We start from the raw sequence: 45,374 nt of genomic DNA, 5'->3' as shown, positions 1-45,374 counted from the left end.
CATAGCCTTTGAAATCGCCAAAATATTTGGTGATCGCAGCCGTCAGTGTCGTCTTACCGTGGTCAACGTGGCCGATTGTGCCGATGTTAACGTGCGGCTTATTACGTTCAAACTTTTCCTTAGCCATTTGTCAGGCGCCTCATCATTAGGGGGCCAAGTAGGCCCAGTTCATATAAAGCGGGGATTTATTGAGTTTACGACACAAAATCAAGTGCCTGATTGAAGAGGCAGGATAACCCTGCCCCGTAGTGTTTCACGGCAACAAATATCCGCGCGACGCCATCAAATCAGGCTTGTTGTGTCAGTTATCTTCACGATTTACCGGCGTGGCTTTGGGCTCTAGTGGCGGCATGCCGAACCATTCAGGGTTTTCCAGCAAGTATTTGTGAATGATCCTTGCGGCATTCCGCGACAGGTTTTGCATCTGCACAGCCTTGGAATTCACCAGCCCCGACCCTATTATAAACGTGCTTTTCTCGGACCGTTCAAACACTGTCAGTTGCTTTGGTTCCTCGGTCAGTTTTTGCCCCGTCGCATCATCCCAAACATTAACGCTGATAATCAGCACTGATTTGGGGGTCGCAACCAGCGGCACACCGGGAATGGCCAGAACATAGGCATCAACATGGGTGCCAATGTGGAAATATTTGTCGCCTTCATACCGGCCAAGGCGCGCATCGATTGCTGTTTTCAGGGCAGCCTCCCAATCATCCGGATCAGCCTTGCGCGATAGAGGACCAGCCTGTGCGGCATCTGCAACGATGATATTATGCCCCAACAGAAAATTTCCCATCGGCACAGGTGGTTGCGACAGATCCTCGACACCGCCACAGGCAGCTAGAAACCCCAGCGTACAGATCAAAACAATCACACGGATGACAGAAAAAAACGACATTAACAGATTCCCCTAATGGCAGTTCTTTCGAGATACAGCAGCACCGCCCATTGCGCAATCCTTCCGGAATTGCCAATCCCGCGCACCTATCTATACTCGGGCATAACAGGAAGTAGAGTGATGCCGATCCGGACCCAAACCATTCCCGTCAAAGTTCCACTGGTGACCGAACCGTGGGGGATTTTCCGCTCGCTTGCGACAGCGCGGCGCAACGTGCTGGAGATTTTGCCCGATATCGCCACCCGCCAGCCGATTGTGTCGGGCAAAACCGGCAAGCGCTGGCATATGGTGATGGACCCAGGTGCGTTGCGCCATATTCTAAAGGACGGGTTGCGAAATTATCCCAAATCCGACGTCACCAAAAACATCCTGCGCCCCGCGATTGGTGACAGCCTGTTTATTGCCGAAGGGGCACATTGGCACTGGCAACGCCGCGCCGCCGCGCCTGCCTTTTCATGGCGCAATATCAGTAACCTTGGCCCAGTGATGAGCCTTGCTGCCGATCACGTCACAGACCGGTTAATGGCTGCACAAGGGGGCGCTGTCGATCTGTTTGACGAAATGACGGCCACCACATTCGAGGTGATTTCCGATGTGACCTTTTCTGGCGATGAGGGATTTGACCGCGCTGCAATCCACAAGGCCATCGACAGCTACATTGACCAGACCGCCAAGATTTCATTGCTCGACATTCTGGGCGTTCCGTCATGGGTGCCACGCCCGTCGCGTCTGATGTCCTCGGGCGCGTTAAAGCAGATGAAACGCGTCGCAGATCAGGCGATCGAGAACCGCGTAGGCGCTGATGTAAATGATGTGCCTGACCTGCTGGACCTGTTGCTATCGGGCGAAGACCCCGAAACAAAACGCCGGATGAACACGGCAGAATTGCGTGACAACCTGCTGACGTTCATCGTTGCGGGGCACGAAACCACCGCGCTGACGCTGGCGTGGGCGCTGTATCTTTGCGCCTTTGACCAAGGCGTGCAGACCCGCGCACGGAATGAGGCGACAGCGGTTTTGAACGGGCGCACCGCCACCGCCGGTGATCTGGACGCGCTGCCCTATGTTCGTCAGGTCGTTGACGAAACCCTGCGCCTTTACCCGCCCGCTGCAATGCTGTCGCGCACAGCCCAAGCGCCGGACACCCTCTGCGACCGTGAAATCCGCGCGCGCGATACCGTGATGCTGCCAATCTATGCGCTGCACCGCAACCACCTGTTGTGGGAAAATCCCGACGCGTTTGATCCTGACCGTTTTGCCAAATCGAACAAAATTGATCCATTTGCATATCTGCCCTTTGGCGCGGGGCCGCGGGTGTGCATTGGGTCTGGCTTTGCCATTCAGGAAGCGGTGATTATCCTTGCGACCTTGCTATCACGGTTCCGGTTTGCGCCGGTTGCGGGGCGCGATCCGAAACCGGTGATGATCCTGACATTGCGTCCCGAAGGCGGGGTTTGGTTGAAGGCTGGACCGATTTGAAATGCGCAACGGTGTCGTTCGGAATGCTCTAAACATCGAATGTCGGGGATGCAGAATTTCCGATCATGGGGTTTGAAAATCGCAATATCCTAGATTCTACCAAATATCCGGCCCAATATGCCTTTTGGTTTAGTTTGACCCTTTAACAGTTCTGCGAGGCGAACTGAAGCAATGCAAATCGTTGCATCTGCGATGTCCTCTGGGGATTCACCTGCCTCTAACATATCTTGGATAACGTCGGCAACAGAGCCTCGGGGCAACAAAGCTTGCAACTCCTCATGTGTCACTTTTTTCTCTTGAAAAGAACGATATAAATCCTTGTAGATCGCCATCTCTGGCAGCTCTAGATCCGTATCGGCATCAAGAGCTACAATCTTGGTTATGCTGGGTTTTTTAGATATCTGAACCATAACTTCGAGAGCCGCATCGCAAAGGAGATCAGCCGCCAATGCCAATCGTATATCGGACGTCTCGAAATCGGCTTCGTCTAGCTCACAATCGATTAAGGAACGAAGTTCGGTATCACTAATATGAGATGTAGCGGCAACGGTTAGTTCTTGGCTGGTGATCATGACTAATTTCCGCTCATTGATAATGAAACATCATATTACATTTTGATTGAAAAAATCTATTGAATTTCACCTCTGGCGAGAAAGAACTCACAAGGTGTTTCCAACATCTGCTTTAGTAGGCGTAAGCTCATTGACGACCTTAGCTGCACTACCCACCTATAACCGCTATTCATTTCAAAACTGGTTCAACATCAAGACAAGCACATCTGACGTTTCACACTAGGTAAATTTGTTATCTCTCGGGAACCCGCGCGGCGCCATCCGGCCAGCACTAGCCCGTTTGCCGGTCCATTCCGCCAGCTCGGTCTCGGTTCGGGTGCGCCCCGCCGGATCAAGCCAGCTTAGCCCCTCGGCCAGAACAAAGGTCGTCGCATCCGACAGCCCGCCGTCCTTATACTTCTGCAATCGCACGCCTTTGCCACGGCCCATTTCGGGCAACTCGGCAATCGGGAATACCAGAACCTTGCGGTTTTCACCAACGCAAGCGATGTGATCCCCCGCAACCGCACGACACACATGCGCCCGTGTATCACCGCGTACATTCAGCACCTGTTTACCGGTGCGGGTCTGGGCCAGCACGTCATCCTCGGTCACCACAAACCCGTCACCAGCGGTTGAGGCCACCAGCAGTTTGCGGCCTGCTTTGTGGATAAACAGATCAATGATTTCGGCTTCATTCGGTAGATCAACCATCAGGCGCAAAGGTTCGCCCATACCGCGCCCACCCGGCAGGTTGGCGGCGGACAGGGTGTAAAACCGTCCGTTGCTGCCAAACACCAGCAAACGATCCGTGGTTTCGGCGTGGAACATAAACCGCGCCTCGTCGCCGTCCTTGAATTTCAATTCACGCTCCAGATCAACATGGCCTGACATGGCCCTGATCCAGCCCATTTTGGAACAAACCACGGTGATCGGCTCGCGGTCAATCATCGCTTCAATCGGCACCTCTTCGACTTCGCCCGCCTCGGCAAACAGGGTGCGCCGCGCACCGCCCTCATAGTCTTTACCGAATTTCTTGCGGGTTTCGCGCAGCTGTTCAGAAATCCGCGCCCATTGCAGATCCTCGCTTTCCAACAAATCCTCAAGTGCTGCCCGCTCGATCATCAACTCATCGCGCTCACGAACCAGTTCAATTTCCTCAAGTCGACGCAAAGATCGCAGGCGCATGTTCAGGATCGCATCAACCTGCACTTCGGATAGCGATGGCTCTTCATCCTCGCCAACCGGCCCGCGCGCGTCAAACGGCGAAACGTAATCCGACTCATCCGTGGCCCGCGCACGGGGCCTCGCCCAAACCTCATACATCAAGGCGCGTTTGGGGTCGTCATCATAGCGGATAATATCAATCACCCGATCCAGATTAAGGAAGGCGATGATAAACCCTTCCAGCACTTCCAGACGGTGATCAATCTTATCCAAACGGTGCTGGCTACGACGCTGCAAAACATCGCGGCGATGATCCAGAAAGGCGCGCAGCACTTCTTTCAGGCTGCAAACTTTGGGCGTCAAACCGTCGATCAGCACGTTCATGTTCATGCTGAAGCGCACTTCAAGGTCCGAGGTGCGAAACAGCATGCCCATCAACACATCGGGGTCGACGTTTTTGCTACGCGGCTCCAACACCAGCCGGATATCCTCGGCGCTCTCGTCGCGCACATCTGCCAAAATCGGCAATTTTTTCAACTGAATTAGCTCGGCCAGCTTTTCAATCAGTTTGGATTTCTGCACCTGATAGGGGATTTCGGTGACCACGATCTGCCACTGACCACGGCCCAGATCCTCGACAAAGTAATTGCTACGAAGGCGGAACGCACCGCGCCCCGTGCGATACGCCTCAAGGATATTCTCGCGTGGCTCGACAATCGTGCCACCAGTGGGAAAATCGGGGCCGGGGATGTAATCCAGCAGGGTTTCATCCCGCACATTGGGCGCTTTGATCATATGCAAACAGGCGTTGCACAATTCCTCGATGTTATGCGGCGGGATGTTGGTGGCCATGCCAACCGCAATGCCGGTGGAGCCATTGGCCAACAGGTTTGGAAATGACGCTGGCAACACCACAGGTTCTGTCAAGGTGCCGTCGTAATTCTCACGGTAATCAACGGCGTTCTCGGCCAAACCTTCCAGCAATGCCTCGGCGGCTGCCGTCATTCGCGCCTCGGTATACCGCGCCGCAGCGGGGTTATCCCCGTCGATATTGCCGAAATTCCCCTGCCCGTCGACCAGCGGGTAACGCACGTTGAAATCCTGCGCCAATCGCGCCATCGCGTCATAAATCGCCGCGTCCCCATGCGGGTGATAGTTACCCATCACATCGCCGGAAATTTTGGCTGATTTGCGGAAACCACCAGCTGATGCCAGCTTCAACTCACGCATCGCATATAAAATTCGCCGATGCACAGGTTTCAGCCCGTCACGCGCATCGGGCAGCGCACGGTGCATGATGGTGGACAGCGCATAGGTCAGATACCGGTCCCCCAGCGCACGGCGCAAAGGTTCGGTAATTTCGCCTGCAATTCTTTTATCTTCTGAACTCATGTCGCCCGTGATACCCGCGCCACACGTGTAGGACAAGAAACAAAGGTAACTTTACGTGGGGGTATTTTATCATATAAAAGGTGATTCAATATAACGAGTTCGGGGCGCTGCCAGCCCTGTGGGGTGAAAAAATGTTTAAGCTAACTTTGTTCCTTGGCGGGTCGATTATGGCTGCAATGGCGTTTGCGCCGGAGTTGGACGAGCCTGTGTTCACCGAGATGGTCGCCAAAGACGCGCCCGTGGTTAAGCCTGCGCCCGAAGCCACGCGCACCGCATTGATCGGCCCCGTCGAAGTTGCAGCCCCGGTTGTGGTCAGCACACCGGAACCTGTTGCGGTTGCCGTCGTTTCCGCCCCCGAACCGGCACCAGAGCCTGAGCGCATCATCTGGTTCGTCACCGGATCGCGCGTAAATGTGCGTGGGGGGCCGTCGACCAATTACGAGGTATTGGGCAAAGTGGTTTATGGCGAAGCTGCCGAAATCGTCTCGGACCCCGATGCGGACTGGGTGAAAATCAGGATCGAGGGTGACGGCGTTGAAGGTTTCATTATGAAACGCTTTATGACGGATGTTGACCCACTGGGGTAAACCCCGAAACCCAACTTCAAAAAACTTTGCGGATATCGCTTTATCAGGCTTGTTTTCCTGATTGATTTGCGATTCTGAATAGAACTACTATTCCGGAATAGTAGTTCTATTAAAAGGCGCTGTAATGACACCAAAATCCATCCTGATCACAGGCTGCTCATCGGGCATCGGTTATGACGCGGCGCATACGTTGCAAAACCGTGGCTGGCGGGTGTTCGCAACCTGCCGTCAGGAAAAAGATTGCGAACGCCTTCGGGGCGAAGGTCTTGAAAGCTTCACGCTTGATTACGCCGATGAGGCCTCGATCAAATCCGCTGTGGCCGAAGTGCTGGACCGCACTGGCGGCACATTGGATGCGCTATATAACAATGGTGCTTACGCCATTCCCGGTGCCGTCGAAGACCTACCGCGCGACGCTATGCGCGCCATTTACGAGGTGAATGTATTTGGCTACCACGACCTGACCAACCAGATTATTCCTGTAATGCGCAAGCAAGGGCATGGCCGGATCATCAACTGCTCGTCCGTGTTGGGGCTAGCCGCGTTGCGGTTTCGTGGTGCATATGTTTCGACCAAATTCGCGCTTGAGGGTTTGACCGATGTATTGCGTCTTGAAATGCATGACCAACCGATTGACGTGATCCTGATCGAGCCCGGCCCGATCACCACCAAAATCCGCGTCAATGCCCAGCCCCATTTTGAAAAATGGATAGATTGGGAAAACTCGCCCCTGCACAAACTCTATGAGCACGGCCTGCGTCCTCGCCTTTATGACGAAAGCGGTGAGCCAGATAAATTCGAGCTGCCCGCATCAGCCGTCACCAAAAAACTGATCCACGCGCTGGAATCAAAACGCCCGAAACCGCGCTACTATGTCACCGTGCCAACCTATCTGTCGGGCATTCTGCGTCGTGTTCTGTCGACACGCGCCTTTGACTGGATCTTGCTCAAAGGCTAAACAGGCCCAAAGGAAACGCTCATGTTTAACGACCCTCTCTTTTTGATTCTCGGCGCGGCCGTTCTGGTTGTGGTGTTCATTCTGGCGCTTGGCATCGGCGGATTTGCCAAAGGTGGCGATTTCAATCGCAAGCACGGGAACCGCTTGATGCGCTACCGGATTTATGCCCAAGCCATCGCCGTTATCTTGCTGATGATCTTTTTGTATTTCCGCAGTTCAGGAGGGTAAATCATGGTTGTCCTGAACAAAATCTACACCAAAACCGGCGACGCAGGCGAAACAGCATTGGGCAATGGCACCCGCGTTTCCAAAACCTCGCCGCGCGTATCTGCCTATGGCACGGTGGATGAAACCAACGCCACCGTTGGCCTTGCCCGCCTGCACGCAAGCGGCGACATGGATACCCAACTGGCCGCGATCCAGAACGATCTGTTTGATCTGGGGGCCGACCTGTGCCGTCCCGAAATGGACAAAGACGCCGACGCAGAATACCCGCCCTTGCGCCTTACCGATACCCAAGTCACACGGCTCGAGGATGAAATCGACGCGATGAACGCCAACCTTGCCACTCTACATTCCTTCATCCTACCCGGTGGCAGCGCACTTGCCGCCCATTTGCATCTATGCCGCACGGTTTCGCGCCGCGCCGAGCGGTTGGCGGTGGAGCTGGCGGGGGTTGAAGCGGTCAATCCGGATGCGATTAAATACCTGAACCGGCTGTCGGATTGGTTCTTTGTGGCCAGTCGTGTTGCCAACGAAAACGGAGCCAAGGATGTGCTCTGGGTGCCCGGTGCAAACCGCTAAAATGTGAAACGCGGCGTCGCCGTGCCACTTCATGTCGATTTTACTCTATTTTCCTGCGCCTCTGTCGGATAACAAACCAATGAGAGCTTGAGAGAATCCCCTGTAATCAGGGAAATTTAGGAGAGATACGCAGATGAAGGTGCTAGTACCCGTCAAACGCGTGATCGACTACAACGTGAAGGTTCGCGTCAAAGCGGACGGCACGGGTGTTGATCTCGCCAATGTCAAAATGTCGATGAACCCCTTTGATGAAATCGCTGTCGAGCAGGCAATCCGCCTGCGCGAAGCCGGAACCGTCGAAGAAGTTGTGGTCGTTTCCATCGGCGTCAAGCAATCGCAAGAAACCTTGCGGACTGCGCTGGCAATGGGTGCTGACCGCGCTATTCTGGTGGTCGCTGCCGAAGACGTGCACCAAGACGTCGAACCATTGGCCGTTGCCAAAATCCTCAAAGCGATTGTGGATGAAGAAGCCCCCGGACTGGTTCTGGCTGGCAAGCAGGCCATTGATAATGACATGAACGCCACTGGCCAAATGTTGTCGGCATTGCTGGGCTGGTCCCAAGGCACCTTTGCCTCCGAGCTGGAAATCGATGGCGACCACGCCACCGTGACCCGCGAAGTGGACGGCGGTTTGCAAACCATCAAGGTGAAAATGCCAACCATCATCACCGTTGATCTGCGCCTGAACGAGCCGCGCTATGCATCACTGCCAAACATCATGAAAGCCAAGAAAAAGCCGCTGGATGAAAAAACCGCTGCCGATTACGGCGTCGATGTCACCCCGCGCCTGACCGTTGTGAAAACCGGCGAGCCGGATACACGCGCTGCAGGTGTGAAAGTTGCCGATGTCGCCGAACTTGTTGCGAAGCTCAAAGAAGCGGGGGCACTCTGATGGCTGTTCTTTTACTTGCCGAAGTCGTTAACGGCGAATTGTCCGTTGATGCAACTTCCAAAACCCTGACCGCCGCCAAAATGATGGGCGATGTCACCATCCTGTGCGCAAGCGCTGGCTGTTCCGGCGCTGCCGATGCAGCGGCAAAACTGGACGGTGTGGCCAAGGTGCTCTGCGCCGATGACGCGGCTTACGGCCATGATCTGGCCGAACCAGTTGCCGATCTGATTGTGTCGCTGGCTGGCGATTATGACCACATCGTAGCCCCCGCCACGGCAGCGGCAAAAAACGTGATGCCACGGGTTGCGGCAATGCTCGACGTGATGGTGATTTCGGATATTTCCGCCGTGGTTGATGGTGATACATTCGAGCGCCCGATCTATGCGGGTAACGCCATTCAGACGGTGAAATCCACTGATGGCAAAAAAGTGGTTACAATCCGAACCACCACGTTTGATGCGTCCACTGATGGCGGATCGGCCTCGGTCGACAAAATCGCAACCGTTGCCAACGCGGGTCTGTCCGAATGGGTTGAAGATAAAGTCGCCGAAAGCGACCGTCCCGAACTGACCTCGGCTGGCGTCGTGGTTTCCGGTGGTCGTGGCGTCGGATCAGAAGACGACTTTGCCCTGATCGAGAAACTGGCCGACAAACTGGGCGCTGCTGTTGGCGCGTCCCGTGCGGCGGTTGATTCCGGTTATGCACCGAATGATTGGCAAGTTGGTCAAACCGGCAAAGTGGTTGCGCCTGATCTGTATATCGCGGTCGGGATTTCCGGTGCGATCCAGCATTTGGCCGGTATGAAAGACAGCAAAATCATTGTTGCAATCAACAAAGACGAAGAAGCACCAATTTTTCAGGTTGCCGATTACGGCCTTGTCGCTGATTTGTTCGATGCGGTTCCGGCCCTGATCGACGCACTGTAAATCACCCATACAGAATGTAAAAAGGCCCGCCATTACAGCGGGCCTTTTTCTTTAAAGCGGCTCCAGTTTATATCGATACAAGAAACTGAAAAACGCTCTAGATCAGACGCCTTAGCGGCTCTATTAAAGCCTGCGCAACCTCTTCATGTGCCGTCAGCCCCATCAGCTCATTCGCGGCCGGTTCTTCCATCGGAGAATACAACATCCCTTTGGTCCCCTCGGCCAATGCCGCTGCACTTGGCACCACCTCGACCACCTCTGTCACGATCGGACGAATTGCCTCGATCATCGCGCGATCAACGAACAATGGGTCACGCCCCAACCCGTCCGATAATGACGGATCATCCGGGGCGCGGTCCGCAAACCAGAGCAGAATGGTCTTGCCCTCGATTTTGTCCAACAGCAGTTTCATCCGCGCAACCCACGCTTCTTTCAACTCGTCGCGCACAATATTGAAACGCTCTTCCGATACCGCTTGCAACGTGGACAAAAGATGCTTGGTAAAACTGAAGTCGGTAAAATCCACCTCGCGGAATACAGTTTTCATCAGGGTCGATGCCCGCAAGAACCGGTCATTTCGGCGCGGATGCACCGCGTAAAACCGGTTCGACATATTTTGCGCCCCAACCACCTGCACCACCGTCGCCCGCGCCTTAGCGCAAGCCTCAATCACCACTGGCTCGCTGGAGAACACATCAACGCCTGCGTTCACACAGCCAAAGTTGACGCATTCCACCCCCATTTCATCGCTGACCAGCGCTGGAAACGGTTTTCCAATAAACTTACCATAGGTTTCTGTGCCACCAATCATCGCCACATATTCCCCCGCCATTTTTTTGCGCGGTCCACGAAACAGCAGCTTGGATTTCCCGTAACGACACGGGAAATAGTCAAGGGCACCTTGCCCCAGGTTTTCATAGGTCATTCCACCCACCTCTCTCTTTTCGATTCACCCAGGAACAGATTCGCTGAAAGATGTTTCCAAATGGCTAAACAGATAATTTGAGACGAGTTATTCCAGTGATGGCCCCTTGCGCATGTTCTGTTTCACACCGTAATGTCGACCCAAATAGGTTTGAGGTTTACTATGGAAATTCAGAAAATCGGTATTGTTGGTGCCGGACAAATGGGCAATGGCATTGCGCATGTCTGTGCTTTAGCGGGCTATGACATCTTGATGACGGATATGTCACAGGATGCACTGGACAGTGCCACGGCCTTAATCGGCAAGAACCTTGAACGCCAAGTCAGCCGTGAAAAGATTTCCAAAGACGACATGGCGCAAGCGCTTGGCCGGATCAAAACCACATTAAAATTGCCTGATCTTGGCCAAACCGATCTGGTGATCGAGGCGGCGACCGAACGCGAGGCCATCAAAACCGCCATTTTCGAGGATCTGATCCCGCATTTGAAACCGGATACGATCCTGACCTCGAACACCTCTTCCATTTCGATCACTCGCCTTGCATCACGCACAGACCGACCCGAAAAATTCATGGGGTTCCACTTTATGAACCCCGTTCCGGTGATGCAGCTGGTTGAACTGATCCGTGGTATCGCCACCGACGAGGGAACCTTTGCTGCATGCCACAAAGTGGTTGATCGCCTAGGTAAAACCGCCGCCACCGCCGAGGATTTCCCCGGTTTTATCGTCAATCGCATCCTGATGCCGATGATCAACGAGGCGGTTTACACACTATACGAGGGCGTCGGATCGGTTCAATCCATCGACGTTTCGCTGCGCCTTGGCGCGAACCACCCGATGGGGCCGCTGGAGCTGGCGGATTTTATTGGTCTGGATACCTGCCTTGCGATCATGAACGTCCTGCACGACGGGCTGGCCGATACTAAATACCGACCCTGCCCGCTGCTGACCAAATATGTCGAGGCCGGTTGGCTGGGCCGTAAATCAGGCCGTGGGTTTTACGACTATCGCGGTGATAAACCGGTGCCGACCCGTTAGGGTTTTAACGCCAGCGTTTTCTCGCGCAGCCATGCCATAAATCCACGCGGATTGTTGGACCATTCGTCCATTTCATCCGGCTGGATCGACGCACCAACAATTGGCGCTTGCGGCTTTTTCAACGAATGTTTGACTTCGTGCAGCAGCAATCCCTGTCGAAGCGTCGCCGAAATACGGTTGGCAATCAGATAGGTGCGTGAATTACGGCCTGGGAAAAAGATAGGCACCACGGTTGCACCTGATCGCTGGATCATCTTGGCGGTAAAGGGGTTCCACTCCGCCTCAATCGCGGGACCAAACATGGTTTTGGATGATGCCACAACGCCGGCCGGAAACAGCACAATCACGCCACCATCCTTTAGGTGTGCCATCGCCTCTTTACGCATGTTGATATTCAGGCGCTGCGAATTTTCCTCATGCGGGAAAGCGACAGGCAGCATAAAGGTTTCAATCTCGGGAATGCCGGTCAACAGGCTGCGGGTCAGTATCTTGTAATCCGTGCGCACCTTACCGATCAATTCAGCCAGAACCAGCCCATCAACCAGACCATGTGGATGGTTCGCCACCACAATCATCGGCCCCGTCGCCGGTATTTTCGCAATCTGCGCGGCCGGTGTCAGCACATCAATCTGCATCAATGACAGGCATCTGGTGAAAAAGGCCTGTCCGCTGACCACACCTTCACGTTCAAACTGGCGGATCAGGCGCAACAACGGGATTTTGCCGGTCAACCATTCCATCACCCGAATAACGCCGACCTTGAACGGGTTGGTGAATGTATTGGCATAAGACAGCTTTTGCTTTTTGTACGGCACATAGTCAGGATCAACGCCTGTTGCCGCCGCATTTAGCGATTGGTCAGCGTCTTTTGATTGATCCACCAATGATTATCCAGTCAAACTTGGGCACCGCAGCACCGCTTAGAATTTCTCGCCGAAACGATCAGCTACCAGCACCTCGAGCGCCATCGCCAGCTTTTCCGCCTCGGGGCCGCTGGTTTCAACCTCAATAGAGGTTCCTTTCGAAGCTGCCAACATCAAAAGTCCCATAATAGAATCCCCCGATGCCGTCATCCCGTCCTTGGACACTTCGGCGCTTGCGTCATGTTCCTCGACCACTTCAACCAACTTCGCCGAAGCCCGTGCATGCAAGCCTTTATCGTTAATGATCATTAATATCCGCCGGTCACCCATCAGTCTCTATCCATTTGTTCCATCAATACAATCAATATATTTGCGCCCTGCAATAAGGGCTGCTGACACCGCTTCGTCAAATGGTTTTTGCCGTGATTTTACCAGCTTCACCAGCATCGGCAGATTTGCGCCATACATAATTTTCCGGTCTTTTTTGCTGCAGGCACCCAGCGACAGGTTCGACGGCGACCCACCATACATATCGGTCACGACAACAACGCCATCGCCGGTATCAACCTCGTCAGCGGCGGCGCGAATTTCGGCCTGTTTGCCCACGCGGTCACAATCGTTTTCGATTGCGATAGTGCGAATCCCCGTCTGTTTGCCGACAACATGTTCGACAGCGGACAGATATTCTCTGGCCAATCCCCCGTGTCCGACAATCACAATGCCGATCACATCACATCACCCCGTTTTTCTGCAGAGCCCGTAAGCCCCCTTCGTTCCATTTCCCTATGCCGAATAGACACCTGCCATCCGTCCTGTGCAAGCGTATTCACCAGTTTTTCCGTAACGGCAACTGACCGGTGTTGCCCGCCAGTGCAGCCAAACCCGATTGAAAAATGCGCTTTGCCCTCGTCGATATAAGCTGGCAACAGCATCTCGACCAACTCTACAATCTTGTTGAAAAAAGGTGCAAATCGCGGATCGGTTGTGATGTAGTCGGCGACTGGCGCATCGCGGCCATCAAATTTGCGCAGCTTTTCTTCCCAATAGGGGTTCTTCAAAAACCGGCAATCGAAAATCATATCCACCCCGCGTGGCACCCCGCGCTTATAGGAAAACGAATGCACCGATATGGCCAGACGCTGGCCTGTCTCAGGGGCGAACCAGCGCTCCACCTCGGTGCGCAAATCATGGGGTGCCAGATCGGATGTGTCCAGCAACACATCAGCCCGCGCACGGATGGGCCCCAGCAAATCCATCTCGCGTTCGATCCCTTGTATTGGTGATTCAGCGGGGGCCAGCGGGTGGCGGCGGCGGGTTTCGGAATAGCGGCGCACCAGAACATCTACGCTGCAATCCAGATATAACAGCTCGACCTTGATGCCGTTCATTCGGGACAAGGTATCGATCATCTCGATCAGGGACGAGGTGCTGAAATCGCGGTTTCGCACATCGATCCCCAATGCCAGCGGATGGCCAAGCGGCGGACCGTCCAGCAAGCGGGGCAGCAGGGTCAGCGGCAGGTTGTCGATCGCCTCATAGCCGACATCCTCAAGCACATTGATTGCAGTCGACCGACCCGCACCGGACGGGCCGGTCACCAGCACGACGCGCTGTTCCTTGATTTTCGATGTTTTATCCGTACCAGCCACCATCTATGCGTTCCGTCCGCCCTTTAGGTATTGAAAAATCGCTGCCGCAAAATGCGCCGCCTTAACGTTGTGCAGCAAGGGCAGCGTTTGGCCAAGTAAAATATAGGTGCGCATTGGCGGCAGGCGGTCGGTCTCGATCTGATTCAGGTCGACAATCAGCCGGATATGCCCAACCGTACGCGGGGCGGCCACAAGCACCCCGACACCGCGCGCCTCGATCAATCCTTTGATCGTTTCAGGGGCACTGGCAAGCAACCCGTCGCCCCCCCTCCGGACGTTTGTCCGGTCGTCAGAAACCAGATCGGCCCCAAGCGCCATCAGTTGCAAGGCAAGGGACGATTTTCCCACGCCAGACGCGCCCAGTATCAGCACGGCAGACCTATCAAGTGCCACACAAGAAGCATGTAATACACATGCCTTACCGCCCGCGCCTGTATCATCATTGAAAGGGGGATGGGCCGGATCAGTCATATAGAATGCTTTGCTAGATTGGCAGACCGACGACAAACCGCGCGCCCAGCGGCTCGGACGTGACATCCATATCGGTCGGGCGAATGTTTTCAGCCCAGATCACCCCGCCATGCGCCTCGACGATCTGTTTTGAAATCGCAAGCCCAAGGCCCGAGTTATTGCCATAATGTTTTTCGGGGCGTTCGGAATAGAAGCGGTTGAAAATCTTGTGTAGCGCCTGATCAGGAATGCCGGGGCCCGTATCCTCGATCACCACCAATATCCGGTTTTCACGCCGCCGCGCCCAAACGCGTATGGCGTCGCCGTCCTCGCAGAACGAAATCGCATTGGTGATCAGGTTCACAAACACCTGCGCCAACCGCGCCTCCAACCCTTGAATGACAATAGGCTCGGCAGGCAGGTCCGAGATGAATTCAATGCCTTTACTGGCGGCCTCCTGGCCCAGATACTCGTTGATGTTGCCAACGGTCCGCAGCAGATTAAAGCTCTCCTCTTCTTCTTTAACCAGTTCACTGTCCAGCCGCGAAGCGTTTGAAATATCGCTGACCAAACGGTCCAGACGACGCACATCGTGTTCCACCACATCCAGCAATTTACCGCGCTTCTCGTCCTCTTTGACAATGCGCAATGTCCCCACGGCCGACCGTAAGGACGCCAGCGGGTTCTTGATCTCGTGGGCGACGTCGGCGGCAAACTGTTCGTTCGCGTCAATCCGGTCATATAGGGCGGCAACCATGCCACGTAACGCAACAGATAATCGGCCGATTTCATCGGGCCGCCCTGTCAGATCAGGTATGCGGATACGCCCCGGGCTCATCTTGCGGGCATCTTTGTCACGGCCCAGCTCCGCAGCCGCGGCCAGATCGGACAGCGGATTGGCGATGGTCGATGCCAGCACAAGGCTCAGCCCGATCGAAACCAGTATCGCAATCACGAACATCTGCAATACCTGCTCGCGTTCAATGCGCACCAGATAATCGATTTCACCTGCCGCGCTGGTAATCGCAACCACCCCGACCGAAGCACCATTATGAACCACCGGCGTTGCCACCGAAAATACGGTATCGCCAGCCGTGTTATGCCCCGTTTTGATTTGAGCACCGCTAGAAAGTGTGGGCGCCACAAGGGATTTAGCCATATCCGCGATGTCCAATTCCTCGCGGCTAATGTCTTTGGGGGCCAGCAGCCCTGATACAGTTTCCCATATCGAGTTCAGAAAGTCGGTTATCACTGTGCTGCGTGTGTCTCTTTCCAACCCCGAAACAGGTGCCGGTTCTGGGCGAGCCTTGCCGCGCGTTTCGGCAATCAGTATTTCGGAGCGGTCAAAAACAAACACCTCGACACCTTTGGGCAGGTCAAGGTTTTGCAACGTATCCATGACCCCGCCGCTCCCTGCTCCATTGCCTACCGACAAATCCGACGCACCACTCGCAAGTATCTGCGCCTCGAACACATCTGCGATCAGTTCAGCCTCGGCAACCAGTCCGCGTTCCCGCTGGAACACCAGACTGTCACGAAACGGGTTCTGATACAGAACGCCTGCCACCAGAATGACAAGGCCCAACAAATTAAAGGTTATGATTTTACGGGCAAGCGGTGAACGGTTAAGGGATACAAACCCGCGGCGGCTACGCGCTTTTCGCGCCGCCTCCTGCACATGATCGGGTCCATCCCAATCTTCGCCAAGCACAATCTCGGCGTTTTTTGCCGGCTTTGCGTTTTGCACGTCTATCCCCGCTTCGCGTGTCATTCTTCGTTGTATCTATACCCGATACCATACAGGGTCTCAATTGCGGAAAACTCGTCATCAGCGGTGCGCATCTTTTTGCGAAGGCGCTTGATGTGGCTGTCGATGGTGCGATCATCCACATAAACCTGATCGTCATAAGCAACATCCATCAACTGATCGCGGCTTTTTACAAATCCTGGGCGTTGGGCCAATGCTTGCAACAGCAAGAATTCGGTCACCGTCAGCGACACGTCGTTGCCCTTCCAACTGACCGAATGGCGCAGCGGGTCCATCCGCAAATCACCGCGTTCAATCACTTTGGTTTCTTCGGTTTCACCAACTTCGCCGGTTTCAATCGCATCCTGACGACGCAAAAGCGCCCGGATCCGTTCAACCAGCAGACGCTGTGAAAACGGTTTTTTCACATAATCGTCGGCGCCCATACGCAGACCCAGAACCTCGTCAATTTCGTCGTCTTTAGATGTCAGGAAAATGACCGGCATCTGAGATTTCTGGCGCAGGCGCTGCAACAGTTCCATCCCGTCCATGCGCGGCATTTTAATATCCAGCACGGCCATATCGGGCAGGCTTTTGTTAAACCCGTCCAGCGCTGCTTGGCCATCATTGTAAGTTATGACATCAAAGCCTTCTGCCTCGAGTGTCATTGCAACGGACGTCAGGATGTTCCTGTCGTCGTCCACCAGTGCGATTTTCGACATGGGGGGTTCCTTATACTGCTCGGTTTCTGTTCTTTTTTCTTATAATCCCGTTTCTGCCCTTTCAAATCAACACCTAACTGCGAATCACTTGACTTGCCCGCCTACATTCCAGTCGAAAATAGGTAACCAATGGCTAATATGTCTCACAAATGGCCCACTCCTTGCCAAACAAAATGCTTTTGGTTGCGCTAACTGTGCCAAACCGCCCTGTTTTTCCAATTCCACCTCATGTTATGACCCCGTTATCGGCGTCTCGCTGATCGGCGCACAGCCAAGTTTTGCACCGAAATCACATCGCAATGGCCGCCAATAGCGGTGACAGGAGCTTGCACATGACGACAGGACGGGTAAACCCCGCCGCGCGACTGGACGATCAAGGTATCACCGGTCTGGGCAATGTATATTATAACCTTCTGGAACCTGACCTGATGGAGCAGGCTGTGCTGCGCTCTGAAGGGCGCATTGGCAATGGCGGCACCTTTTTGGTCAGCACGGGCCAATACACTGGTCGGTCCCCCAAGGATAAATTCGTGGTGCGCACCCCGTCGGTTGAAGACAACATCTGGTGGGAAAACAACCAGCCGATGACACCGCAAGCGTTTGACCAACTGCATGCCGATATGCTGGACCACATGAAGGGGCGCGACTATTTCGTGCAGGACCTGATTGGTGGTGCGGATGCGGGCAACCACTTGGATGTGCGTATCATCACCGAATTTGCGTGGCACAGCCTGTTTTCCCGCACCATGCTACGGCGCCCAGACCGCGCTGAACTGGACACATTCAAGGCCGAATTCACCGTGATCAACTGCCCCAGCTTCAAGGCCGATCCAGCCCGCCACGGCTGTCGCACCGACACCGTGATCGCGCTGAATTTCGATCAAAAGCTGATCCTGATCACCAACACCGAATATGCGGGCGAGATCAAGAAATCAGTGTTTTCCACCCTGAACTACATCTTGCCCGGTCGCGGCATCATGGCGATGCACTGTTCGGCCAACCACGCCATCGGTAACCCTGTTGATACTGCCATTTTCTTTGGCTTGTCCGGCACTGGCAAAACCACCCTTTCGGCTGATCCGTCCCGCACTCTGATTGGAGATGACGAACACGGCTGGTCCGACAACGGCACCTTCAACTTCGAGGGCGGCTGTTACGCAAAAACCATCAACCTGTCGCAAGAGGCCGAGCCGGAAATCTACGCCACTACGACCAAGTTCGCGACCGTTATCGAGAACATGGTCTACGACGAAGAAACCCGCGAGCTGGATTTCGAGGATGACAGCCTGACCGCCAACATGCGCTGTGCCTATCCGCTGCACTATATCTCGAACGCATCCGAAACCGCCATCGGCGGGCACCCGAAAAACATCATTATGCTGACCTGTGACGCATTTGGTGTGCTGCCCCCGATTGCCCGCCTGACACCGGCCCAAGCGATGTATCACTTCCTGTCCGGCTTTACCTCAAAGGTCGCTGGCACCGAACGCGGCATCACCGAACCGGAACCAACCTTCAGCACCTGTTTCGGCGCCCCCTTCATGCCGCGTCGCCCCGAAGTTTACGGCAACCTGCTGCGCGAAAAAATCGCCACGCACGGGTCCACCTGCTGGCTGGTCAATACCGGCTGGACCGGTGGCGCATATGGCACCGGCAAACGGATGCCGATCAAGGCCACACGCGGGTTGCTGACAGCGGCGCTTGATGGCTCGTTGGCAAACGGCGAATTCCGCAAAGACCCCAACTTTGGTTTTGACGTACCCGTTTCGGTGCATGGCGTGGACAACGCCCTGCTGGACCCGCGCGGCACATGGACCGACCCTGCGGCCTATGACGCGCAGGCGCAAAAACTGGTACAAATGTTTGCCGACAACTTTGGCCAGTATCAGGCCTATATCGACGACGATGTAAAAGCCGTGGCGATTGGGTGATAACACCTTTGGCAAAGATCATCAGGCGGCTAACGCGGGGTATTGCCGTGTTAGTCGTCTTGGGTTTTGCCGGAACTGCATCCTTTGCCCAAGCCGATATATACAGCAATGACGCCCTAATCACCGGACTTGAATATGGGATAATCTGTAACGTAAAAACCGTAGGGTCCGAACCAGCGCCCGATACGGATCGCGGGTCAATTGGCCTTATCGAGTCAACTGGGTTTTCAACCCATAGCACAATCGTGCCAGCACAGTTGGGTTTGTCCTTTGGGGTGAAATCCAACGCAATTGGCGGCAACCCGATTTACGAGGCACTGATCAGCGTAACGCATCCACCCTACAAGGATAGCGGCACAACCGATGAAAGCTGGGTAAGCACGGTTTACACTGATGGGGCTTCCGCACAGATGTTTACCTTTGATTTCCCGGCCGAGCTGCTCATTGGGAAATGGACACTATCGGCACAAAAAGGCGACCAAATATTATATCGCGTCACTTTTGACGTTGTCAGCCCCGCGAGCGCGCCGGCCTACCTGAGAAATCTGTGCAAGGGTGAAGCTCTGTCCAGTTGATGATGCAGGTGATCGCGCGGACCACCTTAAATTCCAAGACTGCCATAGGGTATGAACCGCACCGGATCATCCTCGTTAATCTCCATCGCATCGTCTCCCAGTTCAACCAGACCATCCGCCCAGGACATCCCCGATATCCGGCCAGAGCCTTCGGATTTATACACTTCAACCCGCCCGTCATCCGCCATCTTGGCCCGCAAATATTCCCGCCGTCCGGCTTTCTTTCTTTTGGTGAATGCTGCAGGCACCATAAACCCTTGCGGCTTGACCCAGCCCGCACCTGATAGAGCGGATAACGACGGGCGCACAAAAATCGCAGCGCAAACAAACGCCGCCACAGGGTTGCCCGGCAACCCGAACACCGGCACACCTTGCCACATCCCCAGCGCCAGTGGCCTGCCGGGTTTCAGCGCAATCCGCCACGCCTCAAGCGCGCCTTCTTCCTTCAGCAACGCCGAAACGTGGTCCTCGTCGCCTGCCGATGCGCCGCCCGATGTCAGGATCACATCAACCTTGCCCACCGCATCGTTCAGGCAGGTTTTCAGCAACTTACGATCATCCATCACATGGCCAAGGTCCACCGCCTCGCAGTGCCAACGCGCCGCCAGTGACAGCAGCATCGGACGGTTCGCGTCATAGGTCTTGCGCGGCGCGGATTTGCCGCCGTCCGCCGCGATAATCTCGTCACCCGTTGATAAAACTCCGACCCGCAAGCGTTTACGCACCGTAATTTCCGCAACTCCCAATCCGGTCAGCAGCGCCAAGTCGGGGCTTCGCAGCTTCCGGCCCGCCGTCAACGCCAACTGCCCCGCTTCCACATCCTCGCCAGCCCTGCGTACATTCGCGCCCGCCTTGACCGGCCCCTGAAACGCCACATGCCCGTCGCTTCGGTTGATGTCTTCTTGCATCACCACCGTGTCCACGCCTTCGGGCACCAATGCGCCCGTCAGAATACGGATCGCGTGGCCCTTTGGCACGATGCCGGAATACGGCTCGCCCGCGGCCGCACGGCCATCGACCAATGGCAATACATAAGGGCCGGACCCGATTGTATCATAGGCAAAGCCGTAGCCATCCATCGCCGAATTGGCGCCAGGCGGGTTGGACCGCAACGCCACCTGATCCCGCGATAAAACGCGCCCGTCAGCAGCCGGAACGGCAATGGTTTCTTCCCCAACAACCACACTTAACCGTCCCTCAAGATGCGCCAATGCGTCATCCACCGGCATCCAGTTCACCCCGTCGGGCAGCGCAAAACAATCGTCGCGCATCACCGGCGGGGTTAGGTCGGGAACAGCCGTTTCAGCCACCACCAACCCGACCTCTTGCAAAATGAAATCCGCAATCGCCACAGTGTCATCCAGATCAAACACCGGCACAGATAAGCCTTTGGGCCCATTGTCGCTCGCCACCGCCCGAACTGTCTCGTCCTCCAGTGCAATCAATGGCTGTCCGGTGGACGCACGGTTGGCCTCGATCTTCATGTGGCCATCGCGTTTGTAGCCCTCAATCAGCACCAGATCATTGGGCGATAGATGCTCCAGCAACTGCTCCAGCGACGGCTCGTCCTCGTTTTGCAATTCGTGCATCAATGCCCAGCGCTGGCGCGACGCCAACAAAACCTCGCCTGCCCCCGCCGCGCGGTGGCGGTAGCTGTCTTTGCCTTTATGGTCCACATCAAAACTGTGATGCGCATGCTTCAGCGTCGCCACGGAGAACCCGCGCGAGGTGATCTCGCTCACCAGCCGTTCCACCAATCCGGTCTTGCCCGAATTTTTCCAGCCCGTCACACCAAATATTTTCATTCCGATTCCCCAGAAATCAATGCTTCGGCTATCTTCATATCCTCTGGCGTATTGACGTTAAAGAACGGATCAAACCCCTCCGCCTGAAAGGGCGCAAGTGCCGCACCGTGACTGTCTGTCCATTGCACGATTTTGCGCACACCCCCTTGCAGGGCGCTGCGCAAATCTTCGCGCAATGCAACGGGCCACAACCCGAACGTCGGCTGGCGCAACATGCCGCGCGTCGGGTGCGGGGAGGCAGCCAGCGCTATCGCAACGTCTGCGTCTTCAGCGGCCAGAAACAAACGCGGCACCAGATCGGCGGGGAAAAACGGCGTGTCGGCGGCGGCTGTCACGATATGGTCCGCCCCCTGCCCCGCGGCCCAGTCCAGCCCGGCCAAAACCCCCGCCAAAGGCCCGGCGAACCCGTCAATACTGTCGGGCACCACCGGCAGGTCAAAGCTGTTAAACCGCGCCGCATCACCATTGGCATTGATCGCCAATCCGGCCACTTGCGGCTCCAGCCGTTCAATCACCCGCGCCATCAGGCTTTGGCCATCCAGCACCAACAACCCCTTGTCACCGCCGCCCATCCGCGTCGCCAGCCCGCCGGCCAAAATCACACCCAAAGGAGCCCGCATCACTGATCCGCCCCCTTGCGCCGATGCTTGCTGGCCTCATCCGCCACAGCCGCAGGGTCCGCATCCCGAACCAACCGCTCGCCACCCGACAAACACTGGAACCGCCGCCCCCGCATCCGCCCAATCAGCGTCAGCCCAACCTGATTGGCAATCTCGACACCCCACGCAGTGAACCCCGACCGCGACGCCAGAACCGGTATCCCCATCATCGCGGTTTTGATCACCATCTCGCTGGTCAACCGCCCCGTGGTATACAAAATCTTGTCAGCGCCCATGACGCCCTCGGACAGCATCCAGCCCGCCACTTTATCGACCGCATTATGCCGCCCCACGTCCTCCATATAGACCAGCGGGCGGTCACGTTCGCACAGCACCGTGCCATGCAGCGCACCGGCGGTCAGATACAGGCTCGGCGTGCGGTTGATCTTGTCTGCCAACGCATAGAGCCACGAGGTGCGCAATTCGGCCTTCGGCAGCTTCACCCCTGCAAGCCCTTCCATCATATCGCCAAATACCGTGCCAACAGCACACCCCGACGTTCTGGTCTTGCGGGCCAGCTTATCCTCATAATCGGTCTCGATTGCGGTGCGCACCACCACGGTCTCGGTTTCCTCGTCAAAATCAACGCCGGTAAGATCCTCACCATCAACCAACATCCCCTGATTACGTAAAAATCCCAGCGCCAGATATTCGGGGTAGTCACCAATCGTCATCGCTGTAACGATCTCGCGCTTGTTCAGGAAGATCGTTAGCGGGCGTTCTTCGATCACCGCAATGCTCTGCGCATCGCCCAAATGATCCACCGCCACCACCTCGCGCGTCAGTCGTGCAGCACTTGGATCAGGCGCAATCAGATAGTCCGACAGATGATCATTGGTTGCCATTTGCATATCCTCTAGAAACGCCCTAAGGCCAAATGAGAGATTAGCGAACGGGAAGAAAATGACCACCACAAAACGCGCCCTGATGCATGGCATCCGTGACGGCCTGCCCTTTATCGTGGTGGTGGCCCCATTTGCGATGCTGTTTGGCGTTGTCGCAACCGAGGCCGGTCTGAGCAACGCGCAGACGATCTTCTTCAGCTTTACGGTGATCGCAGGGGCTGCACAGTTTGCTGCCGTGCAACTGATGGCCGAAAATGCACCTGTGTTGATTGTTGTGACAACGGCGCTAGCGGTGAACCTGCGGATGGCAATGTATTCGGCTTCAATCGCACCCTACTTGCGCGGTGTGCCGTTCTGGAAACGCGCCGCCATGTCGTATCTGCTGGTCGATCAAAGCTATGCGATAGGGCTGGCAAAATACGAAACCGAACCAGACATGACCCCACCCGCCCGCGTGGCGTATTTTGTGGGCACAATGGTTCTGAACATGCCGCTCTGGTATGGTGGCACATTGGTCGGAGCACTGGTCGGATCACGCATTCCGCCGGAATATGCGCTGGATTTCGCGGTGCCTATTACCTTTTTGGCGCTGGTCGGGCCAATGCTGAAAACCGCCGCCCATGTGATGGCAGCGTTCACGTCAGTCGCACTGGCCCTGATGCTTGCGTTTGTCCCCTATAATCTAGGGCTGATGATTGCAGCAGTGGTGGCTATGATGGTCGGCGCACAGGTCGAACTGATGGTGGAAAGGCGCAAGGTATGAGTTATTCCAACGCCGAAATCTGGATAACTATCGCGCTGGTGGCGCTTGGCACCTATCTGATCCGGTTTTCATTCATCGGCCTGATCGGGGATCGCGAATTGCCGCCGTGGGTGTTGCGCCATCTGCGATATACTCCTGTGGCCGTTCTGCCAGGGTTGGTCGCCCCACTGGTGCTGTGGCCTGACGCGACCGGCGGTGCGCTGGATGCGCCACGCCTGATAGCGGCGGCAGTGACCGTGCTGCTGGGGATGATGTTCAAGAACATGATGCTCGCCATTCTTGGCGGTGCGGCGACGTTGTTTGTGATGCTGATGCTGATGGGTTGAGGCTCTCATGAGAGCCCGCCCATATGTTTCATATCGAAGCCCTTGTGACCCAACCGGAGCTTCGCATTTTTTTAAGTATTTGCACGCAGGTAAAGGCCTCGTAACTACGTTAAATCATTAACATTATTACCTTACCCGTTATTTCCGCTATTCCGGAATAGTAGTTCTATTAATCTGGCTTTATTATGCCCCCGAAAGCATACAAAAACGGTAGTTTTGCGACCTCAATACCGGTTTTGTTGCTGTGCCAACAATAAACCGGAATTGTCATCAGCATCATCATCGTAAACCGTGTGCTCCACCACTCCCGGGATCTGGCTGAATTGCTTCATGGCGTTTTTAGGAAAGAACGTGGTTTTAATCCCTTCGAACCCCGGCAAAGTTTGTAAAACCGATGTAATGCTCTGGGTGCAATAGCCCTTTGGTGCTGCCCCATGAGCCTGCACCGCGCGAATGGCGGCTTCGGCCACTTCGGGTGATACGTTGACCGTTTGCATCACCGTGCGATATGTCTCGCGGGTGTGGTAATCAATGTAATAACTCAGAACCCGCGGGGTGATGCCGTAATGCACGTCATTGCGCTCGGGAATGCTCGGGCTCCACCATGTGCCGGCCGGATCGAACAGAATGCGTTGCGATCCATTGATCATCAGACCCGCATGCGCCCCGGCATTCGAACGGTTGGATAGCACCGTGAACAGGGTTATCGAAGTCGGCCCGTTATGGCGATACACCGCCCGCTGCACATCTTCGTCAGGGGCCCATTTTGGTTCAGCCCCACACGCTGCCAAAAAAATAGGCAGCATAAACACCAGCAATAATTTGCGCATTCTTCGCCCCGTTATCCGAAAAAATTCAGCACCCCTGCCAGGGTTTATCCGTTCACCAGCCCTAGCAAAAACAAAAAGACCAATGCCCCCAGCATGCCGTAACCGGCAAACTTCAAAAACCCGTTGAATGTCTTTTCCTGCTCTGCGGTCTCCATCGACCCGTGATCAAATTCAGCCATCTTGCGTATCCTTTTTATATTCGCACACTTCAATTAGACGATTTCACCTGATCTGTCACGATCATATGAAACACAATTTTTGTTTCAATCCGCTTCCAGATCAGCCACCAGCCGAAACCCGATCCTTTTTGCGTCAACAGTTTCACTTTCTTTCGGGATCGCCCGCAACATAACACTCAACTGCGTCACATGCTGGATCAGTTGCGTTTTGGTCCCGTCCCCGTCCGTGCCGTAAAACGTCACGATGTCAGGGTCGAAAAGCCCCTCGATGCGCAGCACGCCTGCGTCCCCGCCAACAAACCCCACAGCAATCTCGTGCTCGTTGTCCAGCTGCTCCTCAAAGTTCTGGATGTAAATCACCAACCGCTCATAGGCCCATTCTGCCGGGCTTTTTTCATCAATAGGCGTATCTGAAAGGCTCTCGGGCAGCGGTTTGTTCTCGACGGTATTTGCGGCGTCCGGATCAGCATGGACCGCATGCGCCCTTGGCTCAACGCATGGCTTTTTAGCTTTGGCTTTCGCCTTTGGTTTCTTCGCCACTGTCTAGCCTTTCAACGCCCAAATCCATGCACCATCCGCGCGACGGGTCCGCGTGACCTGCCCCAATGCATACATATGATTAAGGTGTGCCATCGCCTCGACCAAAGCAAGGCCGTAAACATCCTCGCCGATTTTACGCTTGAACAGCGGCGCAAAACAATCCGAGGCCACCCGTGGTGTTTCCAGATGTTTCGCCAGCCGTTTTAGCGCTCCGTGGTGGTTATCAACCAGCTGACGCATCCGCGTTGGCAGCCCGATAAACGGCAATTTATGGCCACCCAGAACCAATTGATCCTCCCGTGCATACGGCGCCAACCGTTCACAAGCCTCCAGCCATTCTGCCACAGGGTCCGCTTCGGGTTCCGTCGCATAAACCCCGATATTGGGCGAGATCGACGGCAACAACTGATCGCCCCCCAGCACCAGATTGTCATCCCTGCTCCAGAACGTCGCGTGTTCGGGCGCGTGGCCGTTGCCCATATGCACGTCCCAGTCGCGCCCACCAATGCGGATCACATCATCCTGTTTGATCCGTTTGAACCCCAGCGGCATCGGCGCCACCATATCGGCAAAGTTGAACGGTCGCTCACCCTTGCGTTTGTCATAAATCGCAGCGTCCATCCCGCCGGAACGCCAAAATGCCAACGTTTCATCCGTTGGCAAATCCTGCACATCCAGCATCAACATCCGCGAGAACAGCCACGCCGTGCGGGTGGTCCACAACTCGGCCCCGTACTCGGTCTGGAACCAGCCCGCCAATCCAACATGATCAGGGTGGTGATGGGTCACAATCACCCGTGTCACCGGCTTGCCCGCCATCGGCCCCGCCAACAGCTTGCCCCAAATCGCCTTGCTGCGACGCGACGCAAAACCGGTGTCTATCACCGTCCACCCGTCCCCGTCATCCAGCGCAAATATGTTCACGTGATCCAGCGCCATCGGCAGCGGCAGGCGCATCCACAACACGCCCTCGGCCACCTCGATTGCCTCGCCCTCGGCAGGCGGCACCTCATACGGATAACGGATTTTAGAAACAGGTTGATCCATCACGCCGATAGATCATCAACCGAGATCGCATACAACCCCTCGGCCCCCGCCTTGGCATGGATCAACAGCGCGGCATGCTCAGGCAACAGACGGGAGATATAGAACCGCGCCAATTGGCTGCGCGGCCCCTTGCCCCCCTCGGCCATCGCCGATTTCAGATGGTAATGCGCCCCCAGAACCCGTGCAAACGCCCGCAAATATGGCACAGCGCCCGCAAACCGTTCGTTCAGGTCATCCTGCGAAACCAGCCACTCGGTCGCCTCGCGCAATGTCTCTGCCGCATCCCAAACCTCGCCCGCCATCCGTGGAAAATCGCCGCGCACCGCCTCGGCATTGCCTTCAATCTCGTCCAGCAAACGCCACGCCACATCGCCGCCATCCATCATCTTGCGCGCCACAAGGTCCATCGCCTGAATGCCGTTGGTGCCCTCATATATCTCGGTCACCCGCACGTCGCGCAGGTATTGCGCCGCGCCTGTTTCCTCAATGTAGCCCATGCCGCCGTGCACTTGCAGCCCCATCGCCGCCACCAGTGATCCGGTGTCAGTGCCATACGCCTTGGCAATTGGCGTAAGGAACGCGGCCCGTGCCCGCCAATCGGCATCCTCCAGCGCATTGCCCATATCAATCGCCACACCACAAGCCAGCGAAATGGCGCGGGCCGCGTGTATTTCGGCCTTCATCGTCAGCAACATCCGGCGCACATCCGCATGATCCACAATTGCACCCGTGCCCCCTTCAACCGGCGTGCGCCCCTGCTTGCGTTCCGTCGCATAGGCCAGCGCATGCTGAAATGCGCCTTCGGCCGCCCCCAACCCCTGAACCGCCACACCCAAACGCGCGTTGTTCATCATGGTGAACATGGTTTTCATACCGGCGTGTTCCTCGCCCACCAGCCATCCGGTCGCCCCGTCAAACTGCATCACCGCCGTCGGGCTGGCGTGCAGCCCCATCTTGTGCTCCAGCGACACCACCTTCAGGCTGTTGGCCACGCCCAAATTGCCATCCGCATCGGGGATCAGTTTTGGCACCATGAACAGACTAATGCCCTTGGTCCCCGCCACCCCGTCCGGCAGGCGCGCCAGCACCAGATGACAGGTGTTTTCAATAAAATCTGTATCGGCCCAGCTGATGAATATCTTGGTGCCGGTGACGGCATAGGTGCCATCGCCATTGGGCACGGCTTTACTGCGCAACGCCCCCACATCACTGCCCGCATTGGGTTCGGTCAGGTTCATCGTGCCATGCCACTCACCACTCACCAGCTTTGGCAAATACAACGCCTTTAGCGCGTCACTCGCATGATGCTCCAACGCCTCGATCTGGCCTTGCGACATCAGCGGATTCAACTGCAGCGCCAGACAGGCCCCCGCCATCATTTCGTTCACCGCCGTGGTCATCGCCACCGGCAGCCCCATACCGCCGCTGTCAACCGACGCCGACATACCGATCCAGCCGCCCTCGGCAATGGCGCGGTATCCAGCATCAAATCCAGGTGTGCAACGCACCTTGCCGTTTTCCAGAACCGCAGGATGCAAATCCCCTTCGCGCTGCAACGGCGCCAAAACCTCGCTACTCACCCGCCCCGCCTCGATCAGGATCGCCTCCACCATATCCGGTGTGGCCTCGGCAAACCGGTCTGTGCCAGCCACCTGATCCAGCCCGACCACATGATCAAACAGGAATTGAAAGTCCGAAATAGGGGCACGGTAAGGCATAGGATTGATCCTTTTAACAGGCGGCTTGGAATTAGTGCGCAGCTTGGATATGTCACGCATACCTTGGGTAGCCTAAACAATGCAGCCCGTCCATCAACAGAAACGCAGCGTCAGACGTGGAAAATGTAACAACCCAAATGCTGGATGCCAAGGATACAGGCACCAATCGCGCCGCTGAAATTCTGCGCGACGGCGGGCTTGTCGCGTTTCCAACTGAAACAGTCTACGGCCTTGGTGCCGACGCCCGTAATGGCCGCGCCGTTGCCCGTATTTTCGAGGCCAAGGGTCGCCCCGCCTTCAACCCACTGATTGTGCATGTCGCGACCTTAGAGATGGCCGAGCAGATTGCTGTGTTCAACGAGGCCGCGCAGCGCCTTGCGTCCGCCTTTTGGCCCGGCCCGCTAACGCTGGTCCTACCCCTTCGCCCTGACGCTGGCCTGTCGCCGCTTGTCACCGCAGGCCTACCCACCATCGGCATCCGCTTGCCCGCACACCCCGTCGCGCAACATTTACTCACCGCGTTCAATGGCCCTATCGCCGCCCCATCGGCCAATCCGTCAGGTAAAATCAGCCCGACCACGGCGGCCCATGTCGCAGCTGGCCTGTCTGGCCGCATAGATGCAATCCTTGATGCTGGCGCTTGCGATGTCGGCCTTGAAAGCACCATCATCGGCTTTGATCCTGTGCCAACTCTGCTGCGCTCTGGCGGCTTGCCGCAGGAGGTAATCGAGACCTGCCTCGCGCCCACCCTCGCCAGCCACACAACAACCGAGGTCCCAACCGCCCCCGGCCAACTCACCTCGCATTACGCCCCGGCAGCACCCCTACGACTGAACGCCAAAACCAAACGCGCGGGTGAACTCAAACTCGGCTTTGGACCAGACGACACCGCTGACCTGAACCTCTCTCCCTCCGGTGATCTGATCGAGGCCGCCGCCAACCTGTTCCACCACCTACATGAACTGGACGCCAAAACCGCGACCGCAATCGCCGTCGCCCCGGTCCCGAACACCGGCCTCGGCATCGCTATCAACGACCGCCTAACGCGCGCCGCCGCCCCCCGCCCCTAAGAACCGACCTTCCTCTTCTTCTTTACCTAAATACCTGCCGAGCGCAGCGCATAGAACCGCTGTTCTACGCCCGCCCCGAAGTCGCCGACAACATCAGCGCATCAACGCCCAACAACTTCAGCGCCGCCGTCCACTTCTCCGCATCCGGCACATCAAACACCACGTCCGCTGTCGCATCACAGGTTAACCAGCCGTTTTGCTGGATTTCGCTTTCCAACTGCCCAGCCCCCCAACCGGAATATCCCAGCGCCAACAACACCTGTTTTGGACCATCCCCATGGGCAATATCCGTCAAAATATCCCGCGTGGCAGTCATGCCGAACCGCTCATCCACCTGCAGGGTCATGTCTTCCAGAGCATAATCTGCGGAATGCAGCACAAACCCGCGGCCAATCTCAACCGGCCCGCCGAAATAAATCCGTGTGTCAGCCCCCCCCACCGCTTCAATTTCCAGCTGCTTTAACAACTCCGTAAACGTTACCTCCGGCGTTGGCTTGTTAATAATCAGCCCCATCGCCCCGTCATCCGAATGGGCACACATATAAACCACGCTTTTATCAAAGCGCGGATCCCCCATTCCGGGCATGGCAATCAACAGCTTGCCGCATAGATTAACGTTTCCGTCTGGCATTTCCATACCTCCAGAATGGGGCCGCAGCCCAACATGTGCAAGACCCGCAAATCACCGCACCCCGTTTCAATCGCTCAAATGTGACTTCCCTTGGCCGAATTCATGCCTATGTTCCCTTTATGATCAAACGAATCCTCATTCTCTGCCTTTTTCTAGTCAGCCCGCTCGCCGCCAATGCCCAATCCGGCGCGGCGGTGCCGGACAACGTGATGGAGCTGTCAGTGCTGCAAGGCTGGCGCACCACAAAAGGCACACCCATGGCCGCGCTGCGCATCCAGTTGCAACCGGGCTGGAAAACCTATTGGCGCGCGCCAGGCGATGGCGGTATTCCACCACAATTCGACTGGTCCGGCTCAAAAAACATCCGCTCTGTGCAATTCCACTGGCCTCGCCCCAAAGTCGCCTACATCAACGGTCTGCGTAGCATCGGCTACTCAAACGAGGTGATCATCCCGATCGAATTTTCTCCCCGCAAGGCAGGCCAACCGCTGGCCCTGAAAGGCCGCGTCGATCTGGGCGTGTGCAATGACATCTGCATCCCCGTCAGCATGACATTCTCCGCCACTTTGCCCGCAGGCAACACCAAACCCGACCCGATGATCCGCGCGGCGCTAAAAAAGACCCCGATGTCGGCCAAAACGGCAGGCGTCAGCACCGTCACCTGCGCGATTGACCCCATTTCCGACGGGCTGCGCGTGACAACCACGATCAATATGCCCTCGACCGGCACAGATGAAATCACTGTGATCGAAGCGCCTGACCAATCGATCTGGGTGGCCGAGGCAACAACCAAACGCAACGGCAACACCCTAACGGCCACCACCGAAATGGTGCCACCGTCCAATGCACCGTTTATGCTGGATCGCTCGAAGATACGGATCACAGTGATCGGGTCTAACCGAGCCGTCGATATTCTGGGCTGCACTGGGTAAACAATGTATAATGACGAGTAAGCCAAAACGTGAAATCACGTTCGCCCGTTTACCAGAAATTGCGCTCGCGGAAATCACGGCACATATGTCTGACCCACGTGTGGCCGTGCACATGCCACTCCTCACATCCCAGTGGGACCATGCGACCGTCACCAATTTCATAGCCGCCAAAGAAGATTGTTGGCGCCGCGATGGCCTTGGGCATTGGGCGACCCTGTGTAACAACACCTATGTCGGATGGGGTGGGTTTCAGAAAGAAGGCAATGAGTGGGACTATGGATTGGTGCTGAGGCCAGAGCACTTTGGTCTGGGTGCGTGTATCTCTAAGAAAGCGATAGAGTTTGCCAACAAGGATGACCGAATTCCTTATGTAACCTTCCTTTTGCCTCCCTCGCGCAAGAACCTTGGCGCACTCAAAAGGCTTGGGGCCAAGTTCGTCACAGAAATTGAATGCGATGGGGAACGGTTTCTGAAGTATCGCCTAGAAACTGAATGACCACTTCGTCTACTAGATGGCACTAACCACTTTTTCCAGCAGACCCATCACCCAAAATCACTCCGCCCGCTTGCGCACCCCAAACGCCAGCGCGCCGCCAACATAAGCCACCAGCGCCAGCACCGCCGACCCCGCGACGAACAGCATAAACGCCGCCGACATCATCCTCGGGCTATCACTGGCGATAGACAGAACATTGCGCACCACATCCGGCATAGCACCTTGCACCAGAACCGCGCCCAGCGTTGCAGCAAACAGTACCGCAATGCCCAGCGCCACAACCGCAGTTGTCATCCACACCATCCCCCCGCGCCGCCCTGCATGCATCGCACGGCGCAACGCTTGGAATTGACGCCGGAAATCCTGCTGCATCGCCAATAACGCGGGCACCAGCAGCAACACCAGTATCAACCCGAATCCCAAACCGTAAACCAGCGTAATCACCGTCGGTTTCAAAAACTGCGCTTGGCTTGACTTTTCAAACAACAGCGGTGCCAGCCCCAGAACCGTGGTCAATGTGGTCAGCATCACCGGGCGCAACCGGTCCGCCGCCCCGTCAATAATCGCCGGAATTAACCCGCGCTCGCGGGCATATTCATCGACTGTAGTGATCAAAACAATTGAATCATTGATGATAATCCCAGTCATCCCGATCATCCCGACAACGGTGAACATCGACAGCGGCACATCCCACGCCATATGCCCGTAAATCGTGCCAACCAAACCAAACGGGATGATCGCCATCACCACAATTGGTCGCGTCCAACTGGAAAAAATCCATGCCAGCGTCAAGAATATCCCGATCAGGCACAACCCGAACCCGACCATCGCATCCGACAGAAATTCGTTTTCCTGCTCGGCCAACCCCGCCATGATCGATTCCACCCTGTAACGACTCTCGATTTCAGGCAGGATCACCTCGCGGATCTCCTTCATGATCTCGGCGGCTCGCGCGGGGTCATCCTCGGATATATCCCCCGTGACCGACACCAGCCTGATCCCGTTTTCCCGATGCACCGTCGAAAACCCCGACTTGCTAGCAACCGACACAATATCGGTTAGCGGCACATATTGCCCCGTCATGGTGCGCAGTTGCGTGCGTTCCAGAAAATCCGCCGCCTGCTCGCTGTCGGGCAATTCCACCCGAATGGCCGCTGATCGCGCGCCGTCAGGATAGGTCGCCGCCTCGATCCCGTTCAAACGGTTACGCAACACGCGGCCTAGCCCGTCAATGGTAAAGCCCAGCGCCTGACCTTGCGGCGTCAATTCCAGTATCAGCTCGGCCTTGTCATAGGTCAGACTGTCCTCAACCCCCGACACTTCGCCAAATTGCGCCACCGCCGTCTTCAACGCCTCGGCAGCCGCCTTCAGAGTCGCGGCATCCGCGCCGTAAAATTCGACATCCATCGCATCCCCGCCCGGCCCTGACCGCCAGCCGCGAAAGCTGACAATTTCGGCCAGCGGATGCTGGCGCACGCTGTCTTGCAAATCACCCACAAACTGGAACGATGAATAGGGGCGCAGATCAGGGTCAATCAGTTCAATCGCGATTGAGCCCAGCAACATCTTGTCTTTGTTGCGCGCACTAGACAATCCGTGGCCGGTATTGCCACCCACCTCGGCCACCACATAATCAATCGGGTTCAGCCCGTATTCGGCCTCGTATTCCAGCGCCAATGCTTCGGTCGCCCGTTGCATTTCGCGCATCATTTCCATCGTGTCGCCACGCGCCGCACCTTCGCTCATGGCAAAATTTCCTGTGACGCTTGATCGCTCAGGCGCATTGAAAAATCGCCACGGAACGTCGCCGCGCAAAAAATGCCCGACCTGCCCCGCAAGGATCAGAATGATCCCCGCCATCACCGGATAGCGCGCCCAAATCACCAGCGCCATCAAGCGTCGGAAAACCACATCGCGAAACCATCCGAACCCGCGATTTACAAAGCGGCTGGGCCAGTCATACCAGTGTTCCTTGTTGGAATGGGCCAGGGCATGGCTCATGTGGTTTGGCAGGATCAGGAAACATTCAACCAGCGAAGCGATCAGCACCGCAACCACGGTGAACGGGATGTCAGCGATCAAATCACCCATTCGCCCGCCAACCACGATCAGACTAAAGAACGCAATCACCGTGGTGATGGTGGCCGCCAGCACCGGCATTGCCATCCGGCGGGCGGCATTTTCCGCAGCCTCGACCGGCCCTTCGCCCAGCTCGCGGGCGCGAAAATCCGCGTGTTCCCCGACCACAATCGCATCATCCACCACAATGCCCAGCGTAATGATCAGCGCGAACAGCGAGATCATGTTGATCGTCAGTCCCGCCGCATACATCATCGCAATTGCCGCCAGCATCGCCACCGGAATACCCGCGGCCACCCAGAATGCCGTGCGGGCGTTCAGGAACAGGAACAGCAGCATCACCACCATCCCCAGCCCCAGCAGCCCGTTTTCCAGCAGGATGTTCAAGCGCGCCGAGATCATTTCGGCACGGGTGCGGATCAGGTCAACTTTGACGTCGGGCGGCAGAGTCAGCAGCATCGCATCCGCCACTTTTTCCACCTTCGCCTGAATGTCGATGGCGTCGCCACGGGCAGACCGGTCCACACGCACAGAAATCGCTGGGTTACTGCCGACGAAATAGGCGCGGTCGCGGTCCATTCCTTCGACCCGTACCGCTGCCACATCCCCAACCGTCAGCGATGATCCATCAGCGTTGCTGCGCAACACAATCGCCGCGATCTGGTCCGCCGACCGCTTGGCCACGCCTGTGCGCACTCGCGCATTGGCGCCGGCCACATCCCCTGCAGGATCGGCGGCAGCTTCTTCGGCTATCGCCTTGGATATATCGGTCATGGTGACGTCGTGTTTGATCAATGCCATTGACGTGACTTCGACCACCGTTTCAGGCGCCGCAACACCGCGTATACTGGCACGGGTCACACCCTGCGCAAACAGGCGGGTGACAAATTCGTCAGCAAACCGGCCCAACTGGCCCACAGCCACGGGACCGGTGATCACCACATCGGTCACCCGATCCCGCCACGCGCCACGGCGCACTTTGGGGTCTTCGGCCTGCTCCGGCAACGTGGTCACGGCATCCACCGCGCCCTGCACCTCGTCAGCGGCCCGCGCCATATCCCAGTCCGGCTCAAAGTCCAGCGTGATTATCGCCACACCTTCGCGCGACGTGGTGTTTGATCCCTCGACCCCTTCAACCGACAGCAGAACAGGCTCCAGCACCTGCACAATCGCCGCGTCCACATCCTCGGCACCGGCCCCCTGCCAGGCCACACTGACGGTGACGTTATCAATCACCACATCGGGGAAAAACTGTGCCCGCATCTTTGGCAACGCGGCCAGACCGAACGCCAGCAACACCACTAACAACAAATTTGCCGCTGTGCTGTGACGGGTGAAATAGGACAGCATACCTTTGGAGGCACCCGACAAAGCCATCCCCTAGCCCCCCATCCGTGACTCAATGCGTTTCACCGTGCGGGCGGGCACTTTATCCTTGGCCAATTGCGCCAAAACCCGCGCCTTGGCCTCTTTGGGCATATTCTGGTTCGCCTCAATGAACGCTATCAGCTTGGCGCGGCGCTCGTCCGTCAGCTCCAGCAACTCTGGCGCGTCCATCACTGTGTCATCAGGCCGGATCGGGCGCACCTTAATGCCTGTTCCCAACAGCGGCGAACGCTCGGCAATTACCTCGCGCCCCTCAATCGCAACACCGCGCACAATCACATCGTCACCCTGCTTGCGCAGCACCTCAACCGCCACCTGTTCCAGCCGGTCCTCTTCCCCCATCAACAGCACAGTGCCAGCCGCATCCACCGCCGATGCGGGCAACACGATCACGGCCTGTAAAACTGGCTCCTTGATCTTTACCGTTACAAAATCACCTGGCCGAAATCCCCGCGCAACCTCAAGCGTGGCAAACAGCAAACGCCCCGTCAGCCCCTCGCCCACGGCCGCACTTTCACGGGTGATCCGGCCCTGCGCCACCATGCCCACACCGAACACATCCAGCACCACATCGACCGGCGCCTTGATCAACGCCCCATCCGCATCCAACAGGCGGGCATATTGACTGGTCGACACCCGGAACGACACCTCGAGCGCCTCTGTGTCAATCAGTTGCGCAAGGCGTTCATTCATCGACACCACCCCGCCTTTGACAGCCGTAACACCGCTAAGGGTGCCATCAAATGCTGCGGTTATTTCGGTATCCACCACACGCCGTTGCGCTTCGGAATAATTCACCTTTTGCCGCCCCAGACGCGTTGCCGACTGGGTCACACGCGCCTTGGCCTGTTGCAGGGCCTGACGGCGCGACAACACCACCTGACCCGCCGCAGATTCCGCCAGCGCCGCGGCTTCAACCGCCGCATCCGTTCCCACCCCGCGTGTGCGCAGGTCTTTTTGCCGCGTCAGGGCTTGCTGGCGCAACAGGGCTTGATCTTGTGCTGCCTCCACTTCGGAAAGGGCCAAATCCAGTGCGCTGGCCGCTTCCTCAACTTCGGCACGGGCTTCTGACAGATCGGCCAACGCCCGCTCTAGCGCAGATTGTGCATCTTGGCGGTCTGTCCGCACCAGCACCATACCCGCCTTCACCTTGCCACCCTCGACAAAGCCATCAGCCAGCATCACGATTGTTCCGGCCGCTGTGGTGCGCACGTCCAGCACCCGCTGGCTGCGCACCTCGCCAAATGCGGTCATTTCGGGCACGACATCCGCAATCTTCGCCACCAACACATTCACCGCAAACACCCGCTCGTTGCGGGGGCGCTGCGCGGGTTCCTTGGCCCACCGGTCCTTTAATGCCGAATAAACCGTGCTACCTGCCATCGCCAAAATGCCCACCGTCAAAGACAGCAGGAACAAACCAACAAGGCTGCGCCGTAAAAATCGCATAAGCCGGACCTTTTGAGAACGTGACTAGACTGAATATAGGACGCCTAACCTACAGTTACCACAGGTCAATACAGCACAAACTGTTTACTTAGGGTCAGGGCCCCCTAATTCACCTGCGACAGATATACGCCAAGCCCGCCATCAGGTCGCCGGAACGTGACCACCCAGACCACCCCCAACAGCTGTCCGTTCAAAATATCGGCCTTAAGCGCATCAGTCTCGCGCGCCGACATGTAACAGTCCGTATAATACTTTGCGTTTGCCAGTTGGCTGCGTCGCTTCAGGGTTGTGTAATACACGTCGACTTCGTCGTGAAAGTCACCATACTGATCGACCACGCCGCTTTTATGAACATTTGCGCGGTCCTGTTGTAATACCGCAGCAAAACTGGTTAGGCGGATACCCTTTGAATTGGTCAAATCCCGCGCCGCAATCGCTGCGGTATAGGCACCAACCAACTGCGCCTGATACGCGACACCGCCGTCCACCACACGCACCTTTTCGTCGACATCCTCGACACAATCAGCGGCCATAGCAGCACTGGCGGTAAAGCCGCACAGCACAACACCCGTTTTGAAGAATTTACGGATCATATCATAGTCTCCTTATTTGCGCCGCTTATGCTCATCCAGCCGCGGGAAAATCTCGACGAAATTGCACGGACCGTGGCGGTAATCCAGTTGCACCGACAGGATTTCATCCCACGCATCCTTGCACGCCCCGGGGCTGCCGGGCAGGGCAAACAGATAGGTGCCATCGGCCACGCCACCGCAAGCCCGCGATTGCACCGCCGACATACCAATCTTTGGAAACGAGATCATGGTAAACAGCGTAGCAAACGCATCCATTTCCTTCTCGTAAACATCGCGGTGCGCCTCGACCGTCACATCGCGCCCCGTAAGGCCAGTGCCGCCAGTGGAAATCACCACGTCGATGTCCTTATCCGCGCACCACATGCGCAACTGGTCGGCGATCTGGTCGCGCTCATCCCGCAGGATCATCCGGTCCGCCACGATATGGCCCGCGCCTTTGATGCGGTCGACAAGGGTTTTGCCGGACTTATCGTCCTCGATCTTGCGAGTGTCCGAAACCGTCAACACGGCAATACGGACAGGGATAAATTCTTTTTCAGGTTTTAACATATGGTCCTCTTATATCTATCCAACCCGCTTATCGCTCTAGCGAAGAAAGCCATGGGGCTTGATGAGCGGCGTAACTCTAAAACCACATACCTGATATGGCCAACCCCTGTCATGTCCTACATCAAGAAACCGCGCATATGCCCGCTAAAGTTAACAAACCCCACCGCGCGCTGCCTTAACGGGGGGAAGCCCGCAAATTCAGCATATGGAATTCATATGCGATTCATATGGTTTTCATATTCCGCAAATCGCCGGATTGCCCTTGTTTACCTTTGATTCGCGTGTCTTTGGCAGAAACACGCCCCGACATCCGCTCATCCCGTTAACCCAATCGCGCCTTCAGGTTCAGCAAATCCGCCCAAGCCTCGCGTTTGGCATGTGGCGAGCGCAGCAGATAGGCCGGATGAAACATCGGCAACGCAGGCCGTCCCAGCACCTCTTCCCAGTTACCGCGCATCCGCGTAATCCCCTTGCGCCCCAGCATCGCCAGACAGGAAATATTGCCCATCAGCACGATCACATCAGGCGCGACCAGCTCAATATGCCGCTCCACAAACGGACGTAGCATGGCGATCTCATCGGGCAACGGATCACGGTTCTGCGGCGGTCGCCACGGCAGGATATTGGTGATGTAAACACTGGCCGCAGGGTCCGGCCCCGCGCGCCCCAGATCAATCGCTGCCAGCATCCGGTCCAGCAGCATTCCAGCCCGCCCGACAAAGGGTTTGCCCTCGCGGTCCTCGTCCCGCCCGGGCGCTTCGCCAATGATCATAACACGGGCCGCAGGGTTGCCATCGGCAAACACCAGATTACGCGCCCCGCGCTTTAATTCGCACAGCTCGAACGCTGTCAATGCGGCCTTAAGCCCAGCCAGATCAGCCGCCCCTGCCGCCGCCGCTTTGGCCACCACCACCGCATCAACCTCGACCATCGGAATGGGCGCGACAGCAGGCTTGGCTTTGGCCGCCACTTTTGGCTTGGGCGTCTCCGCCACCAGCTCATACCGATCAACCGGCGCATCCCCGATCGCCTCGTCCGCACCCAGTTCAACCTGCCACTCCAGCGCGGCCTTGGCGTCATAATATTGTTCAGCAGAATCCATAGGGCCAAGCTATGCCCGATCCGGCTTAAGGTAAATGCCTTGCCGCACAGCCGCAGCTTTTCTATAAGCAGGAAAATAAGGACAGCTGCCATGACTTTCACTGCGACGTTCAACGCAAGACATCTGCTAGGCATCGAGCACCTAACCCCCGATGAAATAACTATAATTCTGGATTTGGCCGACCAATACGTCGATCTAAACAGACGGCAAGTGAAGCATTCCGACGCGCTGGCAGGCCTGACCCAGATCAATATGTTTTTTGAAAACTCGACCCGCACGCAGGCCAGTTTCGAGATTGCAGGCAAACGGTTGGGCGCGGATGTGATGAACATGGCGATGCAGGCGTCCAGCATCAAAAAGGGCGAAACCTTGATTGATACCGCCCTGACCCTGAACGCTATGCACCCCGATCTGCTGGTGGTGCGCCACCCGCATTCTGGTGCCGTGGACTTGCTGGCGCAAAAGGTGAATTGCGCGGTGCTGAACGCGGGTGACGGCACCCACGAGCATCCGACCCAAGCGCTGCTGGATGCGCTGACAATCCGCCGCGCCAAGGGCCGTCTGCACCGCCTGAGCATCGCCATTTGCGGCGACATCGCGCATAGCCGAGTGGCCCGCTCCAACATCCTGTTGCTGGGCAAAATGGAGAACCGCATCCGCCTGATCGGCCCACCCACGTTGATGCCTTCGGGCATCGAGGACTTCGGTGTCGAGGTGTTCGACGACATGCGCGAGGGGCTAAAAGACGTTGATGTGGTGATGATGCTGCGCCTGCAAAAGGAACGCATGGATGGCGGCTTTATCCCGTCCTCGCGCGAATATTATCACCGCTTTGGTCTGGACCCTGAAAAGCTGTCCCACGCAAAACCCGACGCCATCGTCATGCACCCCGGCCCGATGAACCGCGGCGTCGAGATTGACGGCACTTTGGCCGACGACATCAACCGCTCGGTCATTCAGGAACAGGTCGAAATGGGCGTCGCCGTGCGGATGGCCGCGATGGATTTACTGGCGCGTAATTTGCGCTCAGGAGCTGGGCCAAAAGGGGTAATGGTATAATGAATACGAAAGAGCTTTATGACCAGTTTTGGCAAGGCTTCATCCAATTGCCAGACTGGCCCGATTCAACAATTGGATCGCCAGAGAAAGCAGTTCATGCTGCGTCAAGCAAGGTAAAGAATTACTACGACTTTGACCGCGACCTTGGGAGTGGATTCAGACCAACAGCTTGTATTACAAAGCAAAAAAATCACGTTCGGGCCGAGCTTTCCACACAGAAGTCTGGGCGTTATATTGTTGAAAAATTAAAAGCCAACCATCCCAACTTTGGCCACCCCATTGAGCCGTACGTCAACTATCATGTAAACGAAAATGACGCAAAAATTGAACTGGCTTGGCCGAATGCAGATGTGGAATACCAAACGCTTTGGCCTGTTCATTACCGGTGGATTCGAATTTCCCTCCAACTTCTTGTATCGATTTACGGCACTGTTATAGCAAGCGAGAGCCGATGAAAAAATCTCATTGCCACCTCATCCAAGCAACCAAGCGCCGGTGCTTTCCAAAACAGGAGAGCGTCTATGTCTGACACCCCGTTTGAGAACGAACACCTGATCCAGTCAATCACCGCCAGCCGTGCCGCCTATAATCGTGAGCATATGCTGTTGTTTTTCATCGGCGCGGCCCTGATGTATGGTGTGCTGTGGGCCGTCGGAAATCCGTTCCCGTGGACCGGTATTGTCGGGGCGGTTTTCGCCATTTTCATCCGCTGGATTTACGTTGCAAGCGAGGCGATGGACGTGGTCTGGACCCTGACCGACAAACGCCTGACCGGTCCCTCGGAACGCTCAATCCCATTGACCAGTATCAAACACGTACGCACCCTGTTTTCCGCCGTTCAGGTCATCACCCACACCGGCGACAAATACATGCTGAAATATCTGGCCGACCCGGAAGCGATGGTCGAGACGATCCTCAACGCACGCGATCAGGGGATGGCATGAGCGATACGCCCACAGAGGCCCCCATAGGCTGGGAAGACATATTCGAGCCGGGTGAAGTGCTGTTGTGGCAGGGCCGCCCCGATACCGCAATCGTCTGGCAAAAGCGCCATATCCTGCCCGTGGTGCTGGGGCTAAGCGTCGCCTGCATTGGGATCATCTGGATTTTCCTCACCCCGCTCGGCAATGGCTATACCATCATCATGGGGCTGGTTTTGCTGCTGCTCGCTGCTTTTTTAGCCATCGCTCCGTCTGTCATGGCCTCGATGGTGCGCAAGGCGTCGTGGTATTCCCTGAGCAACAAGCGCGCTTTTATTGCCATGCATCGTGAGCAGGTTGGCCGCAAGTTAACCGCCTATGTGATCGAGCCTGACTTTGATATAAAGTTCGACGGCAAAGACCCCGCCAGCATCATGTTTGCCATTGAAATCCGCCAGCCTGGCAATGCATCTTATTTGACGAAAATCAGCTTTGACCGGATCAGCGACGGGCAACATGTGTATGATCTGATGCGCGGCATTCAGGAGGGTAAAGCATGAGCATCCCATCCGGCTGGGAAGGCATACTGGATAAAGACGAAGACATCCGCTGGCAGGGTCGGCCCGACGGCGCGGTGGTCTGGAAACCCTCGAACTTTATCACCATCCTGTTTGGGCTGGCATTCTCCGGATTTGCATTGTTCTGGATGATCATGGCCGCATCAGCGGGCGGCGGGTTCTGGATGTTCGGTCTGATCCACTTTTTCGTCGGCATCGGTATTGGCATTGGTCCGATATTCTGGAGCGCCCACAGACGGCGCAACACATGGTATACCCTGACCGATAAACGCGCCATCATTACCACGAACTTGCCGATGCGGGGCCGCAAGTTGAAATCCTATCCGATCACCAAAGACACAGTGCTGGGCATTGACTCATTTGATCCGGCCAGCATCACCTTTGCAACCGAGCACCACCGCCGCAAGAACGGCTCCTACGAGGTAAAGATCGGGTTCGAGCGTATCGCGGATGGCAAACAGGTTTACACACTTATGCGCGACATCCAGAAAGAGGCAGCATGACAATCACCTTCACCAACGCCCGTCTGATCGACCCTGAAAATGGCACCGACGACATCGGAAGCCTGACGGTCGAGGATGGCATCATCGCCGGCATCAATACCAATCCCAAGGGCGATGTGATTGATTGTGGCGGAAAATGCCTTGCCCCAGGAATTGTCGACATCGGCGTCAAGGTTTGCGAACCGGGCGAGCGGCACAAGGAAAGTTACCGCACCGCAGGGTTAGCCGCCGCCGCTGGGGGCGTGACCACCGTTGTCACCCGTCCCGACACATCCCCCGCCATCGACAGCCCCGAGGTGCTGGAATTCGTCGCACGCCGTGCTCGCGAAACGGCAGCTGTGAAAATGCTGCCGATGGCCGCTCTGACCAAAGGGCGCGACGGGCGCGAGATGGTCGAGATTGGATTCTTGAGCGATGCAGGTGCCGTTGCCTTTACCGATTGTGACCGCGTGGTGGAAAACACCAAGGTGTTCGCCCGTTGCCTGACCTACGCCAACAGCCTTGGCGCGTTGGTCATTGCGCACCCCCAAGACCCCGTGATGTCCAAAGGGGCCGCCGTGACCTCGGGCAATTTTGCCTCGCTGCGCGGCTTGCCCGCCGTGTCACCAATGGCCGAACGGCTGGGGCTGGAGCGCGATCTGGCCTTGGTTGAAATGACCAATGCCCGCTATCACGCCGACAACCTGTCCACCGCCACTGCCCTGCCCGCGCTAGAACGCGCCAAAGCGGCGGGTCTGGATGTGACGGCGGGCGCGTCGATCCATCATCTGACGCTGAACGAATTGGACGTGGGCAACTACCGCACCTTCTTTAAGGTCAAACCGCCCCTGCGATCCGAGGACGACCGCATGGCGTTGGTGGCGGCGGTCGCCAGCGGGTTGATCGACATTATTTCGTCGATGCACACCCCGCAAGACGAGGAAAGCAAGCGCTTGCCTTATCAAGAGGCGGCATCCGGTGCGGTGGCGCTGGAAACCCTGCTGCCCGCCGCAATGCGCCTGTTTCATTCTGGCGACATGGACTTGCCGACCCTTTGGCGGGCTTTGTCGCTGAACCCGTCCAAACGGTTGGGGCTGGATACAGGTCGCCTGACCAAAGGTGCCCCTGCCGATCTGGTTTTGTTTGATCCGGACGCGCCCTTTGTGATGGATCGTTTCGCACTACAGTCAAAATCCAAAAATACCCCCTTTGATGAACAACGAATGCAGGGCAAGGTGTTGGCAACCTACGTCAACGGGGTGCAAGTTTTCAAAAGGGGATCATAATGCCTGATATCACCAGTACCACCCAAATGCTCGCGCTTGCAGCGATTGCCGGATACCTGCTCGGGTCAATCCCGTTTGGCATGGTGATTGCCCGTGTCATGGGGTTGGGGAACTTGCGCGAAATCGGGTCGGGCAACATCGGCGCCACCAATGTGCTGCGCACCGGCAACAAAACCGCCGCGGCGCTCACCGTGCTGCTTGATGCGGGCAAAGGCGCTGCTGCATTGCTATTGGCCCGCGCCCTGATCGGTGAAGATGCAGCACAAATCGCTGGTCTCGCGGCATTTCTGGGCCATCTGTTCCCGATCTGGCTGCGGTTTCGCGGCGGCAAAGGGGTGGCGACGTTTCTGGGTATCTTGCTGGCACTATACTGGCCACTGGGGCTGGCGGCCTGCGCCACATGGCTATTCTCCGCCTTAACAATGCGGATGTCTTCGCTGGCGGGGCTGATGGCTGCGGGGTTATCGCCAATGTGGACACTTATGCTGGGTCAGGGCCAGACATTGCTATTAGGTGCCATCCTGACCATCCTGATTTACATTCGCCATGCGGCCAACATTAAACGGATCAAAGCAGGAACCGAGCCAAAGATAGGGCGCAAAAACAGCGCACCCTAGGGCAAGTTGTCCTGTTTCCCAATATTATACTTGTTAATCCCGTGATTACGTCTATCCATTATGAAAAAAATGTACTGGGTAACGACAGGCGAAATGAATGAATAACAATACTCAGCCCTCCGGGGCGCTAATCGAGCCGGAAACCACACGCGAATGGGTCCGCCATTTGGCAAAATACCGTGATCCGAAACTGTTCCGCAGCCTGCTTGAACTGGCCGCGACCGCAGTGCCTTTCGTCGCACTTTGGGCGCTGGCGTGGTGGTCTCTGTCGATCAGTTACTGGCTGACATTCGCAATTTCCCTGGCGAACGGGGTTTTTGTGGTGCGGCTGTTTATCATCCAGCATGATTGTGGCCACTCATCCTACTTCAAAAACCGCACGTCGGGCGACTGGGTTGGCCGCGTGTTGGGCATTTTTACCGTCACACCCTATGACGTCTGGAAACGGGCGCATGGTATTCACCATTCGACATCCGGCAACCTGGACCGGCGCGAATTGGGTGATATTGATACGATCACAGTTGAAGAATATCAGGCTCTGTCACGGATGGGCCGCTTCAAATACCGCTTTTACCGTAACCCGTTCATCCTGTTTTTGATTGGGCCAACCTATATTTTCCTACTAACCAACCGCGTACCGATGGGCATGATGAAGGCCGGCGCGAAATACTGGATCAGTGCCCTTGGCACCAACGCCGGTATCGTGGCCATCCTTGCGATCATCGTTTACTTTGGTGGATGGATGCCGCTGCTGCTGATCTTCCTGCCCAGCACTATCATGGGGGCGACCATCGGCGTTTGGCTGTTCTATGTTCAGCACCAGTTCGAGGCCACTTATTGGGACCGTGACGAAGACTGGGATCTGCATACCGCCGCCCTGCACGGCTCCTCGCATTATGTATTGCCCGAGCCGCTGCAATGGCTGACCGGAAATATCGGTATCCACCATGTGCATCACATCTATGCGCGCATTCCTTTTTATCGTCTAAAAGAAGTGCTGCGTGATTTTCCCGTTCTAAAAGACGCCCAGCGCCTGACAATCCGCGAAAGCCTGTCTTGTGTTGGCCTGCAACTGTGGGACGAGAAACGCCGCGAGCTGATGTCTTATCGACGGATGAAAGAGATTTACGGATAGGGTTTAAGCCCCCAACCCAGCAATTATAAAAAGGCGCACATTTAACCGTGCGCCTTTTTTGCATTCCTCCGCTGGGGGCTTGTGCTGTGCCCCGTTTCACATGACACTACTGCAAACACGGGGGACGACATGACATATGTAATGGCCATAGACCAAGGCACGACATCATCGCGGGCGATCCTGTTTGATGCTACCATGCGTGTGGCGACTAGTGCCCAAGAAGAATTCGCGCAGCATTTTCCGCAATCGGGGTGGGTTGAACATAATCCCGAGGATTTGTGGCAAACCGTGATCCGCACGGCACAAACGGCGATGACGCAGGCGGGTGCGGCAGCGGGTGACATTGCCGCGATTGGCATCACCAATCAGCGCGAAACCACGATCATCTGGGACAAGGCGACGGGCCAGCCGATCCATAACGCGATTGTCTGGCAGGACCGCCGCACATCCGGCATTTGTGATGCGTTAAAGGATGCAGGGCACGAGGATATGATCACCCACAAAACCGGCCTGCTGCTGGACCCGTATTTTTCCGGCACCAAGGTAAAATGGGTACTGGACAACGTTAAGGGCGCGCGGGCGCGGGCCGAGGCGGGTGACCTTATGTTCGGCACTGTGGATTGCTACCTGATCTGGCGGCTGACAGGCGGGGCGGTGCATGCCACAGACGCCACCAACGCCGCCCGAACCTTGATGTATAACATCCGCGACGGGCACTGGGACGACGAAATCTGCGCCTTGCTGGAC

Annotated in this window: 50 protein-coding genes; 24 read left to right on the top strand and 26 right to left on the bottom strand. The window is 56.5% G+C overall.

Features of this window, described 5'->3' with window-relative positions:
* Window positions 1-127 (bottom strand): GTP-binding protein (locus tag ACWB12_RS15300; protein WP_479530165.1); only part of this gene is annotated, 127 nt, incomplete at its 3' end.
* 174 nt (window positions 128-301) lie between these two features.
* The gene (locus ACWB12_RS15295) at window positions 302-895 is read right to left on the bottom strand and encodes a hypothetical protein (protein WP_479530960.1); all 594 of its coding nucleotides are present in this window, start codon (window positions 893-895) and stop codon (window positions 302-304) included.
* Window positions 896-1,015: 120 nt separating this feature from the next.
* Here ACWB12_RS15295 and ACWB12_RS15290 point away from each other — a divergent pair, with 120 nt between their 5' ends.
* Window positions 1,016-2,374: a cytochrome P450 gene (locus ACWB12_RS15290; RefSeq protein ID WP_479530959.1), complete on the top strand. Its 1,359-nt coding sequence runs from the start codon at window positions 1,016-1,018 to the stop codon at window positions 2,372-2,374.
* Window positions 2,375-2,463: 89 nt separating this feature from the next.
* Here the strand turns inward: ACWB12_RS15290 and ACWB12_RS15285 are convergent, their stop codons facing one another.
* Both ACWB12_RS15285 and ACWB12_RS15280 read right to left on the bottom strand, forming a co-directional pair.
* A complete protein-coding gene (locus tag ACWB12_RS15285) occupies window positions 2,464-2,946 on the bottom strand; it encodes a hypothetical protein (RefSeq protein WP_479530958.1) in 483 nt (160 codons plus the stop codon).
* 219 nt (window positions 2,947-3,165) lie between these two features.
* Entirely contained in the window at window positions 3,166-5,484 is a 2,319-nt protein-coding gene (locus ACWB12_RS15280) for a DNA topoisomerase IV subunit A (protein ID WP_479530957.1), read from the bottom strand.
* A gap of 131 nt (window positions 5,485-5,615) precedes the next feature.
* Here ACWB12_RS15280 and ACWB12_RS15275 point away from each other — a divergent pair, with 131 nt between their 5' ends.
* From ACWB12_RS15275 to ACWB12_RS15250, 6 genes are all read left to right on the top strand, one after another.
* Window positions 5,616-6,071: an SH3 domain-containing protein gene (locus tag ACWB12_RS15275; RefSeq protein WP_479530956.1), complete on the top strand. Its 456-nt coding sequence runs from the start codon at window positions 5,616-5,618 to the stop codon at window positions 6,069-6,071.
* A gap of 124 nt (window positions 6,072-6,195) precedes the next feature.
* Window positions 6,196-7,029, top strand: a complete 834-nt coding sequence (locus tag ACWB12_RS15270) for an SDR family NAD(P)-dependent oxidoreductase (RefSeq protein ID WP_479530955.1) — start codon at window positions 6,196-6,198, stop codon at window positions 7,027-7,029.
* Between the two features lie 21 nt (window positions 7,030-7,050).
* Complete coding sequence (locus ACWB12_RS15265; protein WP_479530954.1) at window positions 7,051-7,257, top strand: twin transmembrane helix small protein; 207 nt, start codon at window positions 7,051-7,053, stop codon at window positions 7,255-7,257.
* A gap of 3 nt (window positions 7,258-7,260) precedes the next feature.
* A complete protein-coding gene (locus ACWB12_RS15260; RefSeq protein ID WP_479530953.1) occupies window positions 7,261-7,833 on the top strand; it encodes a cob(I)yrinic acid a,c-diamide adenosyltransferase in 573 nt (190 codons plus the stop codon).
* A gap of 133 nt (window positions 7,834-7,966) precedes the next feature.
* Window positions 7,967-8,725 carry an electron transfer flavoprotein subunit beta/FixA family protein gene (locus ACWB12_RS15255; RefSeq protein WP_479530952.1) on the top strand — a complete coding sequence of 253 codons (759 nt, stop codon included), beginning with the start codon at window positions 7,967-7,969 and terminating at the stop codon, window positions 8,723-8,725.
* On the top strand, window positions 8,725-9,651 hold the full coding sequence (locus tag ACWB12_RS15250; RefSeq protein ID WP_479530951.1) for an electron transfer flavoprotein subunit alpha/FixB family protein: 927 nt from the start codon (window positions 8,725-8,727) through the stop codon (window positions 9,649-9,651). The genes ACWB12_RS15255 and ACWB12_RS15250 overlap by 1 nt, the downstream gene beginning before the upstream one ends.
* 97 nt (window positions 9,652-9,748) lie before the next feature.
* Here the strand turns inward: ACWB12_RS15250 and ACWB12_RS15245 are convergent, their stop codons facing one another.
* Entirely contained in the window at window positions 9,749-10,576 is an 828-nt protein-coding gene (locus ACWB12_RS15245; RefSeq protein ID WP_479530950.1) for a DUF6473 family protein, read from the bottom strand.
* Window positions 10,577-10,738: 162 nt separating this feature from the next.
* Between ACWB12_RS15245 and ACWB12_RS15240 the strand changes: the two genes are divergently transcribed.
* A complete protein-coding gene (locus tag ACWB12_RS15240) occupies window positions 10,739-11,614 on the top strand; it encodes a 3-hydroxybutyryl-CoA dehydrogenase (protein WP_479530949.1) in 876 nt (291 codons plus the stop codon).
* Here ACWB12_RS15240 and ACWB12_RS15235 read toward each other — a convergent pair.
* From ACWB12_RS15235 to ACWB12_RS15205, 7 genes are read right to left on the bottom strand one after another with little or no spacing between them, the layout of a single operon-like run.
* Window positions 11,611-12,498 (bottom strand): lysophospholipid acyltransferase family protein, encoded by an 888-nt coding sequence (locus ACWB12_RS15235; RefSeq protein WP_479530948.1) that lies wholly within the window; start codon window positions 12,496-12,498, stop codon window positions 11,611-11,613. The genes ACWB12_RS15240 and ACWB12_RS15235 overlap by 4 nt on opposite strands.
* Before the next feature lie 36 nt (window positions 12,499-12,534).
* Window positions 12,535-12,786, bottom strand: coding sequence for an HPr family phosphocarrier protein (locus ACWB12_RS15230; protein WP_479530947.1), 252 nt, complete (start codon window positions 12,784-12,786; stop codon window positions 12,535-12,537).
* Between the two features lie 27 nt (window positions 12,787-12,813).
* Complete coding sequence (locus tag ACWB12_RS15225; RefSeq protein ID WP_479530946.1) at window positions 12,814-13,206, bottom strand: PTS sugar transporter subunit IIA; 393 nt, start codon at window positions 13,204-13,206, stop codon at window positions 12,814-12,816.
* Window positions 13,203-14,129, bottom strand: coding sequence for an RNase adapter RapZ (gene rapZ, locus ACWB12_RS15220; protein WP_479530945.1), 927 nt, complete (start codon window positions 14,127-14,129; stop codon window positions 13,203-13,205). Before rapZ ends, ACWB12_RS15225 begins: the two co-directional genes overlap by 4 nt.
* Window positions 14,130-14,597, bottom strand: a complete 468-nt coding sequence (locus ACWB12_RS15215) for an HPr kinase/phosphorylase (RefSeq protein ID WP_479530944.1) — start codon at window positions 14,595-14,597, stop codon at window positions 14,130-14,132.
* A gap of 13 nt (window positions 14,598-14,610) precedes the next feature.
* Window positions 14,611-16,347 (bottom strand): sensor N-terminal transmembrane domain-containing protein, encoded by a 1,737-nt coding sequence (locus ACWB12_RS15210; protein WP_479530943.1) that lies wholly within the window; start codon window positions 16,345-16,347, stop codon window positions 14,611-14,613.
* Window positions 16,344-17,045 carry a response regulator transcription factor gene (locus ACWB12_RS15205; protein WP_479530942.1) on the bottom strand — a complete coding sequence of 234 codons (702 nt, stop codon included), beginning with the start codon at window positions 17,043-17,045 and terminating at the stop codon, window positions 16,344-16,346. The genes ACWB12_RS15210 and ACWB12_RS15205 overlap by 4 nt, the downstream gene beginning before the upstream one ends.
* Before the next feature lie 332 nt (window positions 17,046-17,377).
* On the opposite strand from ACWB12_RS15205, the gene ACWB12_RS15200 reads away from it, so the two are divergent.
* Both ACWB12_RS15200 and ACWB12_RS15195 read left to right on the top strand, forming a co-directional pair.
* On the top strand, window positions 17,378-18,976 hold the full coding sequence (locus ACWB12_RS15200; protein WP_479530941.1) for a phosphoenolpyruvate carboxykinase: 1,599 nt from the start codon (window positions 17,378-17,380) through the stop codon (window positions 18,974-18,976).
* 47 nt (window positions 18,977-19,023) lie between these two features.
* On the top strand, window positions 19,024-19,551 hold the full coding sequence (locus tag ACWB12_RS15195) for a DUF3859 domain-containing protein (RefSeq protein ID WP_479530940.1): 528 nt from the start codon (window positions 19,024-19,026) through the stop codon (window positions 19,549-19,551).
* Window positions 19,552-19,577: 26 nt separating this feature from the next.
* Here the strand turns inward: ACWB12_RS15195 and ACWB12_RS15190 are convergent, their stop codons facing one another.
* The 3 genes from ACWB12_RS15190 to ACWB12_RS15180 are packed head-to-tail and all read right to left on the bottom strand — an operon-like array spanning window position 19,578 to window position 22,866.
* Entirely contained in the window at window positions 19,578-21,356 is a 1,779-nt protein-coding gene (locus ACWB12_RS15190; RefSeq protein WP_479530939.1) for a bifunctional molybdopterin-guanine dinucleotide biosynthesis adaptor protein MobB/molybdopterin molybdotransferase MoeA, read from the bottom strand.
* Window positions 21,353-21,976 carry a molybdenum cofactor guanylyltransferase MobA gene (gene mobA / locus ACWB12_RS15185; protein WP_479530938.1) on the bottom strand — a complete coding sequence of 208 codons (624 nt, stop codon included), beginning with the start codon at window positions 21,974-21,976 and terminating at the stop codon, window positions 21,353-21,355. The genes ACWB12_RS15190 and mobA overlap by 4 nt, the downstream gene beginning before the upstream one ends.
* Complete coding sequence (locus ACWB12_RS15180) at window positions 21,976-22,866, bottom strand: formate dehydrogenase accessory sulfurtransferase FdhD (protein ID WP_479530961.1); 891 nt, start codon at window positions 22,864-22,866, stop codon at window positions 21,976-21,978. Before ACWB12_RS15180 ends, mobA begins: the two co-directional genes overlap by 1 nt.
* 52 nt (window positions 22,867-22,918) lie before the next feature.
* On the opposite strand from ACWB12_RS15180, the gene ACWB12_RS15175 reads away from it, so the two are divergent.
* Window positions 22,919-23,623 (top strand): AzlC family ABC transporter permease, encoded by a 705-nt coding sequence (locus ACWB12_RS15175; RefSeq protein ID WP_479530937.1) that lies wholly within the window; start codon window positions 22,919-22,921, stop codon window positions 23,621-23,623.
* Complete coding sequence (locus ACWB12_RS15170) at window positions 23,620-23,949, top strand: AzlD domain-containing protein (protein WP_479530936.1); 330 nt, start codon at window positions 23,620-23,622, stop codon at window positions 23,947-23,949. The genes ACWB12_RS15175 and ACWB12_RS15170 overlap by 4 nt, the downstream gene beginning before the upstream one ends.
* A 224-nt stretch (window positions 23,950-24,173) precedes the next feature.
* On the opposite strand, the gene ACWB12_RS15165 is transcribed toward ACWB12_RS15170, so the two are convergent.
* From ACWB12_RS15165 to ACWB12_RS15145, 5 genes are all read right to left on the bottom strand, one after another.
* Window positions 24,174-24,779 carry a hypothetical protein gene (locus ACWB12_RS15165; RefSeq protein ID WP_479530935.1) on the bottom strand — a complete coding sequence of 202 codons (606 nt, stop codon included), beginning with the start codon at window positions 24,777-24,779 and terminating at the stop codon, window positions 24,174-24,176.
* Window positions 24,780-24,823: 44 nt separating this feature from the next.
* Window positions 24,824-24,958 (bottom strand): aa3-type cytochrome c oxidase subunit IV, encoded by a 135-nt coding sequence (locus tag ACWB12_RS15160; protein WP_479530934.1) that lies wholly within the window; start codon window positions 24,956-24,958, stop codon window positions 24,824-24,826.
* Window positions 24,959-25,042: 84 nt separating this feature from the next.
* Window positions 25,043-25,498 (bottom strand): hypothetical protein, encoded by a 456-nt coding sequence (locus ACWB12_RS15155; protein WP_479530933.1) that lies wholly within the window; start codon window positions 25,496-25,498, stop codon window positions 25,043-25,045.
* A gap of 3 nt (window positions 25,499-25,501) precedes the next feature.
* A complete protein-coding gene (locus ACWB12_RS15150; protein WP_479530932.1) occupies window positions 25,502-26,545 on the bottom strand; it encodes an MBL fold metallo-hydrolase in 1,044 nt (347 codons plus the stop codon).
* Window positions 26,545-28,263 (bottom strand): acyl-CoA dehydrogenase, encoded by a 1,719-nt coding sequence (locus tag ACWB12_RS15145; RefSeq protein WP_479530931.1) that lies wholly within the window; start codon window positions 28,261-28,263, stop codon window positions 26,545-26,547. The genes ACWB12_RS15150 and ACWB12_RS15145 overlap by 1 nt, the downstream gene beginning before the upstream one ends.
* A gap of 116 nt (window positions 28,264-28,379) precedes the next feature.
* Here ACWB12_RS15145 and ACWB12_RS15140 point away from each other — a divergent pair, with 116 nt between their 5' ends.
* Window positions 28,380-29,333: an L-threonylcarbamoyladenylate synthase gene (locus ACWB12_RS15140; protein WP_479530930.1), complete on the top strand. Its 954-nt coding sequence runs from the start codon at window positions 28,380-28,382 to the stop codon at window positions 29,331-29,333.
* 64 nt (window positions 29,334-29,397) lie between these two features.
* Here the strand turns inward: ACWB12_RS15140 and ACWB12_RS15135 are convergent, their stop codons facing one another.
* On the bottom strand, window positions 29,398-29,970 hold the full coding sequence (locus ACWB12_RS15135) for a YqgE/AlgH family protein (protein WP_479530929.1): 573 nt from the start codon (window positions 29,968-29,970) through the stop codon (window positions 29,398-29,400).
* A 113-nt stretch (window positions 29,971-30,083) separates the two neighbouring features.
* On the opposite strand from ACWB12_RS15135, the gene ACWB12_RS15130 reads away from it, so the two are divergent.
* Window positions 30,084-30,896, top strand: a complete 813-nt coding sequence (locus tag ACWB12_RS15130; protein WP_479530928.1) for a protein-disulfide reductase DsbD domain-containing protein — start codon at window positions 30,084-30,086, stop codon at window positions 30,894-30,896.
* 10 nt (window positions 30,897-30,906) lie between these two features.
* Window positions 30,907-31,392 (top strand): GNAT family N-acetyltransferase, encoded by a 486-nt coding sequence (locus ACWB12_RS15125; protein WP_479530927.1) that lies wholly within the window; start codon window positions 30,907-30,909, stop codon window positions 31,390-31,392.
* Window positions 31,393-31,449: 57 nt separating this feature from the next.
* On the opposite strand, the gene ACWB12_RS15120 is transcribed toward ACWB12_RS15125, so the two are convergent.
* From ACWB12_RS15120 to ACWB12_RS15100, 5 genes are all read right to left on the bottom strand, one after another.
* Window positions 31,450-34,848, bottom strand: a complete 3,399-nt coding sequence (locus ACWB12_RS15120) for an efflux RND transporter permease subunit (RefSeq protein WP_479530926.1) — start codon at window positions 34,846-34,848, stop codon at window positions 31,450-31,452.
* A 3-nt stretch (window positions 34,849-34,851) separates the two neighbouring features.
* Window positions 34,852-36,306 (bottom strand): efflux RND transporter periplasmic adaptor subunit, encoded by a 1,455-nt coding sequence (locus ACWB12_RS15115; protein ID WP_479530925.1) that lies wholly within the window; start codon window positions 36,304-36,306, stop codon window positions 34,852-34,854.
* A 104-nt stretch (window positions 36,307-36,410) separates the two neighbouring features.
* Window positions 36,411-36,899: a hypothetical protein gene (locus ACWB12_RS15110; RefSeq protein WP_479530924.1), complete on the bottom strand. Its 489-nt coding sequence runs from the start codon at window positions 36,897-36,899 to the stop codon at window positions 36,411-36,413.
* A 12-nt stretch (window positions 36,900-36,911) separates the two neighbouring features.
* Window positions 36,912-37,448 carry a molybdenum cofactor biosynthesis protein B gene (gene moaB, locus ACWB12_RS15105; protein ID WP_479530923.1) on the bottom strand — a complete coding sequence of 179 codons (537 nt, stop codon included), beginning with the start codon at window positions 37,446-37,448 and terminating at the stop codon, window positions 36,912-36,914.
* A gap of 322 nt (window positions 37,449-37,770) precedes the next feature.
* Window positions 37,771-38,550, bottom strand: coding sequence for a uracil-DNA glycosylase (locus tag ACWB12_RS15100; protein ID WP_479530922.1), 780 nt, complete (start codon window positions 38,548-38,550; stop codon window positions 37,771-37,773).
* A gap of 90 nt (window positions 38,551-38,640) precedes the next feature.
* Here ACWB12_RS15100 and ACWB12_RS15095 point away from each other — a divergent pair, with 90 nt between their 5' ends.
* From ACWB12_RS15095 to ACWB12_RS15055, 9 genes are all read left to right on the top strand, one after another.
* Window positions 38,641-39,609, top strand: a complete 969-nt coding sequence (locus tag ACWB12_RS15095) for an aspartate carbamoyltransferase catalytic subunit (protein ID WP_479530921.1) — start codon at window positions 38,641-38,643, stop codon at window positions 39,607-39,609.
* Window positions 39,609-40,064 (top strand): hypothetical protein, encoded by a 456-nt coding sequence (locus ACWB12_RS15090; RefSeq protein ID WP_479530920.1) that lies wholly within the window; start codon window positions 39,609-39,611, stop codon window positions 40,062-40,064. The genes ACWB12_RS15095 and ACWB12_RS15090 overlap by 1 nt, the downstream gene beginning before the upstream one ends.
* 66 nt (window positions 40,065-40,130) lie before the next feature.
* On the top strand, window positions 40,131-40,553 hold the full coding sequence (locus tag ACWB12_RS15085) for a hypothetical protein (protein ID WP_479530919.1): 423 nt from the start codon (window positions 40,131-40,133) through the stop codon (window positions 40,551-40,553).
* The gene (locus ACWB12_RS15080; RefSeq protein WP_479530918.1) at window positions 40,550-41,089 is read left to right on the top strand and encodes a hypothetical protein; all 540 of its coding nucleotides are present in this window, start codon (window positions 40,550-40,552) and stop codon (window positions 41,087-41,089) included. Before ACWB12_RS15085 ends, ACWB12_RS15080 begins: the two co-directional genes overlap by 4 nt.
* A complete protein-coding gene (locus ACWB12_RS15075) occupies window positions 41,086-41,610 on the top strand; it encodes an aspartate carbamoyltransferase catalytic subunit (protein ID WP_479530917.1) in 525 nt (174 codons plus the stop codon). Before ACWB12_RS15080 ends, ACWB12_RS15075 begins: the two co-directional genes overlap by 4 nt.
* Window positions 41,607-42,875, top strand: a complete 1,269-nt coding sequence (gene pyrC / locus ACWB12_RS15070) for a dihydroorotase (protein ID WP_479530916.1) — start codon at window positions 41,607-41,609, stop codon at window positions 42,873-42,875. The genes ACWB12_RS15075 and pyrC overlap by 4 nt, the downstream gene beginning before the upstream one ends.
* On the top strand, window positions 42,875-43,492 hold the full coding sequence (gene plsY / locus ACWB12_RS15065; protein ID WP_479530915.1) for a glycerol-3-phosphate 1-O-acyltransferase PlsY: 618 nt from the start codon (window positions 42,875-42,877) through the stop codon (window positions 43,490-43,492). The genes pyrC and plsY overlap by 1 nt, the downstream gene beginning before the upstream one ends.
* A 97-nt stretch (window positions 43,493-43,589) precedes the next feature.
* Window positions 43,590-44,627 (top strand): fatty acid desaturase, encoded by a 1,038-nt coding sequence (locus tag ACWB12_RS15060; RefSeq protein WP_479530914.1) that lies wholly within the window; start codon window positions 43,590-43,592, stop codon window positions 44,625-44,627.
* Between the two features lie 129 nt (window positions 44,628-44,756).
* A partial coding sequence (locus ACWB12_RS15055) for an FGGY family carbohydrate kinase (protein WP_479530913.1) occupies window positions 44,757-45,374 on the top strand: 618 nt, incomplete at its 3' end.

The sequence above is a fragment of the Profundibacter sp. genome (assembly GCF_056498605.1).
The sequence above is the reverse complement of the archived record's forward strand: the minus strand, read 5'-3'. Positions and strand labels throughout refer to the sequence as shown.

Excerpts from the sequence above, each read along its gene's own strand:
- ACWB12_RS15295 (WP_479530960.1), bottom strand. The coding sequence starts at position 895 with ATGTCGTTTTTTTCTGTCATCCGTGTGATTGTTTTGATCTGTACGCTG.
- ACWB12_RS15290 (WP_479530959.1), top strand. The coding sequence starts at position 1,016 with ATGCCGATCCGGACCCAAACCATTCCCGTCAAAGTTCCACTGGTGACC.
- ACWB12_RS15285 (WP_479530958.1), bottom strand. The coding sequence starts at position 2,946 with ATGATCACCAGCCAAGAACTAACCGTTGCCGCTACATCTCATATTAGT.
- ACWB12_RS15280 (WP_479530957.1), bottom strand. The coding sequence starts at position 5,484 with ATGAGTTCAGAAGATAAAAGAATTGCAGGCGAAATTACCGAACCTTTG.
- ACWB12_RS15275 (WP_479530956.1), top strand. The coding sequence starts at position 5,616 with ATGTTTAAGCTAACTTTGTTCCTTGGCGGGTCGATTATGGCTGCAATG.
- ACWB12_RS15270 (WP_479530955.1), top strand. The coding sequence starts at position 6,196 with ATGACACCAAAATCCATCCTGATCACAGGCTGCTCATCGGGCATCGGT.
- ACWB12_RS15265 (WP_479530954.1), top strand. The coding sequence starts at position 7,051 with ATGTTTAACGACCCTCTCTTTTTGATTCTCGGCGCGGCCGTTCTGGTT.
- ACWB12_RS15260 (WP_479530953.1), top strand. The coding sequence starts at position 7,261 with ATGGTTGTCCTGAACAAAATCTACACCAAAACCGGCGACGCAGGCGAA.
- ACWB12_RS15255 (WP_479530952.1), top strand. The coding sequence starts at position 7,967 with ATGAAGGTGCTAGTACCCGTCAAACGCGTGATCGACTACAACGTGAAG.
- ACWB12_RS15250 (WP_479530951.1), top strand. The coding sequence starts at position 8,725 with ATGGCTGTTCTTTTACTTGCCGAAGTCGTTAACGGCGAATTGTCCGTT.
- ACWB12_RS15245 (WP_479530950.1), bottom strand. The coding sequence starts at position 10,576 with ATGACCTATGAAAACCTGGGGCAAGGTGCCCTTGACTATTTCCCGTGT.
- ACWB12_RS15240 (WP_479530949.1), top strand. The coding sequence starts at position 10,739 with ATGGAAATTCAGAAAATCGGTATTGTTGGTGCCGGACAAATGGGCAAT.
- ACWB12_RS15230 (WP_479530947.1), bottom strand. The coding sequence starts at position 12,786 with ATGATCATTAACGATAAAGGCTTGCATGCACGGGCTTCGGCGAAGTTG.
- rapZ (WP_479530945.1), bottom strand. The coding sequence starts at position 14,129 with ATGGTGGCTGGTACGGATAAAACATCGAAAATCAAGGAACAGCGCGTC.
- ACWB12_RS15215 (WP_479530944.1), bottom strand. The coding sequence starts at position 14,597 with ATGACTGATCCGGCCCATCCCCCTTTCAATGATGATACAGGCGCGGGC.
- ACWB12_RS15210 (WP_479530943.1), bottom strand. The coding sequence starts at position 16,347 with ATGACACGCGAAGCGGGGATAGACGTGCAAAACGCAAAGCCGGCAAAA.
- ACWB12_RS15205 (WP_479530942.1), bottom strand. The coding sequence starts at position 17,045 with ATGTCGAAAATCGCACTGGTGGACGACGACAGGAACATCCTGACGTCC.
- ACWB12_RS15200 (WP_479530941.1), top strand. The coding sequence starts at position 17,378 with ATGACGACAGGACGGGTAAACCCCGCCGCGCGACTGGACGATCAAGGT.
- ACWB12_RS15190 (WP_479530939.1), bottom strand. The coding sequence starts at position 21,356 with ATGAAAATATTTGGTGTGACGGGCTGGAAAAATTCGGGCAAGACCGGA.
- mobA (WP_479530938.1), bottom strand. The coding sequence starts at position 21,976 with ATGCGGGCTCCTTTGGGTGTGATTTTGGCCGGCGGGCTGGCGACGCGG.
- ACWB12_RS15180 (WP_479530961.1), bottom strand. The coding sequence starts at position 22,866 with ATGCAAATGGCAACCAATGATCATCTGTCGGACTATCTGATTGCGCCT.
- ACWB12_RS15175 (WP_479530937.1), top strand. The coding sequence starts at position 22,919 with ATGACCACCACAAAACGCGCCCTGATGCATGGCATCCGTGACGGCCTG.
- ACWB12_RS15170 (WP_479530936.1), top strand. The coding sequence starts at position 23,620 with ATGAGTTATTCCAACGCCGAAATCTGGATAACTATCGCGCTGGTGGCG.
- ACWB12_RS15165 (WP_479530935.1), bottom strand. The coding sequence starts at position 24,779 with ATGCGCAAATTATTGCTGGTGTTTATGCTGCCTATTTTTTTGGCAGCG.
- ACWB12_RS15160 (WP_479530934.1), bottom strand. The coding sequence starts at position 24,958 with ATGGCTGAATTTGATCACGGGTCGATGGAGACCGCAGAGCAGGAAAAG.
- ACWB12_RS15150 (WP_479530932.1), bottom strand. The coding sequence starts at position 26,545 with ATGGATCAACCTGTTTCTAAAATCCGTTATCCGTATGAGGTGCCGCCT.
- ACWB12_RS15145 (WP_479530931.1), bottom strand. The coding sequence starts at position 28,263 with ATGCCTTACCGTGCCCCTATTTCGGACTTTCAATTCCTGTTTGATCAT.
- ACWB12_RS15135 (WP_479530929.1), bottom strand. The coding sequence starts at position 29,970 with ATGGAAATGCCAGACGGAAACGTTAATCTATGCGGCAAGCTGTTGATT.
- ACWB12_RS15130 (WP_479530928.1), top strand. The coding sequence starts at position 30,084 with ATGATCAAACGAATCCTCATTCTCTGCCTTTTTCTAGTCAGCCCGCTC.
- ACWB12_RS15125 (WP_479530927.1), top strand. The coding sequence starts at position 30,907 with ATGACGAGTAAGCCAAAACGTGAAATCACGTTCGCCCGTTTACCAGAA.
- ACWB12_RS15120 (WP_479530926.1), bottom strand. The coding sequence starts at position 34,848 with ATGGCTTTGTCGGGTGCCTCCAAAGGTATGCTGTCCTATTTCACCCGT.
- ACWB12_RS15115 (WP_479530925.1), bottom strand. The coding sequence starts at position 36,306 with ATGCGATTTTTACGGCGCAGCCTTGTTGGTTTGTTCCTGCTGTCTTTG.
- ACWB12_RS15110 (WP_479530924.1), bottom strand. The coding sequence starts at position 36,899 with ATGATCCGTAAATTCTTCAAAACGGGTGTTGTGCTGTGCGGCTTTACC.
- moaB (WP_479530923.1), bottom strand. The coding sequence starts at position 37,448 with ATGTTAAAACCTGAAAAAGAATTTATCCCTGTCCGTATTGCCGTGTTG.
- ACWB12_RS15100 (WP_479530922.1), bottom strand. The coding sequence starts at position 38,550 with ATGGATTCTGCTGAACAATATTATGACGCCAAGGCCGCGCTGGAGTGG.
- ACWB12_RS15095 (WP_479530921.1), top strand. The coding sequence starts at position 38,641 with ATGACTTTCACTGCGACGTTCAACGCAAGACATCTGCTAGGCATCGAG.
- ACWB12_RS15090 (WP_479530920.1), top strand. The coding sequence starts at position 39,609 with ATGAATACGAAAGAGCTTTATGACCAGTTTTGGCAAGGCTTCATCCAA.
- ACWB12_RS15085 (WP_479530919.1), top strand. The coding sequence starts at position 40,131 with ATGTCTGACACCCCGTTTGAGAACGAACACCTGATCCAGTCAATCACC.
- ACWB12_RS15080 (WP_479530918.1), top strand. The coding sequence starts at position 40,550 with ATGAGCGATACGCCCACAGAGGCCCCCATAGGCTGGGAAGACATATTC.
- ACWB12_RS15075 (WP_479530917.1), top strand. The coding sequence starts at position 41,086 with ATGAGCATCCCATCCGGCTGGGAAGGCATACTGGATAAAGACGAAGAC.
- pyrC (WP_479530916.1), top strand. The coding sequence starts at position 41,607 with ATGACAATCACCTTCACCAACGCCCGTCTGATCGACCCTGAAAATGGC.
- plsY (WP_479530915.1), top strand. The coding sequence starts at position 42,875 with ATGCCTGATATCACCAGTACCACCCAAATGCTCGCGCTTGCAGCGATT.
- ACWB12_RS15060 (WP_479530914.1), top strand. The coding sequence starts at position 43,590 with ATGAATAACAATACTCAGCCCTCCGGGGCGCTAATCGAGCCGGAAACC.